Consider the following 50812-nt stretch of genomic DNA (forward strand, 5'->3'; position numbering starts at 1 on the left):
TGCAGGACAATGACCCGCTGCTTCAGCGCAATGGCCAAGGCGGCGAGTTCGAGGTGGGCGCGGAACGTGCCACCGTTTTCGTCGATGCCCGGGAAAGACTTGGTCAGCGTGCCGATGTCGACGGCCTTCCCGTCAGGCAGCTTGTCCAGCGCGCTCTGCCATCGGGTGAGGCGGCGGTCCGCGGCGGCCAGCGCCTTGTTGATGGCGTGCACCGCCGAGTCCAGCCCGAGCGATACACCGAGCTTGCCCTGGTCGAGCAGGATCGCGGCGGCTTTGTCGAGGGTGTCGCGGCAGCCGTCGAGTTCGTTGCGCTCATCGTCGAGCTTCTGTTCCTGCAGCTGTTCCAGCAGCTCGGTGATGCGTTCGATGGCCTGCTGGCGCTTGTGGTCCGCGTTGGCGCTCATCCCCACGGCTACGGCCATGAGCACGAGCGGCGCGGCCACCGTGAGCGCCGCGCTACCGGCGACAGCGACGCCGGCTGTCGCAGCGGATCCACCGACTGCGCCTGTCGCCGCCGCCTTCCCGACCGGCACGAAACTTGCGTGAGCGGCGATGCCCGATGAGTTCACCAGTACACTGCGGATACCGCCAGCGGCGCCCTTGGCCGCCATCGGGCGAACAAGGCCCTGTCCGAACTGGGCGGCGACCTTGGCTGGAATCACCATGCGATACAGGCCCTCACCGGCGGCGCTCGTCGCGCCCGCCACCGAGGAACTCCTCGCCGATTGCGAGATGAGCTGCGACAGGTGATGCGCCAGGGGACTTGCGGCGTCGAGCGGAATGCCGCGGCTGCGGTCGAGCGTCCCGGGCAGGGGATGTACCTCGAGCGTGGCGATCGGCTTGTCTGCCAGAACCGCCAGCACACCGCGCAGTTCAGCCAATCGCTCAGCCGTCATCGGCTCGTCCCCGACCAGTGCGGGCACCCGGATGTCCCCGGTAGCGAGCGTCCACACCGGAACGACCGCCTTGTGGTCGTCAGTCATCGTCCACCCCCAGCTTCCCGGCGACAGACTAGTCCGCCAGCCCCACTCCGGGCTGGCCCTACGAATTCCGCGTGCTGAGCGCGTAGGGCATAGCTTGGGCAGCGGAGCACCGAGGCCGTGGCCCGCACGAGTCCGCTGTTCGGAGCGCCGCCCTGACCTCATCCGTCAGCGGCGCGTGAGGCCAGGGAGGCGCCGTGTCCGCTGAGGCCACCGGCAGCCCGGACACGATCCTCGTCTGCATCAGGGGCAACTCCGGTTCGGGCAAGAGCAGCATCGCCCGCGAGCTCCGACGCCGGCACGGCCGGGGCTGCGCCCTCGTCGAGCAGGACTACCTGCGCCGCGTCGTCCTGCGCGAACGGGACAAGCCCGGCGGTGTGGCGCCCGCTCTGATCGAGCAGACCGTCCGGTTCGCGCTCGACCACGGCTACCACGTGGTCCTGGAAGGCATCCTGTACACCGGTCGCTACCGCGACGTGCTGACCTCGCTGCGGGACGGCCACCGGGGCCGGTCGCTGTTCTGCTATCTCGACGTGTCGCTGGCCGAGACGCTGCGCCGGCATCTGACCCGCCCGCAGGCCGGTGAGTTCACCGCCGAGCAGATGAGCGGTTGGTACGCCGCGCACGACGTCCTGGGCTGGCCGGGCGAACTCGTCCTCCCGGAGACCACCGGACTGGAACAGGCGGTCGAGGCGATCGCGGCTGCCGCCGGGCTGCCCCAGACCGGACGCGACCACAGGCGTTAGGCGGCGCTTGCCCTTGCGGTTACTGCAGGAGGCAGGCTGGGATCATGTTGTCGATCAGCGAGTTCAGCCAGATGTGTCACCTGTCGCCGCAGGCGCTGCGCTTCTACCACGCCGAAGGGCTGCTGGTGCCCGCCGAGGTCGACGACCGGACCGGCCACCGCTCGTACGCCTTCGAGCAGGTGGAACGGGCCATGCTGATCACCCTGCTGAGGGACACCGGAATGAGCGTGAAGCTCGTCCGGCGTGCCCTCGACGAACCGGACCAGGCGCTCGCTCTGCTCGATCGGCACAGCGACGAGGTCAGCCGGGAACGCCAAGCTCAGGCGGACGCGATCGCTGCCGCCCGCGCCGTCTTCGAGGCGCAGCCCGAGCCGCGGTTGCGGCACGTGCCGGCCGTGACGGTGGTGGCGCGGCTCGTGCCGGGTACGCCACTGGGCCGTGACGCGCAGGAGTGGGACCGGGCCGAGGAGATCCTCACGGCGGCGGCGGCCGAACTGGTCACCACCGTGCGGCAGGCCGGCGTCACCTGCCTGGGTGAGCCGTGGCGGACGCTGGCGCTGGAGACGCCGGAGCAGGACCGGCGCGTACTCGACGGCGCCGGGCCGTTCTGGACGGTCAAGGTCGCGGTGACGGGCACCCCGGAGACGCTGCCGTCCCTGCCCGCCGACCTGATGGTGCAGATGCCCGACGCCCACGACGAGCTGTCCATCTTCATGCCGGGTCGCAACACCATGGCCAAGTACTGCACAGTGGTCCTGCGCCTGCTCGACGCCGCCCCCGTCGACGGCGACCGGTTCGTCAACCTGGCGCGGCTGCGTCAGGAGGTCCGCCCCGACGGCGTGCTCAGCAGCGCGCCGGTCGAGCGACGACCGGTGTGACCGGTCAGGCGCTCTGCTCGGCGAGCCGCTTGAGGTTCAGCAACTGCCGGCGCGCCATCACCAGGTCACCGAGGCATCCGCCGAGGGCGATCACCGGGTTCGTCCGCATCACGACCTTGAGCAGCAGGCGGGTGCCGTCCCCGGCCTCCGGCACCAGGACGTACGACAGGACCGCGCCCATGATCCGGCCGGTGAGGTGGAGCCCCGGCTCGACCGCGAGGATCCGGCCCCGTCGCCGCCCGCCCGCAGTGGTGAACGGCTCGCCGACCACCGGCTCGGCAAGGCCCACCAGCAGTTGCGGTGAGCGGCGGCCGAGGTTGTCGATCCAGTCGTACGAGTAGGGCGCGAGCCGGATCTGGCCGACCCACTGCCACACGGCCGCCGGTGGCGCGTCCACGCTCACCCCGCGCCACGCCCGCAACGTGGGCGCGGGCACGAAGTCGTCGCACGGGTAGCGGCGCAGCGTCTCCTCGTCGGACACGCCCCACCGGTCACCGAGCATCGGCCCGGCCCAGTACGAGCGTGGTCCGCAGGTCGAGCACGGCGGTGCCGCCGAAGTCGTCCACATTCACCACCAGCAGGATACGGCTCCGACCGGTCTCCGACAGACCGCGACGGAACCGGCCCGCCCGCCCCTACAGTCCGCACCATGAGGTGGATCCTGCGGCTGGTCGCGGCGCTCGGCGTACTCGTGACCGCCCTGGCGGCCGGGGCGGGGAGCGCCGTCGCGGCGCCCGCCGACGGCGGCCTCGGCCTGGCGCTGCGGCCCGGCCAGGCCGACTACCGCGCCGGGGACCAGGTCCGCCTCGACCTCACCGTCACGAACACCACCGGCGCGGCCTGCGCGCTCGCCACCCGCGCCGTCGGCACCGTGCAGATCACCGGGGTACGCCGGGACGGGCTCGACCTCACGCCGACGCTCGCCCGCAGCTTCCACGACGACGGGATCGGCGCCGCCGCCACCGCAGCGCTCACCACAGTGGAACCGGGCGCGACCGCCACCGTGGCGTCGACCGGGGTACGGCTGCGCGACGGCGAGGTGGTGCTCCGCTCGGTGGCCGCCACCGGGGACGGCGGCGGGCTGGACACGCCCTGGCCGGTCGGCGCACCCGGCCGGTACGAGGTGACCGCGGGCTACGTGACGCTGCCGGTGACCGGCGCGGCGGACCTGTGCGCGGGCGCGACGGCGCTGCGGACCACCACGTTCACCGTGTCCGACGACGGTGGGACCGGCCTCCGCAGGCTCTGGGTGGTGGCCGGGGGAGCGCTGGCGCTGCTCGTCGTCGCTCTGCTCGTGCTGCTGCTGGTGCGCCGCCGCCGGCCGACCGCCGCCGCCGTGGCGCTGCTGCTGGTAGCGGTCGGCGCGCTCGTCGGCGGTGGCGCCCGGCCGGCGCGGGCCGACTACGGCGTCGACCCGACCGCCGGTGTGCCGGTCAGCGGCGTCGACTTCCAGGCGGCTGTCGACGGCTGCCTGGCCGGATTCGCGCTACCCGGCGGCGATCCGTCCGGCCTGCTGCCGAGGCTGCGCGACAAGAAGAGTCCCCGGGTGCGGATCATCCCGACCACCGGCGGCTCCGGCGCGTTCGAGACGCCGCAGAGCGCCGACGGCAAGGGCTCCTCCACCGTCACGTGGAACCCGACCTCCACCGACCCGTACGGCGACGGGGTGGCCCGCGACCCCTGCGCCGCGCTCTACCACGAGCTGAACCACGCCGACGACATCTCCCGCGACGCCGTGCCGCAGGGCGAGTGCGGCGGCACCGGCATCCGTACCGCCGAGGTGAAGGCGACGCTCGCGGAGAACCGCTACCGGGCGGCGAAGGGGTTGCCGCCGCGCACCGAGTACGACGGGAAGACGCTGCCGAAGAACCTCGACGAGTGCAAGAAGCCGGCCAAGAAGACGCCGCCGCCGAAGGGCCCGGTCAAGCTCTGCGAGGACGGCGCCGACTGCGGCGGCAGCAACGGCGACCCGCACCTGGTCACGTTCGACCGGGTCGCCTACGACTTCCAGGCCGTCGGCGAGTTCACGCTGGTCGCCGCCACCGGCGGCGACCCGCTGGAGGTGCAGGTCCGGCAGGCCCCGATGGCCGGCACGCGGACCGCCTCGGTCAACTCGGCTGTCGCGTTCCGGGTCGGCGCGCACCGCATCGCGCTCACCCTCACCGACGGCGGCACCCGGGTGCACGTCGACGGCGCGCCGCTCGCCGTACCCCCGGACCGCACCGACCTGGCCGGCGGCGGCACGCTCACCCGCCGTCCGTCGGACACCGGCCCCGCCGACGGGTACGACGTGACGTGGCCCGACGGCTCGGCGGCGGCGGTCGACCAGATCGGCCGGTACGGCTACCGGATCCTGGTGCGGCTGGCCGACTCCCGGGCCGGGACGGTACGCGGACTGCTCGGCGACTTCGACGGCGACCCGGCCGACGACATCGCGCCCGCCTCCGGAGCGGCACTGGCCCAGCCGGTGCCGTTCGGCAAGCTCTATCCCGCGTACGCGGACAGTTGGCGGATCGCCGCGGACCGCTCCCTGCTGCACTACGACGACGGGCAGGACACCGGCACCTTCACCGACCGCGCGTTCCCGGAACGGGAGGTCACAGTCGCCGACCTCGACCCGGCCCGGCGCGCGGCAGCCGAGCAGATCTGCCGCTGGGCCGGCGTGACCGCGCCCGCCCAACTCGCCGAGTGCGTCTTCGACGTCGCGGTCAGCGGCCGCCCGGAGTTCGCCGTGGCCGGCGCGAGCACCGAACGGGTCGCCCCGCCGGCCGCCACCCCGATCACCGCCGTACCCGTCGCCACCGCCACGCTCACCCCCGGCGGCGCGCCGCTGACGTTCGCCGCGCGCGCCGGGGACGCCGTCTTCGTCGACGCCACCGCGCCCGGGATCGGCGATCGCTGCTCGCCGTACGTGCTTACCGAACCGGGCGGCCGGGAGATCGCCAGTGGATGCAACATCAAGGGCAACGGGTACGTCGACCGCGTCGACCTCACCGCCACCGGCACGTACGCGCTGCGGGTCACCGCCGCGCCCGGTGACACCGGCCGGGTCGCGGTGCGGGTGTACTCGGCCCGGGACAGCGACGGCACGATGCAACCGAACGGCCCGGCGGTCACCGCGACAGTCGAGCAACCCGGCGCGCGGGCGCGTTACCGGTTCGCCGGGCGCGCGGGCGACCGCGTCTACGTGGAGGTGCCGACGAGCAGCCTCACCGACCAGTGCTCCCCGCTGGAACTGCGGGACGCCGACGGACGGCTGCTGCGCAGCGGCTGCGTGATCAACGGGGCCGGCGAGATCGACGGCACGGTGCTGCCCGCCGACGGGACGTACACAGTGGTGGTCGACCCGACCGAACGCAGCACCGGCACGACCACGCTGCGGCTGGTCACCGGCCGGGACCGGGCGGCGGCGATCACGCTCGGCGGGCCACCGGTCGTCGCCGTCGTGGATCGGCCCGGCGCGGTCATCGGCTACCGGTTCACCGCCGCGGCCGGCACGTCCGTGACGGTGAGCGCTTCCGCCTCGGACCTGCCGGACCAGTGCGGCGTGCTGGCGCTGCGCGCGCCCGACGGCAGCACCGTCGGCAGCGGCTGTGTGATCAACGGGGCCGGTGAACTCGGGCCGACCGTGTTGCCGGCCTCCGGGGCGTACACCCTGGTGGTGGACCCCTCGGGGGCCGCGACCGGGCAGGTCACGCTGGCGGTGCGGTGACGCCGACCCTGCTTTTCGGGGGCGGTGGGCGGGCGTGCTAACGTCTCGTCCCGTTGTCAGCGAGCGCCGCTAGCTCAACTGGCAGAGCAGCGGACTCTTAATCCGCGGGTTCGGGGTTCGAGTCCCTGGCGGCGCACCAACGATCAAGGCCCTGGCCTGGTGTTACGCACCGGGTCGGGGCCTTTTTCGCTTACGCGGGTCTCGTGTGCGTGTGGCGCGCACCGCTGGTTCTTCCCCGGGGTTGAAGGGCCAGACGTGTCCGGGCGTTAGGCGAGAGCTTCCGGAGCGCGCCGCCGCCACCACGCGGTGAAGAGGGTTACTACCTGCGTCTTGATCTCGTCCGTGATGATCCCGTGCGCGTCGCCCATCAGCGGCCTGACGGCGTGCTTGTAGACCTCTGGGTGGTGTTCGACCCAGGGGCAGGCGAACATGGCCAGCATCCGGAGGGCACGCAGGGTGTCTGTACCCAGAAGGGGAAAGTGAGCTTCCAGTAGCCTCGCCAGGGCTGACCACACCTTGTCCACGACAAGGCGGATTACGGCGTCGGTCACCAGCCGGGGCAGTCCCGAATTGAACCGCTGCGACAACACGCCGGTGATGAACTGCTTGGCGGTATCCGAGAGCAGGTCGACGGCCTTGTTGATCCTCTCGATCAACTGGATCAGGGCCGCCAGAAGGCTGCACCACGTGTGATCGGCCAAGCGTCTCTTGACCTCCCTGGCGTCAGCCTTGTTCCGGACGAGGCTGTCTATGCCGGCTGAGATCTCGTACCACGGGTTCTCCATGACCTGGTGGGCAAGGGTGTCCATCCGGCCAAGGTCTGATGACATCGATGTTGGCTCAACATCGCGTGGCAGTCGGCCGTTGATTCTGGTTCGGCCGTCGGCGGCCCACAGGTAGTCGGCGATGTCCAGGCGTGCGAGGTCAAAGTAGATTTCCCGGTTGTGGGCGTTGAACTTCTGGCGTCCGGATCGTCTGTCTTCCTCCACCTTCTCCTCGAGTTCACGCCGCCGGTCGTCGCGCTTCTCTGGCCGGTCGGCGGCCAGAGATGTCCATCCTTGCCAGCCGTGTTGTGAGCCCCCGCAGCCGGAGCATTTGCAGCCCGGCCCTTGGGCGTTTGCGCAGTTAGCCCTGTGGGTGTTGGTCATCATCCGCAAGTCGCCGCCCGGTCGTTTGCGCTCAATGTGACTAGCCAGTGACTCTATGTCAGGCAATGATGGATGCCAATGGATGTGTGACTGGGTCGGGGCGGCTCGACTCGGGGCCTCCACCTTCTGCGGGCGTTCTGCCTGGTGGGAGCCTATAGATCTGCTTCATCTGCTGGGCTGCGACGGATTATTTGATAGACGGCTCTTCCCTCATCTGCATCACTCGCTTCCGTCCCAGACCCGCGACCAAGGCTCGGGCTGGACAGGTTGTGGTGCTCCGGAGCCTGCGCTCATCCCACGAGGGGACACCCTGAGAGCTCATCGTGGGTCTTTCGGATGCCACCCCAAGCGCCGACTCTGGATGGGCTGTCGACTCGGCCGCCATTGACTTGATGTGACGGCGCGGATGCGCTGTGCTGGCGGGTGGTCGTCGTCCCATCGGAGGTGATCGTGGCCGTGCAGGTGGATCCCGAGTGGTGGAGTTCGGGGCTGTGGAACGGCCGACCGATCCTCGAGTTCCTGCGACAACGTGACATCACTACGGTCTTCCGCTTCCTTCACGCCCGGGGCCTGTCCTACGGCAGGATCGCCGCTCTCGTTGGCCTCTCGCCCCACCGCGCTACTGAGATCGCTAAGGGCGTCCGGCAGGTCACGGCGTACGAGGTGCTGGAAAGGATCGCCGTGGGTCTGCACATTCCGCGTCCGGTCATGGGGCTCGGCCGCGACGAGGACAGCACTATGCCGCGCGATGTCAGCATCGAGACCATGGCCGGTGGAGCGGATCGATCGCCTGCCCGTATGGGGAGCAGTGAGGCCGGAGGTCTGGTCAGACTCCGTCTGGGACTGGACGAGGCTCTAGCGGCGTCGAGTGTCGCCCCTCGGCAGCTTGAGCTGATCGAGCAAAGCGCCGGCGAGCACCTGCGGGTCTATCCCTCGGCTTCGCCGCAAACGATGCTGGCGCTGATGGCCGCCGACTGCCGAGAGGTGCAGGCGCTGTCGCTTCGGCGCCAGCCGGCGGCGGTCCAGGCCCGGTTGTCGGCGGTGGCGGCTCTGTTGGCGACGATGTGCGCTGACGCGTTGATGAGGCTCGGGGATGTCGCCGAGGCTCGACGGTGGTACGGCACAGCGATCCACGCGGCGGACGACAGCGGGGAGGCTCGGTTCCGGGTGCTCGTGCGAGCCCAGGCGGCGATGCTGCCGTACTACTTCGGGGACCCCGCCCAGACCGTCGCTCTGGCTGATGCGGCGCTTGCGGCCACGTCGGTCGCGTCGTCGTCGGGTGCCCTGGCGGCTGCGGGCCGGGCGCGTGCCCTGGCCAGAATCGGTGCCACCGAGCAGGCGCGGTCGGCCGTCGATCAGGCACGCCGGCTGTTCGACCAGGCTGGTGACGAGGACACCGACGTGGCCTTCAGGTTTCCGGCGAAGCGGCTATTGCTCTACCTCTCCGGCGCGTACACCTGGCTCGGTGACACGGTGGAGGCCTACCGGGTCCAGGACGAGGCGGTGCGGCTCTACGGCACGGCTCCGGCCGTACCGATCGACGTGACGCTCATCGCCCTGGACCGGTCGATGTGCCTCGCGCGGGACCGGCGGACGACCGAGGCGGCGGCGACCGCGCGCGACGCCGTCGCCAACCTGCCCGAGACGCAGCGGACGGAGATCATCCTGACCCGCGCGACCGACGTGGCCACGGCGATCCCCGAAGAGAGCCATCGTGGTGAGGTCGCCACCTTGACGGACTACGTACGGACCTGCCGCGAGCGCGCCCGTAGTCTTGGGACCACAGCTGCACTCGGTCCCTAGGAGCCCCATGTTCGTCGAGGCGCGCACCCGGCCGGTGCTCGCCGAGGTATGTCGTCTTCTCGGCTACCCCGACTCGAACGCGGCTCTGCTGCGGCACCACACCAACGCCGTCTACGCCGTCGGGGACATCGTCATCAAGATCGCCCCTGGCGACCAGGACCTGAACCGGGTGCGCGCGATGGTGACCGTGGTCGACTGGCTGGTGGACCAAGATTTCCCCACGGTCGGCCTTCACCCGGGCCTGTCCCAGCCGCTAGAGGTGGGCGGGCACGCCGTTACGGTCTGGCAGCGTCTGGACCCGGCACACGACGACCCGATCACCGTCTCCGAGCTCGGAAGCCTTCTCCGGGATCTGCATGCCCTTCCTGCTCCACCCGTGCCATTGCCCGTGCTGCGGCCGATCCGTGGCATCGAGCGATCCGTGATCCGTTCGGAGATCCTGAACGGTAAGGAACAGGATCTGTTGCTGGGCCGGCTCGAGACGCTGGCCGCAGGCTGGGAGACGATGCGGTTTCCCCGTGGCACAAGCCTGATCCAGTCAGATCCGCAGATCCGCAACGCGCTCCGGCGTTTCGACGGCACGCCCGTACTCGCCGACTGGGACGGCGCCGCCCTCGGGCCTCGCGAGTGGGACATTGCCACGGTCGCTGTCCACTGCCGCCGGTTCGATCCGCCCGGTCCTGAGGCGTTCGCCGGCTTCACCGCCGCCTACGGCTGGGATGCCACATGCTGGCCGAGGTTCGAGGAGCTGTGCCAGCTCCGCGAACTACAGATGATCGCCACCAACGCCCGCAAGTCCCGTCCCGGGACCGACGCCGCCGACGAGGTGCACCACCGGATTGCAGGACTTGTCCACGGCGGGCCGGAGCTCCGCCGCTGGCACATCCTCTGAGTCTCGTAGGGACGGGGTAGTACCGCCTGTCCTCCTCATATCGACCGAGTCGACCACAGGAGGCCCACCGTGGCCCACCACGCTGGGTCTGTCTCGGGCCCGTGCCGCCCGCGATCGTGGACGTCAGGAACACGTCGGCGGAACGGTCCAGGACCATCCTGATCCCATGGCGCCGGCGGGTCAGCGGCAATCGCCAGGGAGAACCAGATGGACGTGTCGATCGGCGACAGGTCGGAATGCGACCCGACGCACCGGCAAGTGCTCGCGCCGGACACTCCGTCGACCGTACGGGTGAATCCCCGCCTGCGTACCGCCATGAGGGCTGCGCGGGTGGGTGATCGGCGGTCTGCTCCCAGCCGCCGTGGTGCGGCGGGCTCGCCCTTCCCCCGGCGGGCCCGCCGCTCATCGCTGCTGGTGGGGGTGGCGGCATGACGGTCTACGTCTCGCGTAACGCCATGGCTGGCCAGTCCCGGCGCCCCGAGCCTAGGGGGACGGCCTCGGCGGGGCAGGTGTGGCCCGTTGATCCGCCGCTGCTCACCTTCGTGTGGCGTCGGCTGTTCGAGCAGCAGGCCCGCGAGGGCGGTCGCCGGTGACCGGGCAGCAGCGCCGTCCCGCGATGAACCGGCTCGTGCCCGCCGAGGTGGAACATCTGCCGACGCGCCCGCTGTGGCTGTGCCGCCGATGCGGACAGCCGTGGCCCTGCGGCGCAGCGAAGCTCGCGCTCCTAGCCGAGTACCGAGAAGTGCCGGTGAGCCTGTTCCTCTACCTGGCCGGCTGCCTGCACGACGCGATCGACGACCTGCACCGGCTCAACCCGAGCGTCACAGGCAGCACCGCCGACATGTTCGACCGGTTCATCGGCTGGCCCGCCCGCCACACCCACGCCTACCGCGTCAGTACCACCACGGCCGTCAGCATCGAAGAGGCCAACTCGTGAACGGCATCGGCCTCATCAACGCCACCGGCCAGCCGGCGATCGCCGGCAGCTTCCACACCCACGACGCCGGCGACCGGCTCTATGCCCTCTACCACCTCATCACCTTCACCGGCCTGCGCCGAGGCGAAGCATGCGGCCTGCACTGGGACGACCTCGACCTCGATGCCCACACTGTCACCGTCCGCTGGTAACTCGTCCAACACGGCTGGGCCACCGTCATCGACACCCCGAAAACCAGCGACAGCGAGGCCGCAGTCGCCCTCGACATCGAAACCGTCAACGTCCTGCGCGCCCACCGCACCCGGCAACACCGCGAACGCCTCGCCGCCGGTGCCGGCTGGACCACCACCGGGCTCGTCTTCACCACCCCGACTGGCGGGCGGCTACACCCCGCCGACGTCACCGACCACTTCCATCACCTGGCCGCCCAAGCCGGACTACCACCCATCCGCCTGCACGACCTCCGCCACGGCGCCGCGACCATGGGCCTCGCCGCCGGCGTCCAGATGAAAATCATCTCCAACCGGCTCCGCCACTCCAGCCCACACTTCACCGCCAAGTTCTACGGCGATGTCCTGCCGGAGCTGTCCCACGCCGCCGCCGAAGCAACCGCCGCCGTCGTCCCACGACGCGGTGGCACCGCAAGGCCGGCATAGTCCGCAGGCCTACCACCTGATACTGACAAGGGCCAGCGCACGAGGTTCCCGGCTGGCCCCACGTAGCATCAGGTCTTGACCTCGATGAAGAGGAATCCGCAGATCACTCGAGCCGTCACCGTGGCGGCGCGGACCCTGTGGCCAGGAGGTCGGCCGCCCTGCCTATGTAAAGGCGGATACTGCCTCACGTTGGCATTCGAAACCGGCTCAGGCTGCGCGACTGGTCAAGCCACTCTGCGGCCAGCTGACGCGCTTCTGCGCGTGGCATCCGCTTCCGGCTGCGTATCACCTTGGCCAGGCGCTGCATCACGACACCTTCCCATCGGTCCCGGAAATCGTCGTCGGGCGTCTCGATGAGGATCTTCGGTCGGTAAATATCATGCTTCAGGCGGTCGCCGGGTCGACCCGGCTGAAGGTATATTGCCCGGCTGCTGAGAGCGGCGTCAACAATGATGCCCTCGTGCTCGATGCTGAACAACAGGGTCGCGCGAACCTCGATCGGCCGGATGAACTGTAGCGAGAGGGCTACCTGATCCTCGTCGCGGTCTACCTGGCCCCACCTGTATGTGACATCACCAGGCGACAGGTGATCGTGTAGCCGGACTAGTTCATCGATGTCAGGACGGCCGGCGGTATCGATGATGACCAACGGCACCATCCGGCCGTCAGCGAACGGGCCAGCAATCGATCCGTCCGCGACGACGGGCACGATGTCGAAAGGATCAACGCTCCGTCTCGTCGGCCGTTTTCTGGTCGTCCGCCCTCTGATCATGACCCACCTCTCGTAGAACAGACGCGCTGATCGTCGCGGCGATACCCCGACTGTCCTGCAGAACAGCGTCATAACGATGGATCCCTGCACCCGCGGGGAACAAGTCGGCAGGTAGCCGGAACGTCAGCCAACCGGCGACCGCGCCGTTGGCCTGCAGCCGCGCAGGCAGGTCCAGAGCATCCACCTCACCCGGGAACGCATCGCCGGTGGTCTCGTGGCGAACCTTGACCGTCATGGCAAGGCCGGACTGCAGGGTGTAGGCAATGTGCAGATCAGCGCTGACAACGGCGGCATCACGGTCGGTGGGGTTGACCGCGAGGATCTTCATGCCGACCCACCGTGGCGCGTCCCGACGACGCCATGATGCGGAGTCATCAAGGGTGACGGTCAACCGGGCCGCCCGTCGTTCCTCCTGCTGCAAGGAAAGGGCCAACGCGCGCCGTGAAGTGTTCCGGTTTGACAGCGCAACCAGCAGCGCGAACACTGCGACGACGGCTGACGCCACGGGCATCCACCGGAACCAGCCAGAGTCCGAGGAACCCGATAGCGGGGCCACAACCACGAGCATGAGCACAGAATGCCCGAACGCCGGGGCTCACGCGATACCGGAACCCTCACGGCCCGCGCGTCGTAGCCCTCCAGGCACCCACCCATCAGGCTCAGGCAGTGTCGCCGTGGCGCTGAGCCTGGCCGAACGGCGGCACGCCTTCGTTGACGCTGGCTCGGTGGACGTTTGGGCCTCCAGGAGGACGGACTGGGCGGCTCGGTCCGCCCTGCTGATGCTGGACAATCGCATCAGCTGTGGTGGCTGTCATAGATGCAGCGTACCCTCAGTCACCCTGACGCCTTGTCGTCGTGTCTTTTTCACGCGTGGTGGAAGCTGATGGCCGCGAGCATCGACATCTTCTGGGGAGACGAGCCTCTCGAACGGTCTGAGCTGCAATTTCTCGCAGCGCTGCGGGCAGATCTTGACCGGGGAGGTGTCTCTGCGCTCGTGCTGGCGAACTTCTATACCGGGCGTGGGGCGCGGCAGGTGGATTTTCTCATTGTGACGGATGCTCGTGTCTGCCACGTTGAGTTGAAGGGCTATCGGGGGATACTCGTTGGCGGCACGAACGGGCCATGGAGTATTCAAGACGAGGATGGCTCGCTGCGCCTGATTGAGCGGCAGAATCCATATATGCAGGCCGCTGCCTGCACGTACGCCATCAGTGACGATATGCACGACCTCGTGGCGACAGGTTTACCCGGACCGGTACGAGACAAGTTTTACAAGCACATCTACACTGTCGTGGTTGTCTTCCCGACGCTCGACCCGAAATCGCGGGTGCCATCTGACTACAGGGTCAGCACGCTGGGCTACCAAGCCTTCGTGCAGCTGCTGCTGTCAGATGGCGACCCAGCGCCATGGACGCGGAGACACTGGGACGAGTTCATAAGGGCGCGATCGTTGACGAACGCCAAATCCTCGATCGGCGACGCCGGCCCCTCATCCGAGGATCGAGCGCTGGAGGTCGAGGACTATCTCCGCCGATACCGCGACTTCTATAGCGCCGGCCTGCCGCCGCTAGTTCCGCTGTCGCTCGTCGCTGACGGCAACGACATCCTGCACGACGAGGTTGTGAGGCTCGCCGGCGACGCCGGCATGGTGCTGCTCGCCGGGCAGTCTGGCAGCGGCAAGAGCCATCTCGCCCGGCATTCCACGCTTGCTATGCCCGATGAACTGGTACCTGTTTGGGTGGCCGTCCGAAGCTACGACGGCCGACTGTCGACCTTGCTGAACAGCAGTGTGGCCCGTTTCAGCACGAAAACGTTCACGCAGCTAGAGGAGGCCATCAGGCGTACTGGGCGCCGACTTCTGATCGTCTTGGATGGACTGAACGAATGCCCAGAAGCAATGCGTGAACAGTTCGTTGGAGACGTGAGGGCGCTAGACCTTCGCCTCGATCCCCTCGTGTTGGTAACCAGCCAGTCCGTGCCGTCACCTCCGCTTAAAACTGGGGCGACCACGGTGCAAACGACAGCCTTGTCATCAGACCAGCGTGTCGCCCTGCTCACCGCGTACGGCGCGCCGACCATCGAAGATAAATGCGAGCCATTTTCAAGTGCGTACGAACTGGCTATCGCCGCGGAATGCGCCCTCGAAATCGACGGCTCGCCGACCCGGGCGAAACTATTCGCCGCATTCCTGCGGCGCCGCCTGCGCGATCGTTCCGCACCTGCCATTTGCCGCCAGGCACTTCGGCACATCGCCAGCACGATGGGTCATCGCCTTGTGGTTTCACTGCCCGTCAACGATGCCGTACGAGTTATCGAGCGCTACTTGAACGACATTGGGGCACCGATCGGCGTCCTAGACGATGTGATGCGGTGTTCCGTTCTGGAACTCAGTGGCGGCCGCATCGCATTCAGCCATGAACTACTCGGCCGGTACCTCGTGGCCGAGGATTTGTCACTCGCCTCTGCGGCAGCAACCGAGCTTGCCGCGCAGCTCAGCTTGCCACGGAACCACGACCTCACGGCGCTCGTGATCGAACTGGAAGACGATCTACCCCGACTGACCCACCTACTGGACGCGATGCATGACCGGCGCCTCTACGCAACTGCGCTCACGGGCGCCGCAGGCGAGCTGGCATCAAGGGTTAGCGCGTCAGCGGCGCGACGCGTTACTCGGACGGTCGTCAACGACCTAGACCGAACTGAATACAGATTCTTGGGCGAGGGACTCCAGCTGGAGGTAGTCAACGGCACAGAGCTGTCGCCAGCTGACATTGCCGTGCTCGGAGCGCTCGGCACACTCGCGCCGCGCGGCCTTTGGCTGGGCCTCGTCGTTGAAGTCATCGACGCGACCGACCGCGCATGTCGGCGGTCCGTAGCCGTCCAGCAGCAGCGTGAAGGAACTCGACCGCCGCCGAGCATAGTCGTGAGTTGTACCCTGCGGGGATTCGGAAATCACACCAAAGTGCCAGCGGCAGTGGTACTCGACGCCGTCAACCACGCTGGCATGGATAACTGGTACCGGCATAACAGCGGCAAGGATCAAGTTGCGGTCGAAAGTCTAGCGGAGATCCTCGCTGAGACTACGGATCAGACCTACGGACGCCTACTCCTGTTGTGCCATCTCCTGCGGTCAACGAACGATCCAGCAGCCAGTGCCCTCCTACCAGAGCTCCTCCGACTTTGCTTGGCGAGTGAGGCCTATCACATTCAACTTGACGGCCTAGATACCGTACGACGGTATTCGCAGACGGTCAAGGGCGGTCCGATACGCGATGACATCATCGGTCAGCTTTCGGAATTTGAGCCGAAGCGCATCTTCATCTCGAGTCAGCTAGTGGATACGATGTACTCCTTTGGGCTTATCGAGGAGCAAAATGATCACGGCTTCGTAAGTGAAGCCATCCAAGCCATCATTCAATCGCCGAGAACGAAAGTAAGCAGCAATGCGGCTTACGGGATTTATAGCAGCCAGTTCGAGGACCCAATCGCCGCCCCGTATTGTGCGGCGATCGAGGAACTGGAAAGCGCCACCAAAGCGCAACTGCTAACGATTGCTGCATTCGCCGACGAGACTTCGACATTCTTCATGGACACACTACTGAGAGACCTGATCCAACTTGAAGACCCCTCGACGTTGCCAGCGTTCGAGCGTTGGGCGACACGCTTGATAGTAGGGCCAGGGGTGCAAGAGACCGCCGCAAACTATCGAGTTAGCATTAAAGGCTGGGCTCAGCACGTAGCGGAGCCGCCGCAACTTGCTGAACCCAAGAATGACGCCTCTCGCGCATGGGAGACTCTCGGCGAAATCCTGTTCTGGACCTACCGCGCTGAGACCCATCGAGTCGACCCGACTAAAAACTACGCGGCGAGCTGGGCGAAGCTCCGTTCGGAAGCTCTACCTGCAGCGGCAGATGCGCTTTTCTGGATCACTGGGTCGGACCACTATCGCGAGCCAGAAGAGCTGCCACTCATCAAGAGGATGATCGAGACGGGTCGCACTGACGTTCGGCTCATCTGCGAGTGGAGTCTCCAACATGAAGACCAGCTCATCTCGCTGTTCCCCCACCCCCACGCTTTCTTTGACCGGACAGACTTCATCATTCAAGTCTTGGGCGAGGTCGGCACGGCGGCATCTGCTGACCTGCTTCATCCGCTTGTCGATGACCGCCAGCACGGTCGCGCAGCCATCGCCGCTATCAGGCGGCTTGCGGAATGAGCCCCACCGAACCGCCCACTGACTTTCCTGGCTTCCGGAACGCCCTCGAAAAGCTGGTATATTCCGAGATCAACGAGGTCCAAGTGACATAGCCAGCTATACACGATGGTGGTGCTGTGGCAGCGTAGGAGTAGTGGCAGGCTCCCGCCGAGTTGGCCCTTCGGTACTAGATGGTGGTGATATCGCGTGGCCCTCCGGATTGTTCTGGGACTTCCGACCCATACGCCAAAGGTGCATGCACCCTTTACTCTTGAGCAAGTTGCGCTACTTCGTCGCTGGCAGACGGTTTCGGCCGTCGCACACATGCGGTGCCCATGGCGCGGTGATGTGCAACGCGAGAGTTCGGAGTTAGTTCCCAGTGCTAATGGTTGGCGCTGCCACTTTCGAACGCCAGATTATCCCGACCTTACTTGTTCGTACAGCGTTGACTGGGTATATGCCGGGATGGTGGACGAGAACAGCATCCGAACCCTTGAGGAGATGTCGGTTGAGGTCGTGGAGGTGTCGTTCGACGACGAATCGGACGAACCTTTGAACGTCTTCTCCGACTACGACCTTCTCCTGACATTCCACGATGCGGCCGATCTTGATTGGGAAGAGGTTGCTGAGCGCAGCGCACTTGATGAACGGCGAGGTCTCGTTATAACTCAGAGCACTGTCTTAGAAGATCTTCTCGGAGACGTTATCCTACAGCTAGAGAGGCCAGGCGATCCCGAAGGGCGTCAACGTGAGATAGACCAGTGGATGATCGGCAAACGACTAACTCGGGTCGAGTCGCTTCTGTCAAGTGGCGGCTACTTGGAAGCAAGCAGCAGCTTTCCGCGCGAGACGCTGTGGGCTGCTGTGAGGCGTCGAAACGAGTTAGCACACGGAAGTACCATACGTGTCATTGGTGATGCTTATCCGCGCCCTGGCGCACCAGGCAAGACCCGACGAGTCGAGTGGCAATTAGTGGACCGTCGAACCCGTGAGTCCCGGCTAATCACCATGGCCGGATTGCGTGAGGATCTGTACGCCGCCATCGCGGCCTACACAGATCTCCTACGTTGGAACAGTAATTATCTGGTGTAACGGCTCGAAAGCGCCACCGTCTTTTACCGAGCCTTGCGCCTAACTGGCTCCCGACTGTGATGGGGCAGGGTTGATTGTTCCTACCAACCTGCAAGATCGGTTGGCCGTCTCGCCCGGTGCTCGGTGGGTGCTCGGGCGCCGTGGACGGGTCCCTGGTTGGGTGGACTGACTGGACGCCGACTCGATCGAATTGGGCCATGACAGCGAACAGATGGACTCAAACGGCGCGGTTAGACCGGGTGACCAACCAAGATCAAGCTCTTAATCCGCGGGTTCGGGGTTCGAGTCCCTGGCGGCGCACAGACGATCAAAGCCCCGACCTGGTGGTTAACACCGGTCGGGGCTTTGTGTCAGCGCTCCCGCTGCCGGGCCCCTACGCCGGCCGCATTGACGGAATTCGGACTTGGTAGTTCGACAGTCGACCCGGCTGGGACAACTGGAACAAGAAGAAGTAGCCCCCGCCACGGGGCGCGCGGGGTGGCGTGCCCACCCCGCGCCCGCACAGGTTGAGGACACATGCGCACCAGCACGATCGGCGACGTGAAGGTCCTGTTGCCGGACCTTGATCCGGACGACCTCGACACCACGACGGACTTGGCCGACAGCCTCACCGAGGTCCTGGTTGAGGGCGCAGTGTGGCGCGGCGTGCACCTTGAAGACGCCCGCATCCGCAGCAGCCTGATCACCGGTGTGGACCTGAGCGAGAGCACGTGGGAGGCCGGCAGCCTCTACGGCTGCGAGATCACCCGCATCGACTTCTCCGGAGCGACCCTGACCGGCATCACCATCGAACGCTGCGCGATCACCGGCTCCCGGTTCACCGGCACCAGACTCACCGACGTACGCCTCAAGGACGTCCTGTTCGACGGCTGCCGCTTCGACTACGCCACCCTCCAACGCGTCGCCGCCGCCGGCTCGGTCGCGTTCACCGACTGCACTCTCACCAACGGCGCGTGGTCTTCCTGCCGACTACCTCGCCTTGCACTGCGGTCCTGTGACCTCGCCGGCCTGGAATTGGACTCCTGTCACCTCGACGGTGCCGACCTGCGGGGCAGCCGGCTCCACGGTCTCAAGACGCCGCTGGACAACCTGCGCGGCGTCACCCTCGGCGAGGACCAGCTTCCTGACCTCACCCGGCTGACCGTCGCCGCCCTCAACCTCGCCGTCCGCAAAGACTGATGACGAAGGCCATGGTGCGGCTACTCCGTACCAGGGTCTTTTCGTCGTGCCCGCTCGGACGCGGCAGCCTGGCCGACCCCGAACCCATCGACGGCCGGACGGGACGGATCATATTCTGACCCGTCGAAGGAGGCCGTCGTGTCCGCCACCCGGAGCGTGCTCACCCCGGCCACGTCGGCCGGTCCAGCCGGCCTGCGCCCCCGCACCTGGACCGCGCTGATCGTGCTCGGGCTCGTCGGGCAGATGGCCTGGACCATCGAGAACATCTACCTGAACCTGTTCGTGTACGACACGATCACCGACGATCCCAACGCGATCGCCACGATGGTCGCCGCCAGCGCCGTGACCGCCACCGTCGCCACCCTGCTGCTCGGGGCCCTCTCCGACCGGACCGGGCGGCGCCGGTCGTTCATCGCGGGCGGCTACCTGCTGTGGGGCGTCTCCACCGCCGCCTTCGGCTTTTTGACAGTGGGTTTCGTGGAGGACATCGCGCCCGTCGCGAACGTCGTGCTGGTCACGGCGATCGCGGTCATCACCCTCGACTGCCTGATGTCCTTCCTCGGCTCCGGGGCCAACGACGCGGCGTTCCAGGCGTGGGTCACCGACGTGACCGAGCCGGCCAACCGTGGCCGGGTCGAGTCGGTGCTCGCCATCATGCCGCTGGTCTCGATGCTGGTGATCTTCGGCGGGTTCGACGGGCTGGCCCGCGCCGGGAACTGGCGACTGTTCTTCGTGGTCATCGGCGCGATCATGGCCGTCGCCGGTCTGCTGGCCTGGTTCCTGGTCGAGGACAGCCCGTCACTCGTCCGGCACGAGGGCGGCTACCTGCGCGCCGTCGTCCACGGTTTGCGCCCGGCCGCCGTCCGGGCCAACCCGGGGCTCTACCTCGCCCTGGCGGCCTGGTCGATCTGGGGGATCTCCACGCAGGTGTTCCTGCCGTATCTGATCATCTACCTGCAGCGGTACCTGCGGATCGAGGGGTACGCGATCGTCCTGGCCGTCGTCCTCGTCACGGCGTCGGCAGTCAGCGTGGTCGGCGGGCGGCTCATCGACCGCGTCGGCAAGGTGCGCTTCCTCCTGCCGGCGGTAGTGGTGTACGGCGCCGGCCTGGCGCTGATGTTCTTCGCCCGCGGCATGGTCCCCGTGATCGCCGCCGGGGTCGTGATGATGTCGGGCTTCATGCTCGTCCTCGCCCCGATCGGCGCCATCGTGCGCGACTACTCACCACCCGACCGGGCCGGCCATGTCCAAGGGCTGCGGATGGTCTTCGCCATCCTCGTGCCGATGCTCATCGGTCCGTACCTCGGCGCTGCCGTGATCACCGGCGCCGGCGAGGTCTACGAGGATCTCGGCGTGGTGAAGCAGGTTCCGACGCCGGGCATCTTCCTCATGGCGCTCGCAGTGCTGGTCCTCATCGCGGTGCCGGCCGTGGCGCTGCGGCGGCGGGAGCAGGAGGCCCGGCCATGACGCTGCTGACCCCGTGGGGTGCCACTCTCGACGCGGAGCGTGTCCTGCCCGAGTATCCCCGCCCGCAGTTCGCCCGGGACAGCTATCTCAACCTCAACGGCCGGTGGGAGTACGCGATCACCGGTTCCCCCGCCGAGCCGGAACGCTACGACGGCGAGATCATCGTGCCGTTCTCCCCGGAGTCCGTGCTCTCCGGCGTCGGGCGACAGCTCCAGCCGGGCGAGACACTCTGGTACCGCCGTCCGCTGACCCTCCCGGTGGGCTTCCACGCTGCCGGCTCGCGGTTGCTGCTGCACTTCGGCGCGGTCGACCAGACCTGCCAGGTCTACCTGAACGGGGTTGCGGTCGGCGGCCATACCGGCGGGTATCTGCCGTTCACCTGCGACATCACCGACGCGCTCGGCGAGGACGCCAACGTCCTGGTCGTGGCGGTCCAGGACGACAGCGACACCGGCCACCACTCCCGGGGCAAGCAGCGGCTGCGCCGCGGCGGCATCTGGTACACCGCCCAGTCCGGGATCTGGCAGACGGTGTGGGTCGAGAGCGTGCCCGCCGTACACCTGCGGAGCCTCACCCTGACGCCGCTCCTCGACGAGCGGTGCGTCGAGGTGACAGCGCACGCGACGGCGGATGCCGGCGACGCCGGCATCCGGATCCTGGCCGACGGGATCGCGGTGGCCGAGGCCACCGCGCCGGTTGGCGTGGCAGTGCGCATCCCGATCCCCGAGGTACGGCAGTGGAGCCCCGAGGATCCGTTCCTCTACGACGTGACCGCCGAGTTGGGCGCGGACCGGGTACGCAGCTATTTCGGCATGCGCTCGTTCGGTGTCGGGCTGGACGGGGACGGCGTGCCCCGGCTGCTGCTCAACGGCCGGCCGTACTTCCACGCCGGGATCCTCGATCAGGGCTACTGGTCGGACGGCATGTACACGGCACCCTCCGACGAGGCGATGATCGCCGACATCGCCACCATGAAGCGGCTCGGGTTCACCATGCTGCGCAAGCACATCAAAATCGAGCCGCTGCGCTGGTATCACCACTGCGACCGGCTGGGGATGCTGGTCTGGCAGGACATGGTCAACGGCGGCAGCGGTTACCACCCGCTGGTCGTCACCGCGCCGGCGGTGACGCCGTTGCGGCTGCCCGACCGGGGCCGGTGGCGGCGCTGGTTCGGCCGCGCCGACGCCGGCGGACGGGACCGGTTCCGGGCCGAACTGCGCGACACCGTCGAGCACCTGCGCAACGTGGTGAGCCTCGCCGTGTGGGTGCCCTTCAACGAGGGCTGGGGGCAGTTCGACGCGGCCCGGATCGCCCGCGATGTCGCCGAACTCGACAGCACCCGTACGGTCGACCACGCCAGCGGCTGGCACGACCAGGGCGGCGGCGACCTGCGCAGCCTGCACGTCTACTTCCGCCGCTTCCGGGTGCCGCGGCGACGCGGCGACCGCCGGGTGCTGGTGCTGTCCGAGTACGGCGGCTACAACCTGCGCGTCGACGGGCACGCCTTCAGCCGCAAGGATTTTGGCTACCGGCGGTACCGGAGTGCCGAGGACCTGGCGGAGGCGTTCACGCGGCTGCACACCGAGCAGATCGTGCCCGCGATCCGGGCCGGTCTGAGCGCGACCGTCTACACCCAGCTGTCCGACGTGGAGGACGAGCTGAACGGTCTGCTCACCTACGACCGGCGCGTGGTCAAGCTTCCCGAGGAAGTGGTCCGGCAGGTCAACGAGCGGCTGCGTCACCAGCGGTTCTGAGCTTCCTCCGCCCAGCCGACCAGGCCGTCCAGAGCCACCCGCTCGCCGTCGTCCGCCTGGGCCCAGCCGGAGAAGTGCCCGAAGCACTGGTGGGTCTCGCTGGCCACGACGCCGAGGTTGGTGCGGGATACCTTCTCGTGGAACGGGTGGAACTCCACATCGACCCGCTCACCGCTGATCCGCCACGGCCGCAGCCAGTCGTGGCGGTCGTAGCTCCAGCGCAGTTCGGCGCCGAGCTTGTGCAGCCGGCCGCCGACGAACAGCGCGTTCTCGGTTGAGCCGGTGCCGTCGGTCCACTTGCCGCCGAGCTGGATCGACACGTCCGGTCCGCTGCCCGCCGCCCAGTTCCACGTGATCGCGTACGGCCACTTGCCCCGGCCGTGGTCGAGCACGGCGAACGAGTCCCGCTCGTCCACGACGTGCGTCGTGCCGTCGACCCGTAGCGAGCCGCGCACCGGGCGCCCGACGTCCTTGACCGTGTACTGGAACCGGCGCGTGCTCCACGGGACCACGACGCCGAGCGACTCGTGGCCGGGCGGGAGCGGCACCACGAGGTCGATCTCGATGCCTGGTGCGGTGGCGCGGATCGTGCTGCCCTCGGCGGTCTGGTCGATGTCGATCGACAGGCCGCCTCCGCGTGCGCACACGGCGCCCGCGCCGCTGACCGGCGGCATGACGACGCCACGGGCGAACGGGACCACGACATCCTTGCTGGTCTCGATTTTCGTGGCGCGGTCGAGCACGTAGACGCCGTGCACCCCGGCGTAGTCCAGCGACGACGCGACGAGGCCGGCGATGTGGGTCGGCGTCACGATCCCCCAGTACTCCCAGCGCTTGGTCCTACCCCAGCCGCGCAGGTTCGCCCGGTGCAGCGGCCGGCGGGTCCAGCCGACCGCTGCGGGGTTGAGCCGCCCGTCCGGCATGCACAGGTCGACCGGCTCGACGATCTCCTTCTCGTGCGTCACCGGGGGAGCGTAGCGACCGCCTCAGTAGTCGATGTTGATGGCGGCGACCTGGCGGCTGCCGTTGAACACGATCGCCGGGCCGGCGAAGCTGGAACTGGCGTACGTCAGCGCCGTCTTGTGGCCCGGACTGTTGAACCAGGCCTCGATCATCTGCTCCGGCGAGGAGTTGCCCGACGAGGCGAACAGCACCTCGTGCCCGCAGTGCTGCAGGCCGCTCGCGTTCAGGTTCTTACGTACGCAGGACTCCGCCTCCCGGTGCTGCGCCGTACCGAGCTTGACCTCGGTCAGCCCTAGCGCGCGACGCCGCTCGTTGAGCAGCACCAGCAGCCGCCGTTCCGCGGCGGACAGGTCGGTCGACGTGGCGGCGGACCTGGAGGGCGACGGGGTCGGCTTCGGTGACTTGGACGGCTTCACCGACTTGGCGGGGCTCGGGCGCGCGGTGGTCGGCGACGGCTCCACCGCAGTCGGGTACGGCTCCACCGAGGTCGGCGAGGGCGTGAGCGCCGGTGTGGCGGTCGCGGCCGAGGGCTGCGCGGCTGCCGCGCTCGCCGGCCGCGGTTTCGGCTCGCTCGGGTAGTTGGCGAGGACGAGCGCGCCGCCTCCGGCCACCGCGACGGCGGCGACGACGCCGACAAGCGTCTTGGAAAACGAGAGTCCCGACCGCGCTCCGGCGGCGACGGTGTGTGCGCCGGGCGGAGCGGCCTGAGACCCGGCGACGGTGCGCAGGTTGTGCGTGACGTCCGAGGCGAGTGCGGCCGGGGGCGGCGTGAGCGCCAGGCCGGCGAGCAGCCGCTCGGCGGGGACCAGGTCGGATGCCGCGTCCGGGCAGTGCGCGCAGTCCCGGAGGTGCCGCGCGAACCGCTTGCGCCACAGCGGCGCCGGCTGACCGTTCCAGCCCGACGCGGTGTCGCGCAGGCCGGCGCAACCGGGCCGGGCGGTGAGGGCCCGTACCACCAGCCGGGCGGTGTCCAGTTGCGCCTTCATCCGGGACACCCGCACGGTCACGTGGTGTGGCTCCAGGCGCAGGGCGTCGACCAGGTCGGCGCGGGTGAGGTGACCGGCCTCGACCAGCCACCACAGGGACAGCAGGTGGCGGTGGTCGTCGTCCAGCCAGCGCGTGGCCAGCACGACCTCGCGGCGCTGGTCGGAGAGGCGGAGCTGGGTCAGGGTCAGGTCCTCGAAGTCCGAACCCGGGTCGATCACGTTGTCGATGTCCTCCGGTGGCGCCGGCGTGGTGGGCCGGCGCTGCGTGTGGGAGCGGATCTCGTTCATGGTGACGGCGACCAGCCACGACCGGAACGACCGCGGATCGCGGAGGCCCGGCAGCCCTCGCACGACGTTCACCATCGCGTTCTGCACCACGTCGTCGACGTCGGCCGACCGGTTCAGGGCCCGGCCCACGATGTTGTAGACCAGCGGCAGACAGTGCGAGACCAGCTCGTCCATCGCCGCCCGGTCGCCGCGGCGAGCCGCGTCCACCACCGCCGACATGTCGGCCCTGCTCGGGTACGCGTGAGAGGACACGCTCACAACCTCGCCTTCACGGAATGATCTCGTACACCCGTGGAGACTGTCCGGTACGTGGCCGGGTCACACAAAGTGCGTGCGGTGTCGGACGGCTGGACTACGTTCTCCGCCATGCCATTGATCACAGTCACCGACGAGGTCGTCGGAGCGCCGAGCGGACCCGCGTGGACCATGGAGGTCTTCGAGGAGACGGTACGTCTCGACGAGCTGATCCGCCGTCGGGTGTTCCTCGAGGTCGCCGAGTCCGGCGCGGACGCCGACCCCGAGGAGCGGACGCGGATGGCCCTCGACGCGTTCGGCCGCAACGGTTTCGTGGTGCTCGTCGACGACCGTCAGGTGACCGAGCTGGACGAGAAGGTCCGCCTGCACGCGGGTGCCCGGGTCAACTTTCTCAAGCTCGTCCCGCTGGTGGGTGGCTGATGGACACGTACGACCCGGAGCCGGCACTGCGCGACATCGTCACCACCGTCAGGGGCTGGTGCGAGCGCAACGACCAGACCTTCAACGAGCACTCTCGACAGAGTTTCGTCGACCGGGTGGTGACGGTGTGCGGCTGGGCGCCGGCCGGCAGGGTTCCGGCGCTGCTCGCCGCGCTCAACGACGCGCACGGCCCTTACGATCCCGCTCCGCCGCAGGTCGAGCTGCTGTCGGAGGCCACGCGGCAGGCCGAGTCGGTCGCCGCGGCCGTGGCCGACCTGGCCGGTGACGACGCGGATCACGACCGCCGTGCCGCCGCCGCGCTGACAGCGGTCGGCCATCTGCCGCGGCGACCGCACCGGCACGAGAGCCCGTGGGACCGGGCCCGGGGCGAGGCGTGGCGCCGGGCGGAGGAACTCCTTGCCGCACAACCGGCGCCGGTACGCCAGGTGGTGTTCGACGCAATGACGGTGCCGGGGGAGGACCACAACGGGCAGGGCACGCTGATCCGTGCCGTGCGCTCCGGCGGCGGACTCGACGGCGCGGCCTGGCTGGACCGGCTGGGCGGCCAGGCCTGGTTGGGCTTCGGTGGCTGGAGTACGCATCTCATTCGGTTCACCTGGGAGTCCATCCAGGCGGAGGCGGCGGCGGGGCGGGTGAACCCGGCGGCGCTGGCGACCTGGCGCCGGACCCGGATCGAACGTCCGCTGAGCGACATCAGCGACGAGGCCCACCGGATGTGGCCGATCCCCAACGTCGGTGAGCAGTGGGCCGACCGCGCCGTCGCGGACATCGAGGCGATGCCGGAGGGCCGCCGGTCCGCGTGGCAGGCGCTGCTGGCCCACTGTCCGGTCGAGGCGGACAAGGCGAAGCCGACGGCGGGCTGGCGCAAGCAGGCCCGGTCGCTGCTCGACGCGGTGGGCGTCGACGAGTTCACCGCCCGGCTCGACGACTGGCTCCCACTCGTGGGGCAGGCGCGCACCCTGCCGCTGCGCATGACCACGTGCTGTCCCGGCCACATCGCTGATGTTCCGCCGCGGACGATCGACCGCTACAACGTCGGGCTGCTGTGGGGGCTGATCTGGATGCGGGCGATGTGCCAGCCGTCCGAGGAGACGCTGCGCAGCCTCGGCCAGATCGCGGAACGGGCCGCCCGCAAGATCCCCGGGCACGGTCCGGCGAGCCCGAAGCTGGCGAACGTCGCGGTCGCGGCGCTCGTCGGCACCGATCACCCCGCCGCCCTCGCCCAACTGGCCCGGCTGTCGTCGCGGCTGACCTACAAGAGCACGCTGCGACTCGTCGAGAAAGGGCTGACGCGGCACGGCGAGGCGCTCGGTGTCAGCCGGGAGGACGTCGAGGAGATGGCCCTGCCCGGCTTCGGGCTGCCGCTGGTGGACAAGCTGGGCGACTGCTCGTACGAGCTGGAGGTGCGCGGTGTCGACGCGGTAGTGGTGTGGCGCAACGCGGACGGCAAGGTGGTCAAGACACCTCCGGCACAGGTGCGCAGGGATCACGGCGACGAGGTGAAGGAGCTGAAGGCGACTGTCGCCGACGTATCCGCGACGCTCGTCGCCACCCGCGACCGGCTGGAAGGGCTCCTGCGGCGTGACCGTTCGTGGACCGTCGAGCAGTGGCGCGAACGGTTCCTGGACCATCCGCTGGCCCGTACGCTGGCCCGCCGTCTCGTCTGGACCGTCGACGGAGTCGCCTGCTGCTGGGCCGGTGAGGCGCTGCGGACGGTGGACGACACCGTGTTCGAGCCGGCCGACGACGCGACGGTCCGGTTGTGGCATCCGGTGCTCGACCCCGACGCGGTGGCGCCGTGGCGGGACTTCCTCACCCGGCACGCGATCACCCAGCCGTTCAAGCAGGCGCACCGGGAGCAGTACCTGCTCACCGACGCGGAGCGGGCCACTGGCGTGTACTCCAACCGGTTCGCCGCGCACGTCGTCCTCCAGCACCGCCTCAACGCGCTGCTGTCCCGGCGCGGCTGGTCGTACGTCCAGCACCGCAACGACGGGGCGTCCTACAACCTGCCCTGGCTGGCCCTCCCGGACTGGGGGCTGCGCGCCGAACTGGGTGTCGCCGGGATCGAGGACCGGGGCGACGACCTCGTGTTCGACACGATGGGGACCGACCAGCTGTTCTTCATCCGGGGAGAGCGCCTGCCGGTTCCGCTGGCGGAGGTTCCGCCGGTCGTGCTGAGCGAGGTGATGCGCGACGTCGACCTGTTCGTGGCCGCGGCCGGGGTGGGCGCCGACCCGAACTGGTACGACGGTGGGCCGGAGGGCCGGTATCGCGACTACTGGGCGCAGAACAGCTTCGGCAAGCTGACCCCGACCGGCCGGACGCGCCGGGACGTGCTGGCGGAGCTGATCCCCCGACTGGCGATCGCCGGTCGCTGCACGCTCACCGACAGGTTCCTGGAGGTACGCGGCGACCTGCACACGTACCGCATCCACTGCGGCTCGGGCAACATCCTGATCGCCCCGGACGAGCGGTACCTGTGCATCATCCCGGACTCGGCGAAGGCGAAGGAGCCGGAGATGTTCCTGCCCTTCGAGGGCGACAGCCGGCTCGGCGAGATCATCAGCAAGGCGTTGCTGCTGGCCGCCGACAAGAAGATCAAGGATCCGGTGATCCTGCGCCAGCTGTGAGGGGGCCGGCGGGCGCCGGGGCCCAGGGTCAGCTCGGCGCCCGCTTCGGCAGCAGCAGCTCCTCGTGGTCGAGTTCGCGTTCCAGCACGCGCAGTCCCTCGTCCGGCAGCCGGCCGGAGTCGCGCCACCGCAGCAACTCCTCGCGCTGTGCCTCCAGCGCGGTCCGGTGGACCCGCAGCGCCGTCTCGTACTCGGGTGAGGTGGGCAGCTCCGACGATCCGCTCTGCTGGAGCAGGTCGAGCCGCCCTCGGTAGCGGGCCAGCCGGGTCAGCAACTGGGCACGGGTGGTGGTGACTGCCGCCCGCGTGTCCGGCTCCTCGGCGGCGACGGTGTCGAGGCGGGCCAGGGCGGCCTCGACGGCGGCGGAGCGGGCCTCGTTGCGTACCCGGGCCTGGTCGGCCTCGTCGGCGCGCAGGCCGAGCATCCGCACGAGCGGCGCGAACGTCAGGCCCTGCCCGACCAGCGTCACCAGCACGACCACGAAGGTGCAGAACAGCAGCAGGTCGCGGTCGGGGAACGGGTCTCCGCTGTTTGTGGTGAGCGGCAGCGTGAAGATGGCGGCCAGACTGATCACGCCCCGGGTGCCGGACCAGCTCAGCGCCACCACCTCGCGTGCGGTCAGCCCGCGGGCGTTGCGCTCGGCTTGCCCGGCTCGCCGCGACCCGCCGGGCGGGTCGGTGTCGTCCTGTTCGGCGACGCCGCCCAGCCGGGTGTGCAGCGACCGGGGGAGCCACTGGGTCAGGATCAGCCAGGCCGGGCGCAGGAGCAGGACCACGCCGACGGACACGGCGACGGCGATGACGATGGTCGACGTGTCGTACTGGCGCAGACCCCGCATGACGGCGGGGAGCTGCTGGCCGATGAGCAGGAAGACGAAGCCTTCGAGGAGGAAGTCGACGAGCCGCCACACGGCGTTGGTCTGCAGGCGGGCGGCCCCGGACCCGAACTGGGGCGTCTGGTGGCCGACGATCAGGCCGGCGACGACCACGGCCAGCACGCCGGAGACGTGCAGCGCCTCGCCGAGCAGGTACGCCACGAACGGTGTCGCGAGCGAGATCGCGTTGGACAGCAGCGGGTCCGCGGTGAGCGGCCGGACCAGCCGTTTGGCCCGGGCGACGACCACGCCCACCGCGATGCCACCGGCTGCGGCGAGCACGAACTGTCCGACCGCGGCGTGGAACGAGAACTCGCCGCCCACGGCGGCGGCCACCGCGACGCTGAGCATGGTCAGCGCGGTGGCGTCGTTCAGCAGCCCTTCGCCTTGGATGATCGTGACCATCTTCGGTGGCAGGTTGACCCGGCGGCCCACGGCCAGGGCGGCGACCGGGTCGGGCGGGGCGACGGCGGCGCCGACCGCGATGCCTGCGGCCAGGGTCGCGCCGGCGACGAACAGGTGGAACCCGACGCCGACGAGCAGTCCGGTGAGGAGCACCAGCACCACGGAGAGGCTGACCACGATCCGCAGGTTGCGGCGGATGTCCAGCAGCGACGAGTCGAGCGCGGCACTGTAGAGCAACGGTGGCAGCACGACCATGAGCACGAGGTCGGGATCGAGGCCGATGTTGGGGCCGGGGAGCAGCGCGTACGCGATGCCGATGAGGGGCAGGAGCGCGGCAGCAGGCAGGCCGGTGCGGGAGGCCACCCACCGTACGGCGATGACGACCGCGACGGCGGCGAGCACGAACAGCAGCGTCGAATGGGTGCTCACCCCGACCGACCCTACCGGGGCCGAGATCATCGCGCGATGTGGGCCGTGCCGTCAACCGAGGGTTGACGGCGTCGCATTCGTCAACCTATGGTTGACGCATGGAGGAGACTCAGCCGCACAAGATGACCCATCCGGTACGCCTCGACGACCTCATCGAAGGCATCAAGAAGGCGCACACCGGCGCGCTCGACCAGTTGGCCGACGCGGTCCTCGTGGCCGACCATCTGGGCGACGTCGCCGACCACCTCATCGGGCACTTCGTCGACCAGGCGCGACGCTCCGGCGCCTCGTGGACGGAGATCGGCCGCAGCATGGGCGTGAGCAAGCAGGCCGCCCAGAAGCGTTCCGCCGCCAAGTCGGAGACCGCCGCCGCGCTCGACCCGAACGCCGGGTTCAACCGGTTCACCCCGCGCGCCCGCAACGTCGTGCTGGCCTCGCAGGAGGAGGCGCGGGCCGCCGGCAACGCCGAGATCACCCCGGGGCACGTCGCGCTCGGGCTGCTCGCCGAGCCGGAAGGGCTGGCCGCCGCCGCGATCGTGGCTCGGGGCGTACCCCTGGAGCGGCTGCGGGAGGTCGTCACCGCGACGCTGCCGGCGAAGGCCGACCCGGTTCCGGACCTGATCCCCTACGACGCGCGCGCCAAGAAAGTCCTGGAGCTGACGTTCCGGGAGGCGCTGCGGATGGGACACAACTACATCGGTACGGAGCACATCCTGCTCGCCCTGCTGGAGGAGGAGGGCGGTGACGGTGTGCTGAGCGGCCTCGGGCTGCGGAAGGACGCGCTGGAGTCGACGTTCGAGGCGGCGCTGGCCGAGATCACCCGGAAAGGGGCCTGACACCGGTCCGGGCACGCGCCACGGGGGCGCGTGCCCGGCATGCGGGTCTCAGCCGGCGGTGGGGAAGCCGTAGCGGGCGGCGTGCTCCGGGTCGGCGGGGTCGACCTGGCGGATGCCGGCGTCGGCGAGCCGCTTGTTCACCTCGTCCAGGCGTTCCCGGACCAGTCGGGCCTCCTCCTCGGTGACACGGCCGCGGTGTGGTCGCCCGGCGTGCTCGATGGTGCCGTAGTCGATCTTCTCGGCGGCGCGGCGTGCCTTGGGCGGCTTGACCCGCTCGGCGGTCCGCAGCAGCTGCGCCATCGGCACGTCGGTGGCCATCGCGTCGAACTCGCTCGCGGTCAGCACCACCCGGCGCGGCTCGCCGCCGCCGTGCCGGTCGTGAATCTCGACCACTGCGACGTCCAGCGCCGCGTCGTCGATGCTCTCCACGTCGACCGGGGTGGCGTCCAGTTGCACGGGCCCGGCGACCAGGTCCGGGTGCTCCAGTACGACGACCTTGACCACCTCGTCGTCGGCGCTCAGCACCTGGCCGGTGAAGTCGGAGACGTGGATCGTCTTCTTGCCCATGCGCGGAGCTTCTCCTGTCGTAGGCCGGAAATCGGACCACAAGACGCTACCGCACAGGTGTGCGAAGGCCGGGACGCCGCCGGCCGGTGTGTCGCCGCCCGCGTTCCTAGAGGCTGCCTTTCGGGGCGACCCACTCGGTGGGCTGGTGGGTGAGCGCAGCGATCCGGTCGTAGTCGGCGTCGTAGTGCAGCACCGTGGCGCCGTGCAGTTCGGCGGTCGCCGCGATGATGAGATCAGGCAGCCGAAAATTGCGGTGCTGGCTCTCGGCGGCCAGTAGGCGGTGCACCGCCATGGCACGGTCCATCGCCTCGGCGGTGACATCCAGCCAGCGGTGACCCCGGAGCGCCTGCCACAGGATCTCGTATCCCTTGGGTGTGGGGGCGTTGTTCAGATATTCCAGCGAGGTCATCTGGCACGCGGCGAGGCGTCCTTCTGTCAGCAGCGTCTCGAAGCGCTTCCGGACGGCTTGGTGTCGAGCCTGAAGCACATAAACCGACGTGTCCGCCAGGTAGACCTGGCCGGCCATCAGGCCGCAGCCTCGCCGTCGCGGGCGTCATCGGTGAGCCGGCTCAGATCGCGTCCACCGCCGTAACGCCACCCCTCGCTCGACTCGGAGAAGTCCATCTCGACCTGATCGAAGGCGGCGACGATCTCCTTCGCCTGCCGCCTGACGGCGAAGGCGTGCAGCGCGGCGTTGATGGTGGCGACCTTGGTGTCGGTGCCCAGCACCTCGCGGGCGGACTCCAGCCATTCATCGTTCACGTCCACCGTGATGCGAGTCATGCCTTTGACCGTACACCAAGATGTGCTGTATCCACGCACCAAAGAGTGCGTGATATTGGTGCATCAGCCGGTCGCCGAGCCACGCCAGGCTGCGGTGCCCGCTGGTTGCGCGTTCAGCTCGGCCCAGGAGAGCCCTCGCTCGCGGGCTTCGCGGTACGCCCGCTGCGCTGGGAAGCGTCCGGCGTCGCCGGCGGCCCGCCAGCTCCGCTCCGGGTCCTGCTGGAATCGGTCATTCGGTTCGTGAGGCATGACCACTACCGTCCCAGAGAAACTTGTCCATGTATGGAAATGAATATGACGCAAGATCGATGCCTTGGGTTCCCGTGAAGCGTCAGATTCCTGCGGCCTCCGGCGGGACACACATCGTCATCCGTCGCTGGCGTGCCGCCCCACTACCCGTCGGCCGAGCGTCTCAATCCCCGTGGGATCAGCTGATTACGCGAGCATGGGCGGTCCGACCCGGCGTACCATGATCACGTGCTCGACCGGCGGGTCTTCCTCCATCTGGCGACCTGGCTGGGACAGTGGCCGGCGGGCCCGGGACTGCACGTGGTGCGGTCCCACCGCCGCGCCCGTCCGGCCTGGGACGGCCGCCTGCGCCCGGCCCTCGCGGTGACCGCCCATGGCAGCACCGTCCTCTCGGTCGCCGTCGATCGGGTGGAGGCGGTCCGGGCGCTGGTCCGGGGAGGGCCGCCCGGCGAGTGGCTGCCCGCCCTCCCGGCGGCTGTCGGCACGCCCGACTTCATCTCGCACACATCCGTTTTCCGCTGGTGCGCCGCCCCGGCGCCGCTGCCCGAGGTGGGGGAGTGGGTGCCGCCCACGCTGCCCGGGCTGCCGCCGTGGCTGCGGCTGTTCGACCGGGAGGTGCTCGTGGTCCGGGGCGCCGATGGCGCGTACCGGGCCGGGGTGGGGATCAAGCGGCACGACGCGTACGGGCACGAGCTGGCGGTGGGCACGGTGCCGACCGCGCGCGGGCGCGGTCTGGCCCGGCGGCTGGTCGCGCAGGCGGCCCGCCGGGTGCTGGACGAGGGAGCGATCCCCACCTACCTGCACGACCCCGGAAACGTCGCCTCGGCCCGGGTGGCCGAGGCGGCCGGGTTCCCGGACCGTGGCTTCACCGGGTTCGGCGTCTTCCCCCGCTGATTCGGCCTGGGTCCGCCGCCGACCGGCCTGGCGCGGACCGTGGATCCCGGGCCGGATCCACGGTCCGCAGCTCTCCCCCAGGCCCCGACACCGGTAACGCTATGTGTAGCGCCGACAGTGAACAAGGGGTGTGTTGCTGTCCGGTTGCGGACTCTAACCTGCGAAATCGCTGGCAGGTGCGCGGTCGAGGTCAGTGACGCAGCGTGTGGATGAGGGCGAGTGCCTGCCGGGTGACCGGCCGCAGCACGCGCAGCCGGGACAGCCCCACCAGCCGGTCCACGAGCGGCACCACGCCGTCGATGAGCTGGCGGGTCTTGACCTGCCCCTCCGAGCGGTCGTGCACCCAGTAGAGCACCACGCCCATGTAGCCGAGCCAGAGCAGCTCGGGCAGTTCTGCGCGCAGCTCGTCGTCGAGCTTGGCGGTGGACCCGGCCAGGGCCTCGCGGAACAGCGCGATCGACATGTCCCGGGGCTCCGACGACTCGGCGGAGAACGGGCTGAGCGGCGAGGTCGGCTCGGCCGCCGTCTTGAAGAAGGCGCCCGCGAACGCGTGGTACGGGCTCAGCACGTCCACGCCCGCGTGCAGCACCCCGGCCAGTCGCGCGGCGAACTCCCGCTCCCGGGCGAGCACCGGCGCGGCGGCCGCCCGGTGCTCCCGCTGGGTGCCCGCGTAGAACTCCTGGACCAGGTGCTCCTTGGAGCCGAAGTAGTAGTAGGCGTTGCCCACCGCCACGCCGGCCTCCTGGGCGACCGCGCGCATCGTCGTGCGCGCGTACCCGCGCTCGCGGAACAGCCGCATCGCGGTGTCCAGGATCAGCTGGCGGGTCTGCTCACCCCGGGCCGTCGACCCCTGCCCACCCGCAGCTGTCGTCGGCGCACTCTGCTCGGTCATCGTCGTCACCGTATCCCGGTTCCCGGATCCGCTCGCGGACCGCGGAGGCCGCCGCCACCACCCGCCGGGCCAGCGGCAGCAGGTGCGGGCGGGCCAGCCGCTCGGCCGTCCCCCGATGCTCGGCGAGCGCCCAGAGGCAGGCGAACCAGGCGCCGTCGCCGGTGTAGACCGCGCCCGTGTCGGCCACCACTGTCAGGTCCCGCAGCGTGGCGTCGTGGTCCAGGCCGGGGAAGCGCCGCCGGGCCTCGGCGGACCCGGCCGGCACGAACTCCAGGGGTACGAGCTGGGGCCGCGAGGCGAGCCACCGCCGGGCGCCCTGGCACAGCGGGCAGCCCGCGTCGAACAGGACGGTGAACCCGCGGATCCCACCGGCCCCGTGCCCGGTGGGATCCGACGGGCGCCCGCCCGGGGCGGACGTCACCGGGCCGGCGGGTTCGGGCCGGTCGCCGGTACCGGCCCGCCCTGCGGCGGGAGCATTCCGACCGGCGGCAGCGGCGGGTGGGTGGCCTGCTGCCGGAGCCGGCCCCGCCGGTAGCGGCCGAGCGCGAAGACGTTGAAGAAGTGCAGCGCGCCCAGCACCAGCAGGACCAGGCCCACCTTCATGGAGAGCTGCTCCAGCGCCTGGCTGGTGTCGCCGACCGGATCGGACTCCTTCATCGCCACCGTGACGTAGCCGAGGTTGAGCAGGTAGAAGCCGACCACCAGCAGACTGTTCACCGCACCGGCCAGCCGGCTGTCGGCGAACACGTCCTCCAGGAACACCAGCCCGTTGCGGGACAGTGCCCGCGCCACCCACATGGTCAGACCGATGCTGACCGCGAGATAGGCCAGGTACATCCAGACCTTCACGTCCATCCCCGTCGCCTCTCTTGAACGTGTTCAAATCAAGGGCGCCCTGAGCGTACGGCAGATTTTGAACGTGTTCAATAGTGGTGCGGTCAGGCGGTCAGGCCGAGCGTCTGCGCGGCAGCGCGACCGTTGGCGTGGCTGGCGCCGTAGGTGGCGACGAAGGCGCGCGCGGCGATCGGCCGCCACGCGCCCGGCCACCCCATCTCGACCACTGTCACCCGATGCGTCGCGGCCAGCGCCTCGATCAGCTCGCGCGCGCCGGGCAGCCGGTGCAGGTGCCGCCCGACCAGCACGACCGGCCGGTCCCCGGCGAGCCGCCGCAACTGCTCCGGGTCTGTCTCGCCCGCCACCGCGCGGGCCTGCTCGATCCCGGCGGCCAGGTGCGGGCCGAGCCCCCACGGCACCCGCCCCTCCGCGACGGTGGAGGTGGCGTGCACCTGCACCACCAGCGGCGCGGCGGAGCGGGTGAGGTCGCCCTCGACCCGGACCGCCCGCAGCGCGGCGGCGTAGCCGAGGCCGTCGGCGGCGGGCGGCGGGGCGCCGGTGGGGCCGGAGGCTGCGGCGAGCGCGGCGGTCCGGCCGGCCGCCTCCTCTACCCGCTCACGCGCCAGCCGGCCGTCGCCGATCGCCGCGACGATCTCGGCGGCGACCGACTCGACCAGCTCGGCGTCGACCCGCGCGCCGATGCAGAGCAGGTCCGCGCCGGCGGCCAGGGCCCGGACCGCGCCCGTGCCGACCCCGCCGGCGGCGAGCACCGCGCCCTTCATCTCCAGCGCGTCGGTGATGACCGCGCCGGTGAAGCCGTACTCGACGCGCAGCAGGTCGTGCAGGACCGCGCGGCTGAACGTGGCCGGGCCGTCGCCGGTCAGCGCCGGCACCCGGATGTGCGCGGTCATCACCGCGCGGACACCCGCGTCGACCACCGCGGCGAACGGCGGCAGGTCCCGCTCGCGCAGGACGGCCGGCGGCACGTCGACGGTGGGCAGCTCGTGGTGGGAGTCGGCGACAGTGGCGCCGTGCCCGGGGAAGTGCTTCGCGCAGGCGGCCACGCCTGTCGCCTGGAGGCCGGTGACGGCGGCGGCCGAGTGGACCGCCACCCGCTTCGGGTCGGCGCCGAACGAGCGGGTGCCGATGACCGGGTTCTCGTCGGCGGTGTTCACGTCGACGGTGGGCGCCAGGTCGAGCGTGACGCCCAGCGCGGCCAGCTCCGCGCCGATCGCCGCGTACACCCGGCGGGTGAGCTCGGGGTCGTCGACAGTGCCGAGCGCGGCGTTGCCCGGGTACGGGCTGCCGGTGGCGTGGGCCAGCCGGGTGACGTCGCCCCCCTCCTCGTCGATCGCGACTATCACGTCGGGGCGGCCGGCGCGCAGCGCCGCCGTCGCGGCCGCCACCTGGGCCGGGTCGTGGATGTTGGTGCCGAACAGGGTGTGCCCGGCGAGCCCGTCGGCGAGCAGGTCGACCGCCCAGTCCGGCGGGACCGGCCCCGGGTACGCGGCCAGCAACGTGCCCAGCGCGAGCCGCCGGAGTCCAGGATCCTGACCCACGAGTATCCCCTTTCCCTGCCGGGTCGTCCGAGCTTCGCGGATCGGGGCGGCCGATACGCTAACGGGCACCCCTCGGCAGGCGTTTTGTGGTTAGAAAACTTTACTGAAAATTGAGGACGTTGGCATGAGTGCGACCCGGCTGCCCGGCACCCCCCGACTCCTGCGGGCGCTCAACGACCGTGCGGCGCTGGAGCTGCTGCTCGAACGCGGCCCGCTGACCCGGGCCCGGATCGGTGAGCTGACCGGGCTGTCCAAGGTCACCGCGTCCCAGCTCGTCGAGCGGCTGGAGGAGCGGGGCCTGGTCGCCCGGGTCGGCGAGCAGGCCGGCGGGCGGGGCCCGAACGCCCAGCTCTACGCGGTCCGGCCGAGCAGCGCGTACGTGGTGGGCGTGGAGGTGGGCGCGGAGCGGGTGGTGGCGGCCTGCGCCGACATCACCGGGACGGTCGCCGGCCGGGTCGAGCAGTCCACGAAGGACACCGACGACCCGGTCGGCGTGGTGCACAACGCGGTGGTCCAGGCGGCCGCCAGCGCCGGGGCGGAGCTGTCCGCCGTCCGGCGCGTCGTGCTCGGCACCCCCGGCCTGGTGGACCCGCAGACCGGTGACATCACCTTCGCCTTCAACCTGCCGCGCTGGCACAGCGGCCTGCTCGCCGCGCTGCGCGAGGACCTGGACACCCCCGTCGTCTTCGAGAACGACGTGAACCTGGCGGCGGTGGCCGAGGCGCAGTCCGGCGCCGCCCGGGGCACCGCCGACTTCGTGCTGGTCTGGGTGGACGCGGGCGTCGGCCTGGCGATCATGCTGGGCGGCCGGCTGCACCACGGCAGCAGCGGCGCGGCCGGCGAGATCGGCTACCTGCCGGTGCCCGGGGCGCCCATCCCGCGCGACGTGTCCAAGCGGGCCAAGCCGGCGTTCCAGCAGCTCGTCGGCGCCGACGCGGTACGCGCGGTGGCCGCCGAACACGGTTTCGCCACCCCGAAGGCGGCGGAGCAGGGCGTCGCGGCGAGCCGGGCGGCCGAGGTGGTACGCGCGGCGATCGCGGCCGGCACCGCGGGCGGGCCGATGCTCGACGAGCTGGCCCGCCGGCTGGCCCTGGGCGTGGCGAGCACCTGCGTGGTGCTGGACCCGCCGCTGGTGGTGCTCGCCGGCGCTGTCGGGCAGGCGGGCGGGGCGGCGCTGGCGGAGCGGGTGCAGCACGAGGTCGCCGCGATCACGCTGGTCCGGCCCCGGGTGGTGACCACCGGGCTGACCGAGGAGCCGATCCTGCGCGGCGCGCTGCGTACCGCGCTGGACGCGGTGCGCGACGAGGTGTTCGGCTCGACGGTCGGCTGACCGCGTCGTACGCCCTGACGCCATGTGAAGGAATCCTTCATCATGGCGTCAGGCTTCGCAAGGAGTTGCCGGGGCGCGGCTCCCGTCACATCAGGTCGCGGCGGCGGAACACCGTGAACGCCGCGGCCACCAGCGCGCCGGTGAGCCCGAGCAGCACCACCAGACCCGACGGCCAGGTCACCGTGTACGAGCCGTCGCAGTAGCCGGAGATCCCGGGGCCGCAGGCGTTGCCGTCCCATAGCCGCACCTCACCGGAGAGCCAGGCCGCCAGATAGCTGGACAGCATGTACCGGTCCGGCCGGCCCACCTGAAGGATCTGGAACACCAGCCGCGCCCCCAGCTCCCAGACCACCAGGTAGGCGGCCACCGTGCCGAGCGCCGCCGACGTGTGCCGGCCCAGCGTGGCCACGGCGAAGCCGAGCGCCGCGGCGAGCAGCACCAGCACCAGGCCACGCCCCCAGATCGCGGCGAGCGACGGCCAGAAGTCGCCACCGGTCCGCCCGACCAGGCCGGACGCCTGGCCGATCAACCAGAACGCCCCGAGGTACGCCACCGACGCCAGCACCGACACGCCGAGCAGCCCGCCCAGCAGCGTGCCCAGCTTCGCGGCGAGCACTGTCGGCCGCCGTGGCCGCCACAGCAGCAGGTTGACCACCCCGCCCGAGTTCAGGTCGGCCCCGATGTAGGAGGCGCCGACCAGGAACCCGAACAGCGTCAGGAACGCGATCAGGAAGTAGAGCAGCGGCTCGGCCTCCTTGGCGAAGACGAAGACGCCGCTGAGGTAGTCGGCCGCGGTCGGCAGCTCCTCGATCTGGGCCGGGTCGATCTGGGCGCAGTCGCGCGGCAGGTAGTCGTTCTCGCCCGGCGAGAGCGAGCCCTCCCGGATCCGCAGGCAGCGGTCGTACGCCATCTCCATCTGGCGCACGTTCTCCGCCGCCTGGTTCTGCGCCCGGCTCAGCTCCGCCGGGCTGGGCCGGTGCGAACCGGCGAGCGTGGTCACCACTGTCACCGCGAAGGCGAGCCCCAGCAGCACCACCATGAGCTGCACGAAGCGCCGGGCGGCCAGCCGCTCCAGCTCGGCACGGACCAGGTTCACGCGTCCACCTCCCGGCTCTCCCGGACGTCGAGGTCGATCACTCCGTCGCTCGGCGGCGCGCCGTCGACCTGCCGCGGCACCGCCACGTGCTCGTGGTCGCCGGTCAGCTCCAGGAAGACGCTCTCCAGGTCCGGCCGCAGCGGGACCAGCTCGCGGACCCACACGCCCTGCTCGCCGAGCGTCCGGCTGATCGTCTCCGGATCCTCCACACCGGTCACCACCAGGTGGTCCGGCCCGACGGTCACCGACAGACCGGCCCGGCCCAGCAGGTCACCGGCCTGATCCAGGTCGGCCACCCGCACCTGCCACTGGTGCTGGTCGAAGCCGGCCAGCACCTCCTGCACCGGCCCGTACGCGACCCGCCGCCCCCGGCTGACGATCGTCACGTGGTCGCAGATCAACTGGATCTCGGCCAGGATGTGGCTGGAGAGCAGCACCGTCACCCCGGCCTCGGCGAGCGACCGGGTGAGGTCGCGCATCTCCCGGATGCCGGCCGGGTCCAGCCCGTTCGCCGGTTCGTCCAGGATCAGCAGATCCGGGTTCTTCAGCAGCGCCGAGGCGACCGCCAGCCGCTGCTTCATGCCCAGCGAGTAGCCCTTGACCCGCTCGTGGCCCCGGTCGCGCAGCCCGACCTGCTCCAGCACCTCGTCCACCCGGCCGGTCGGCACGCCACCGGCCACGGCCAGCAGCCGCAGCGTCCGGTGCGCGGTGAAGTTGCCGAAGAACTGCGGGCTCTCCACGATCGCGCCGACCCGCCCGGCCACGTCCGCCAGATGCTCGGGTGACTCGGCCCCCAGCACGCGCATCCGCCCGGCGTCCGGCCGGACCAGCCCCAGCAGCGCACGCAGCGTGGTGGTCTTGCCGGACCCGTTCGGTCCCAGGAAGCCGTGCACCTGGCCCGCCTCGACCAGCATGTCGAAACCGTCGACGGCGACCCGGCGCCCCTGGCGCAGCGTGTGGAACGTCTTGCGGAGGCCGGCGATCTCGATGACCGCGCTCATCCGCGCGCCTTGCGGCAGCGGTCGGGCATGGCTGTCCTTCCGGATGCGGTGACCAACGACACGGCGCCCCACCCTATGGTGGCGACGCCTCCCGTGGGGGGCACCGTGCCGCATGCGTGATTGGATGGTGCGGTGACTGGTGACCTGATCCCCGGCGCCCCGGGCGCCCCCGCCCCCTCGACCGTGGACGCGGATCTGGTGGTCAGCCTCGACGGGGTCGGCGTCAAGCGTTCCGGCACGGCGCTGGTGCACGACGTCGACTGGCGGGTCGAGCTGGACGAACGGTGGGTGGTGCTCGGGCCGAACGGCGCGGGCAAGACGACACTGCTCAACCTGGCCTCCGGCCGGCTGTACCCGACCAACGGCGTCGCGCACGTGCTCGGTGAGCGCATCGGCCGCACCGACGTCAACGAGCTGCGTACCCGCATCGGCCTGTCCACCGCGACGCTCGCCGAGCGGATCCCCGCCGACGAGCGCGTCACCGACGTGGTGGTGACCGCCGCCTGGTCGGTGGTGGGCCGCTGGCGGGAGAGCTACGACCGCACCGACGAGGCGCGCGCCGCCGCGCTGCTGCGCCAGCTCGGCGTCGGGCACCTCGCCGACCGCGCGTACGGCACGCTGTCCGAGGGCGAGCGCAAGCGGGTGCAGATCGCCCGCGCCCTGATGACCGACCCGGAGCTGCTGCTGCTCGACGAGCCCGCCGCCGGGCTCGACCTGGGCGCGCGGGAGGACCTGGTGGCCCGGCTGGCCGAGCTGGCGTACGACCCGGACGCCCCGGCCATGGTGCTGGTCACCCACCACGTCGAGGAGATCCCGCCGGGCTTCACCCACGCGCTGCTGCTGCGCGAGGGCGGCGTGGTGGCGCAGGGCCTGCTCGCCGACGTGCTCACCGCCGACAACCTGTCGAAGGCGTTCGGCCTCCCGCTCGTGGTCACGCGGTCCGGCGACCGCTGGGCCGCCCGCGCCGCCTGAGCGACGGGACGACACCGTGCCGCAGACCCGCATCGCCGTCGTCGGCAGCGCCAACATGGACCTGGTCGGCATCGGCGCCGCGCTGCCGCGGCCCGGCGAGACGGTGCTGGGCGACGACTTCGTCATGCTGCCCGGCGGCAAGGGCGCCAACCAGGCGGTCGCCGCGGTACGCGCCGGCGCGTCCTGCGTCTTCCTCGGCGCGATCGGCTCGGACTCGTTCGGCGTGACGCTGCGGGCCCGGATGACGGCGGCCGGCGTGGACACCGGGAACCTGCGGGTGGTCTACGGCCCGTCCGGCGTCGCCCTGGTCATGGTCGGTGGCGCGGGGGAGAACGCCATCCTGGTCACGCCGGGCGCGAATGCCGCGTTCACGTCGCTGACCGCCGACGAGCTTTCCGCCGTACGCGATGCGGACGTGCTGGTCGCGCAGCTGGAGGTGCCGGTCGAGACGGTGACCGAGGCGGCGCTGGCGGCCCGGTCGGCGGGCACCCGTGTGGTCCTCAACGCCGCGCCGGCCCGGTCGGTGCCGGCCGAGCTGCTGGCGGCCACCGACCTGCTGGTGGTGAACGAGCCGGAGGCGCAGGCGCTGACCGGCCGTGGCCGGGACGAGCCGGCGGCGCTGCTGGATCTGGTGCCCCGGGCGGTGCTCACGCTCGGCGGCGACGGCGCCTGGTACGTCGACCGGGACCGGCCGGCGACGCACGTGCCGGCGGTGCCGGTGGACGTGGTCGACTCGACCGCCGCCGGGGACGCGTTCACCGCAGCCCTCGCGGTGGCGTGGGGCGAGGGGCGGGACCTGGCCGACGCGGTGCGCTGGGCGGCGGCTGCCGGTGCGGCGTGCGTGCGCAAGCTCGGCGCCTCGGTGGCGCTGCCCCATCGCGCGGAGATCGACGAGCTGTTCGAGTGTTAGGAAGGGCCCCTTTTACTACCGGAGGCGTTAACAAGGGGCCCTTCCTTACACCTCGTCGGTGAGGCGTTCGCCGCGGCGGCGCAGCATGCCGAGCCCGGGGATGCCGGCGACCGCGAGCTTGAGATCCCGGGTGACGTCCAGCAGGTCGTGCAGGTCCGGGCCGACCCGGTCCAGCGTGGCCAGGATCGGCAGCACGTCCGAGGTGAGATGGGCCTTGAGCTTCGGCAGCTCGTCGACGAGCCGGATCGCGGCGGTCACCTCCTCCGGGCTGAGCTGCTCCACGAAACGCGCCGCCATCGGCGCGGCCCGGCGCAGCGTCGCCTCGTACGCGGCCAGCAGCTCGTTTGCGACGCCGGTCGCCTTCTCGGCGGTGGCGAGGGTGCCCGCCGCCCGCGCCGTCACCGTCTCCGCCTCGGTCACCACACCGGCCGCGCTCCGGGCCACCCGGTCGGCCTCGCCGACCACGGTCGCCGCCGCCGCGGAGACCCGCTGCGCCTCGCCGACGACAACCGTCGCGGCGGCGGCCACCTCGGTCGCCGTGTCGATCGCCGCGGTCGCGGCGGCGCTGATCACCGCCACCTCGCGGACCGCCGTCTCGGCGTCGGTGAGCACCCGGTCGGTGCGGTCGAGCGTGCCCTCGATCCGGTCCACCACCCCGTCGATCCGCCGGACCAGCGCCTCCACCTGGTCGAGGACGGCGAAGGCGCGAGCGGGTACCGAGGCCATCGTGACCGCCGAGCCGAGCGCCTGGTCCACTGCGGTACGGGTGAGGCCGAGCAGGGCGCCGGGCCGGGGGAGAGGGATTGCCATGGCATCCAGTGTGCGGCGTCGGGGCCAGTGCCGCCCGACGGCAGCCGGGCGGCGAAGGTCACGCCGGGCCGCCGACGCGGCGTAGGGTGCCCGCATGCCCACCCCCGGCCCGGCGTCGCGGCGAACGCTCGCGTGCGGCGTGGTCGCGCTGCTCGCCGTCGTCCTCGGCACCCTGCTCCTGGTCCGCGCCGACGCCGGGCTGAGCACCCGGCAGGCGACGGTGGCCGGGGTGCCGCTGACCGAGGTACGGGCGGACAGCGCGGCCGGTGACCGGCGGCCCGGTGTGGTGATCGCGCACGGCTTCGCCGGGTCGGCCCGGCTGATGCGGCCGCTGGCCGACTCGGTGGCCCGCCAGGGCGGCGTAGCGGTGCTGCTCGACTTCGCCGGGCACGGCGCCAGCGGGTCCCGGCTGCCGGGCGCCGGGCGGGACGGGGAGGACACCCGGGCGCGGCTGCGGCACGATCTGGACGTGGCCGTGGCGTGGCTGCGTGAGCGTCCCGGCGTCGACAGGGACCGGATCGTCCTGGTCGGGCACTCGATGGGCGCCGGCGCGGTCACCCGGTACGCGGTCGCGCATCCGGAGATCGACCGGACGGTGGCGATCTCGCTGCCCGACGGCGGTGACGTGCCGGCCGGCTGGCCGGGGAAGCTGACGCTGGTGGTCGGCGGGCTGGAGTTCGCCGGTTTCCGCCAGGCGGTCGACGAGGCGACCCGGGACGCACCGCCTGGCGCCCGGACGCGGGTGGTGGCGCCCGGCGTCGAGCACGTGTCGGTGCTGTTCGCGCCGCGTACCCACGCGGCGGTGCTCGACGCGCTGCCGGACCGTACCGGCGGGCCGTCGCCGTCCCCGCTGACCCGGCCGAGCGGGGCCGCCCTGCTGCTGGCAGGGTTCGCGCTGGGCCTGGTGCCGCTGGCGGCGCTGCTGCCGCGCCGGGCGCGGCCGGGCACCGGCGGTCCGCGTACCACCCGGTGGCTCGCCGCGACGGTGCCGGCGGCCGGGCTGGGCGCCGCGCTCGCCGCGTTGCTGCCGACCGCTCGGCTGCCGCTCGCCGTGGGCGGATACGTCGCGGTGTTCCTGCTGCTCACCGGCGTGCTGCTGGCCGCCGCGGCACGCTTCGCGCGCCCCGGCCGGACACCGGCGGGCGGGAGTAGCGTCCGGTCCGCCGTGGTCGCTGTCGTGCTCCTCGGGTACGCCGTGCTCGCGGTCGCGCTACCGCTGCATCTCGGGCTCACCTCGACCGTGCCGGTCGGGGCCCGGTGGTGGCTGCTGCCCCTGGTGACGCTCTGCTGCCTGGTCTTCCTGCTCGGCGCCGAGCGGCTCACCGACGGCCACGGCCTCGGCTACGCGGCCACCGGCGGCATCGCCGTGCTGGTGCTGGCCGGCGCGGCGCTGATCGGCCTGGCGCCCGGGTTCGTGCTGCTGGTGGTGCCGCTGTTCGCGGCGCTGGTCGCCTGGCAGGCGGCCTGGGCCGAGGTGTTGCGCCGCCGGGGTGCGCCGTGGTGGCTGGCGCCGCTGCTCGGGGCGGTGCTGCTGGCCTGGCCGGTGGCGACCACGCTGCCGCTGGCCTGACCGGCGCCGGGCGGCTCATCGGCTGTCGGTCTGCTGTTCCACCGCGCGTTGCACGGCCCGGTAGATCTGCCCGAACCGCAGCGCGTCGGGCGTGCGGACCAGCATCGTCTCCCGGCCGTGGTGCTGCACCCACAGTTCGTGCACCCGGTTGCCGCGCTCGTAGGAACGGTCCAGCCAGCCGAGCGGCACCTCCAGGAACGGGGTGAGCGCCAGCCCGATCACCACGAACGCGGCCAGGATGATCAGGGCCAGCTTCCACTCGCCCCGGTCCTGCGCCGACCAGGCGAGGGAGAGCACGCAGACCACCGCGACCAGCGGCGGCAGCGACAGCAGCAGGACCAGCACCCCGCGTCCCAGCACCCGCCCCCGGACCGCGAGGGTGGTGGTGCCGCGCTCGTGCCAGACGTACGTGACGTCGGCGAGCGCGACGACCCGACCACCCGCGTGGATCGCGTCCGAGGTGACCTGTACCGCGTCGTCCCGGTAATAGAGGGCCATGAATCAGCCTAACCGCGTGTGTCGACACCGGACGGTGGAGCGTCGGTAGGGTGACGGTATGACGGGAGGCGACGAGCAGGCGCGCAACATCGAGGTGGTCAAGCGCTACCTGCGCACCTTCGTCACGAAGGACCTGGCCGAGCTGGCCGAGGTGGTCGACGAGGACGTGGAGATCTACGGCTCCGGCGTGGCGGTACGCGGTCGGCGCTACCCCGAGGCCGCCGTCTCCTCGCCCGGCCTGACCGTGCTCGACCAGGAGATCCTGGAGATCTTCGCGGCCGGGGACCGGGTGGTGGTGTCGGTAGCGCAGACGTACCGGCGCGACGCCACCGGGGCGACAGCTGTGCAGAGCGCCTGCAAGATGTACCGCCTGGCCGGTGGCCGGATCGTGCAGTTCTGGGGCGAACAGGACACCTACGGCCTGCTGCGCGGGCTGGGCCTGCTGCCGGACGAGCCGATCACGTTCTGACCGGGCGCGGCAGGTCCCGGCGCGGTCCGGCGGGGCGCGGCGGGCAGGCTCTCCATGGCCCGCTGCACCGCCCGGTAGATCTGCCCGAATTTCATCGCGTCCCGGGTGTGCAGCAGCCGCACCGGACGCCCCCGCCAGTCGGCCCACATCTCCATCTCCCGGCTGCCCCGGGCGTAGGAGCGGTCCAGGTACTCGAAGAGGAAGTCAGCCACCGGCCCGACGGCCAGGCCGATCAGCACCGAGACCCCGACGATGGCGATGGTGACCACCGCCGAGCGTTGCAGCCACACGGCCAGCCCGATGCCCAGCACGGCGGTCACCAGCGGCCCGGCGAGCGCGGCCCCGATCGCGCCGCGCCCGGCGAGCACCCGCCACGAGCGTTCGCCCCGCCGGTGCCACACGGTGGTCAGTTCGGCGAGCGGGTAGCTGCGCCCGTCCACCCGTACCGTGGTGGAGGTGACCTGGACGGAACGGTCGTCGTAGTAGGTGATCATGGCCTCACTCCCGGTGGCGGGGCGGCGGCGACCTGGGGAGTCGCCGACACCACACTGTCTACCCCAACGAGGCGAGCCGTAAGGTTGGCACGCGACTTCGACGAGGAAGTGAGGGCAGCGTGGGCGAGTTCGTCAAGCTGGAAGTGAAGGACGGCATCGGCACCATCCGGCTGGAGCGGCCGCCGATGAACGCGCTCAACACCCAGGTGCAGGAGGAGTTGCGCGCCGCCGCCGCGGCGGCCACCGCCGACGCCGAGGTCCGCGCCGTCATCGTGTACGGCGGCGAGAAGGTCTTCGCGGCCGGCGCGGACATCAAGGAGATGGCCGACATGTCCTACGTGGACATGGCGGAGCGGGCCGCCGACCTGTCCAGCGCGCTCGGCGCGATCTCCCGCATCCCCAAGCCGGTCGTGGCCGCGATCACCGGCTACGCGCTCGGTGGCGGCTGCGAGCTGGCGCTGGCCTGTGACTGGCGGATCGTCGCCGAGGACGCCAAGCTCGGCCAGCCGGAGATCAAGCTCGGCATCATCCCGGGCGCCGGCGGCACCCAGCGGCTGGCCCGGCTGGTCGGCCCGGCCCGCGCCAAGGACCTGATCATGACGGGTCGGATGGTCGACGCCGCCGAGGCGCTGCGGATCGGCCTGGCCGACCAGGTGGTGCCCGCCGCGGAGGTCTACGACGCCGCGGTGGCGTACGTGAAGCCGTTCCTGACCGGGCCGGCGCAGGCGCTGCGGGCGGCGAAGGCCGCAGTCGACGCGGGTCTGGACATGGACCTCACCTCGGGCCTGGCCTGGGAGAGCCAGCTCTTCGCGGCGCTGTTCGCCACCGACGACCGGCGCGAGGGCATGACCGCGTTCGTGGAGAAGCGCAAGCCGGGCTTCACCGGCCGCTGACGCGAGAGCTGTTCACATCCGCGCTACCGGCCAGTAGCGTGACCCCGGTCGGTCGATGAAGGGGAATGGCATGACGGAACGGGTCGAGGGCCATGGCGGCGATCTGGCGCTCGCGGCACTACGCGCGCACGGCGTACGGGAGATGTTCACGCTCTCCGGCGGGCACGTCTTCCCGCTCTACGACGCCGCTCACAAGGCGGGCTTCCCCCTCTACGACGTGCGGCACGAGCAGTCCGCCGTGTTCGCCGCCGAGGCGGTGGCCAAGCTCCAGCGCCGCCCCGGCCTGGCCGTGCTCACCGCCGGCCCCGGTGTCACCAACGGCGTCTCCGGCCTGACCAGCGCGTTCTTCAACGCCTCGCCGGTGCTGGTGCTCGGCGGCCGGGCCCCCCAGTTCCGCTGGGGCTCGGGCAGCCTCCAGGAGATGGACCACCTGCCGCTGGTCGCGCCGGTGACCAAGCACGCCGAGACGGTGTTCAGCGCCGACGACATCCCGCGGGCGATCTCGGCGGCGCTGACCACCGCGTTGACCCCGCACCGCGGCCCGGTGTTCCTGGACTTCCCGCTGGAGGCGGTCTTCTCGGTCGGTGACGCCGACCTGCCGGCGGTCACGCCGCCCGCGCCGATCGAGCCGGACCCGGACGAGGTCGCCAAGGCGGCCCGCCTGATCGCCGGCGCGTCCCGGCCGGTGATCATCGCCGGCTCCGACGTGTACGCGGGCGACGCCGTCGAGGCGCTGCGTGCCGCCGCCGAGTCGCTGCGGGTGCCGGTGTTCACAAACGGCATGGGCCGGGGCGCGCTGCCGCCGGAGCACCCGCTCGCGTTCGCCAAGGCCCGCCGGGTCGCGCTCAAGGGCGCCGACGTGGTCGTGGTGATCGGCACCCCGCTGGACTTCCGGCTCTCCTTCGGCGACTTCGGCGACGCACAGGTGGTGCACGTCGTGGACGCGCCCAGCCAGCGGGCCGGGCACGTGCAGCCGGCTGCCGCGCCCGCCGGCGACCTGCGGCTGATCCTCGGCGCGTTCGCCGACCACGCCGGTGACCGGGCCGACCACGCCGACTGGATCGCCGAGCTGCGTACCGCCGAGGACGCGGCGAAGGCCCGCGACGCCGAGGAGATGGCCGCCGAGAGCGACCCGATCCGCCCGGCCCGCGTCTACGGCGAGCTGCGCAAGGTGCTCGCCCCGGACGCCATCACCATCGGCGACGGCGGCGACTTCGTGTCGTACGCCGGGAAGTACCTGGAGCCGGCCCAGCCCGGCACCTGGCTCGACCCCGGCCCGTACGGGTGTCTCGGCACCGGCATGGGCTACGCCATGGGCGCCCGGGTCAGCCACCCCGACCGGCAGATCTGCGTGCTGATGGGCGACGGCGCGGCCGGCTTCTCGCTGATGGACGTGGAGTCGCTGGTCCGGCAGAAGCTGCCGGTGGTGATCGTGGTCGGCAACAACGGCATCTGGGGGCTGGAGAAGCACCCGATGCGGGCGATGTACGGCTACGACGTGGCCGCCGACCTCCAGCCCGGGCTGCGCTACGACAAGGTGGTCGAGGCGCTGGGCGGCGCGGGCGAGACGGTGGAGAAGGCCGCCGACCTCGGGCCCGCGCTGGGGCGCGCGTTCGACTCGGGCGTGCCGTACCTCGTCAACGTGCTGACCGACCCGGCCGACGCGTACCCCCGCTCGTCGAACCTGGCCTGAACACGGCGCCCGCGGGCCGTCCGCCGGGTGACCGGCGGGCGGCCCGCGTCGCGTGTCAGACCTCGGGGCGGTCCCGGTCGTCCGGGCGGCCGCGCAGCTCCTCCTCGCGGCGGCGCAGGTCCTCCTCCCACAGCCGCAGCCGTTCCTGGTCTTCGCGGCGGGACCGCTCGTCCAGCGAGGCGAGGAACTCCGGGTCGTCGTCCGGTGCGAGCGGGCGACCGGCCGGGGCGGCGGGCCGGGGCGTGCCGGTGACGCCGACGGTTCCGGCCGGGCGCTCGCGGCCCACCAGGAACCAGGCGATCGAGCCGACCAGCGGGAAGAAGAGAATGATCAGCACCCAGATCATCCGGGGCAGCGCCTTGACCTTCTCCTCGTCGGCGGAGAGGCAACTGATCAGCGCGACGACCGCGAGGACGACCTGAACCAGGAACAGCAGCACGTAGAGGCGGGCCATGCCCCATGATGGCTCACCCGCGCACGTCAGCGCACCCCGCCCAGCACGTGCGCCACGCCGAGCACCGCAAGTCCGGCCGCGCCGAGCGCGGTCAGCGGCACCGACCAGGGATCGAACCGCCGCGGTCCCGCGCCGGTGGCCCGGTGCCACGTCACCACCAGCACGGCGAGCCAGACCAGGAGCGCTGCCCCGGTCAGCAGCGCGTCGAGGACGCGGCCGGTGAACGCCTGCCGGAGCTGCAGCAGCAGCACCGCCGTCAACGTGAGCAGCGTCCGCCGCCAGGCCAGCCGGGTGCGTTCGGGTTGCAGGCCGGGGTCGCGGGTCATCCCGCGCCGCCCAGCAGCACGGCCGCCACCAGCAGCAGCGCGCCGATCGCGACTATCAGCGCCAGCGCGGCCGGGAAGCGGGACGCGGGCAGCTCCTCGTCCAGTCGCATGGCCCGTTCGGTCCGGGCCCAGTGGTCGACCGCCCGGATCGAGACGGCCGCGCCGAGCAGCAGCAGCGCGATCGCGAGCGCCTCGCGCAGGTGGGCCAGGCGTAGTGGCGGGAGGAACTGCGCGGCGGCCAGCCCGCCCGCCACCAGCGCCAGGCCGGTACGCAGCCAGGCCAGGAACGTCCGTTCGTTCGCCAGCGAGAAGCGGTAGTCCGGCGGGGTGCCGACCGAACGCAGCTCACGCGGGTCGAACCAGCTCTTGATCGACTCCCACACGCTGCCGATTATCCGCTTTGCCCCGCGCCTAGCCTGGGGGGATGACCGATCTTGACGCGCGTGAGCTGCGCGACGCCTACGACAGCCAGCTTCGTCCGGAGTTGCCCGATCCGGCGCCCGCCGGTGTGACGGTGGAGCGGGACGGTCCGCTGTTCCGCGTGCTCGGCCTCGACCACCGGGGCTTCCTCACCTACCGGACGCTCGACGGCCTGGCCGGCGCCGAGCTGGACGCGCTCATCGCCCGGCAGGTCGAGGTCTTCCGGGCCCGGGGCGAGTCGGTCGAGTGGAAGCTCGCCGGTCACGACGAGCCGGCCGACCTGGGCGACCGGCTGCGCGCCGCCGGCTTCGTACCGGAGGACCAGGAGACCGTCGTGGTCGGCCCGGTCGCGCCGCTCGCCGCCGCCGTCCCGGTGCTCCCCGAGGGGGTACGCCTGCGCGAGGTCACCAGCCGGGCCGACCTGGAGCGGATCGCCGCCATGGAGGAGGAGGTCTGGCGCGAGGACCGCAGCCACCTGGTGTACGGGCTGGCCCGGGAGATCGAGGCCGATCCGCAGTCGATCACGATCGTGGTGGCCGAGGCGGGCGAGACCGTGGTCAGCGCGGGCTGGATCCGCTACCAGCGCGGCACCGGCTTCGCCAGCCTCTGGGGCGGCTCGACGCTGCCGCAGTGGCGGAAGAAGGGCATCTACCGGGCGCTCGTGGCGTACCGGGCGCGGCGGGCGCAGCAGCGCGGCAAGACGCTGCTCCAGGTGGACTGCTCGCCGGACAGCCGGCCCATCCTGGAGCGGCTCGGACTCGTTGCGGTCACCACCTCCACGCCGTACGTCTACACTCCGTGATCATGGAACGGTTGACGGCGGACGAGCGGCTCACCCTGAAGACCGGCGCGTTCGGCGCGGTCTTCCTGGTCTCCAACGCCGTACCCGGGGTGCTGGCGATGGTGCGGGAGAGCTTCGCCGCCTCCGGAGCACTCGCCGAGGTGGGGGGCGTGGTCAAGGAGGCGCTCACCACCGGCCCGCTGCCGCAGCTGCCCCGGGACTCGGCCCTGGAGGTCGAGTCCGTGGTGCTGCCCGCGCTGGGCCGGTCGATGGAGATCCTCCGGGACAAGTCGCCCGCCGACGCCGAGACGTACCGGTCGGTGGTGCTCGCAGCGGCGGAGCGGGTGGCGCAGGCGCACCGGGGGATCGAGCCGGCCGAGGCGGCGGCGATCGAGAAGATCACCCAGGCGCTGGCCGAATCGGCCTGATGCCGGTGACCTGCGTCACTGCGGGCGGTCGGGGTGCCCATGCTACTTGCGGGTAACATTGCGCTCGTGGGGAAGTGCACAGCTGCCCGCGGTTGACCCACGTTCCGTCACGCGGGAGGCTGCGCCCGTGACCGGGCGAGTGATCGCAACACCAAACAGGAGGGTCGTCGAAGCGCGATGAATATCGTCGTACTCGTCAAGCAGGTGCCTGATTCGGGCGCGGACCGCAGCCTGCGTGCTGACGACAACACCGTCGACCGCGGTTCGGCGAACAACGTCATCAATGAGATGGACGAGTACGCCATCGAAGAGGCGTTGAAGATCAAGGAAGCACACGGCGGTGAGGTCACGATCCTGACGATGGGTCCGGACCGGGCGACCGAGTCGATCCGTAAGGCGCTCTCCATGGGCCCGGACAAGGCCGTGCACGTCGTCGACGACGCCCTGCACGGTTCCTGCGCGGTGGCCACCTCCAAGGTCCTCGCCGCCGCTCTCGGCCAGTTGAACGCCGACCTGGTCCTGTGCGGCGCGGAGTCGACCGACGGCCGGGTCCAGGTGATGCCGCACA

At 70.8% G+C, this 50812-nt stretch carries 50 protein-coding genes, 1 tRNA gene and 1 pseudogene (1 of these 52 running past the window's edge); 28 read left to right on the forward strand and 24 right to left on the reverse strand.

Going from position 1 to position 50812, the window contains the following annotated elements:
• Window positions 1-983, reverse strand: partial view of a hypothetical protein gene (locus AMK25_RS25110; RefSeq protein WP_073830843.1) — the 5' portion only. 325 nt of this gene lie to the left of the window's left edge; 983 of the gene's 1308 nt are visible here — the first part of the coding sequence; it begins with the start codon at window positions 981-983; its stop codon lies off the left edge, out of view.
• Between the two features lie 194 nt (window positions 984-1177).
• On the opposite strand from AMK25_RS25110, the gene AMK25_RS25115 reads away from it, so the two are divergent.
• On the forward strand, window positions 1178-1726 hold the full coding sequence (locus tag AMK25_RS25115) for a kinase (protein WP_073830844.1): 549 nt from the start codon (window positions 1178-1180) through the stop codon (window positions 1724-1726).
• Window positions 1727-1770: 44 nt separating this feature from the next.
• Window positions 1771-2604, forward strand: a complete 834-nt coding sequence (locus AMK25_RS25120) for a MerR family transcriptional regulator (RefSeq protein ID WP_073830845.1) — start codon at window positions 1771-1773, stop codon at window positions 2602-2604.
• 4 nt (window positions 2605-2608) lie between these two features.
• Here the strand turns inward: AMK25_RS25120 and AMK25_RS25125 are convergent, their stop codons facing one another.
• Window positions 2609-3106: a polyketide cyclase gene (locus AMK25_RS25125; RefSeq protein ID WP_073830846.1), complete on the reverse strand. Its 498-nt coding sequence runs from the start codon at window positions 3104-3106 to the stop codon at window positions 2609-2611.
• A gap of 147 nt (window positions 3107-3253) precedes the next feature.
• Here AMK25_RS25125 and AMK25_RS25130 point away from each other — a divergent pair, with 147 nt between their 5' ends.
• Window positions 3254-6316, forward strand: a complete 3063-nt coding sequence (locus AMK25_RS25130) for a VWD domain-containing protein (RefSeq protein WP_073830847.1) — start codon at window positions 3254-3256, stop codon at window positions 6314-6316.
• A gap of 63 nt (window positions 6317-6379) precedes the next feature.
• Window positions 6380-6455, forward strand: a tRNA-Lys gene (locus AMK25_RS25135).
• Window positions 6456-6582: 127 nt separating this feature from the next.
• Here AMK25_RS25135 and AMK25_RS25140 read toward each other — a convergent pair.
• On the reverse strand, window positions 6583-7467 hold the full coding sequence (locus AMK25_RS25140; protein ID WP_073830848.1) for a hypothetical protein: 885 nt from the start codon (window positions 7465-7467) through the stop codon (window positions 6583-6585).
• Window positions 7468-7908: 441 nt separating this feature from the next.
• Here AMK25_RS25140 and AMK25_RS25145 point away from each other — a divergent pair, with 441 nt between their 5' ends.
• The 5 genes and pseudogenes from AMK25_RS25145 to AMK25_RS25160 form a co-directional block, all read left to right on the forward strand.
• Complete coding sequence (locus tag AMK25_RS25145) at window positions 7909-9267, forward strand: hypothetical protein (RefSeq protein WP_338013382.1); 1359 nt, start codon at window positions 7909-7911, stop codon at window positions 9265-9267.
• A gap of 7 nt (window positions 9268-9274) precedes the next feature.
• Window positions 9275-10159 (forward strand): phosphotransferase, encoded by an 885-nt coding sequence (locus tag AMK25_RS25150; RefSeq protein ID WP_073830850.1) that lies wholly within the window; start codon window positions 9275-9277, stop codon window positions 10157-10159.
• A gap of 428 nt (window positions 10160-10587) precedes the next feature.
• The gene (gene amcA, locus AMK25_RS32490; protein WP_198937675.1) at window positions 10588-10752 is read left to right on the forward strand and encodes a multiple cyclophane-containing RiPP AmcA; all 165 of its coding nucleotides are present in this window, start codon (window positions 10588-10590) and stop codon (window positions 10750-10752) included.
• On the forward strand, window positions 10749-11096 hold the full coding sequence (locus AMK25_RS25155; protein ID WP_073830851.1) for a hypothetical protein: 348 nt from the start codon (window positions 10749-10751) through the stop codon (window positions 11094-11096). Before amcA ends, AMK25_RS25155 begins: the two co-directional genes overlap by 4 nt.
• A gap of 50 nt (window positions 11097-11146) precedes the next feature.
• Window positions 11147-11752: pseudogene (locus AMK25_RS25160) on the forward strand (site-specific integrase); the annotation flags it as partial.
• Between the two features lie 184 nt (window positions 11753-11936).
• On the opposite strand, the gene AMK25_RS25165 reads toward AMK25_RS25160, so the two are convergent.
• Together AMK25_RS25165 and AMK25_RS25170 are read right to left on the reverse strand one after the other, a co-directional pair.
• Complete coding sequence (locus tag AMK25_RS25165) at window positions 11937-12461, reverse strand: hypothetical protein (protein WP_073830852.1); 525 nt, start codon at window positions 12459-12461, stop codon at window positions 11937-11939.
• A gap of 13 nt (window positions 12462-12474) precedes the next feature.
• Entirely contained in the window at window positions 12475-13029 is a 555-nt protein-coding gene (locus tag AMK25_RS25170; protein ID WP_143194790.1) for a hypothetical protein, read from the reverse strand.
• Between the two features lie 378 nt (window positions 13030-13407).
• Between AMK25_RS25170 and AMK25_RS25175 the strand changes: the two genes are divergently transcribed.
• The 5 genes from AMK25_RS25175 to AMK25_RS25190 all read left to right on the forward strand — a co-directional run bounded on the left by AMK25_RS25175 (window position 13408) and on the right by AMK25_RS25190 (window position 22211).
• On the forward strand, window positions 13408-16740 hold the full coding sequence (locus AMK25_RS25175; RefSeq protein WP_073830854.1) for an NERD domain-containing protein: 3333 nt from the start codon (window positions 13408-13410) through the stop codon (window positions 16738-16740).
• A 447-nt stretch (window positions 16741-17187) separates the two neighbouring features.
• Entirely contained in the window at window positions 17188-17811 is a 624-nt protein-coding gene (locus AMK25_RS32065) for a hypothetical protein (RefSeq protein ID WP_143194791.1), read from the forward strand.
• 516 nt (window positions 17812-18327) lie between these two features.
• Entirely contained in the window at window positions 18328-18990 is a 663-nt protein-coding gene (locus AMK25_RS25180; RefSeq protein WP_073830855.1) for a pentapeptide repeat-containing protein, read from the forward strand.
• Between the two features lie 138 nt (window positions 18991-19128).
• Entirely contained in the window at window positions 19129-20457 is a 1329-nt protein-coding gene (locus AMK25_RS25185; RefSeq protein WP_073830856.1) for an MFS transporter, read from the forward strand.
• Window positions 20454-22211: a glycoside hydrolase family 2 protein gene (locus AMK25_RS25190; protein WP_073830857.1), complete on the forward strand. Its 1758-nt coding sequence runs from the start codon at window positions 20454-20456 to the stop codon at window positions 22209-22211. Before AMK25_RS25185 ends, AMK25_RS25190 begins: the two co-directional genes overlap by 4 nt.
• Here the strand turns inward: AMK25_RS25190 and AMK25_RS25195 are convergent.
• On the reverse strand, window positions 22196-23176 hold the full coding sequence (locus AMK25_RS25195) for a DUF2804 domain-containing protein (RefSeq protein ID WP_073830858.1): 981 nt from the start codon (window positions 23174-23176) through the stop codon (window positions 22196-22198). The two genes, AMK25_RS25190 and AMK25_RS25195, sit on opposite strands and share 16 nt — an antisense overlap.
• Window positions 23177-23197: 21 nt before the next feature.
• The gene (locus AMK25_RS25200) at window positions 23198-24700 is read right to left on the reverse strand and encodes a sigma-70 family RNA polymerase sigma factor (RefSeq protein ID WP_241826482.1); all 1503 of its coding nucleotides are present in this window, start codon (window positions 24698-24700) and stop codon (window positions 23198-23200) included.
• Between the two features lie 114 nt (window positions 24701-24814).
• On the opposite strand from AMK25_RS25200, the gene AMK25_RS25205 reads away from it, so the two are divergent.
• Together AMK25_RS25205 and AMK25_RS25210 are read left to right on the forward strand one after the other, a co-directional pair.
• Complete coding sequence (locus tag AMK25_RS25205; RefSeq protein WP_241826483.1) at window positions 24815-25123, forward strand: hypothetical protein; 309 nt, start codon at window positions 24815-24817, stop codon at window positions 25121-25123.
• On the forward strand, window positions 25123-27777 hold the full coding sequence (locus AMK25_RS25210; protein ID WP_073830860.1) for a DUF4132 domain-containing protein: 2655 nt from the start codon (window positions 25123-25125) through the stop codon (window positions 27775-27777). The genes AMK25_RS25205 and AMK25_RS25210 overlap by 1 nt, the downstream gene beginning before the upstream one ends.
• Before the next feature lie 28 nt (window positions 27778-27805).
• On the opposite strand, the gene AMK25_RS25215 is transcribed toward AMK25_RS25210, so the two are convergent.
• Window positions 27806-29515 carry a Na+/H+ antiporter gene (locus AMK25_RS25215; protein ID WP_073830861.1) on the reverse strand — a complete coding sequence of 570 codons (1710 nt, stop codon included), beginning with the start codon at window positions 29513-29515 and terminating at the stop codon, window positions 27806-27808.
• Window positions 29516-29583: 68 nt separating this feature from the next.
• Here AMK25_RS25215 and AMK25_RS25220 point away from each other — a divergent pair, with 68 nt between their 5' ends.
• Window positions 29584-30321, forward strand: coding sequence for a Clp protease N-terminal domain-containing protein (locus AMK25_RS25220; protein WP_073830862.1), 738 nt, complete (start codon window positions 29584-29586; stop codon window positions 30319-30321).
• A gap of 48 nt (window positions 30322-30369) precedes the next feature.
• Here AMK25_RS25220 and AMK25_RS25225 read toward each other — a convergent pair whose 3' ends face one another.
• The 4 genes from AMK25_RS25225 to AMK25_RS25240 form a co-directional block, all read right to left on the reverse strand.
• A complete protein-coding gene (locus tag AMK25_RS25225; RefSeq protein WP_073830863.1) occupies window positions 30370-30888 on the reverse strand; it encodes a hypothetical protein in 519 nt (172 codons plus the stop codon).
• Window positions 30889-30994: 106 nt separating this feature from the next.
• The gene (locus AMK25_RS25230; RefSeq protein WP_073830864.1) at window positions 30995-31414 is read right to left on the reverse strand and encodes a PIN domain nuclease; all 420 of its coding nucleotides are present in this window, start codon (window positions 31412-31414) and stop codon (window positions 30995-30997) included.
• Window positions 31414-31671 (reverse strand): type II toxin-antitoxin system VapB family antitoxin, encoded by a 258-nt coding sequence (locus AMK25_RS25235; protein WP_073830865.1) that lies wholly within the window; start codon window positions 31669-31671, stop codon window positions 31414-31416. Before AMK25_RS25235 ends, AMK25_RS25230 begins: the two co-directional genes overlap by 1 nt.
• 63 nt (window positions 31672-31734) lie before the next feature.
• On the reverse strand, window positions 31735-31920 hold the full coding sequence (locus tag AMK25_RS25240; protein WP_073830903.1) for a DNA repair protein: 186 nt from the start codon (window positions 31918-31920) through the stop codon (window positions 31735-31737).
• A 228-nt stretch (window positions 31921-32148) separates the two neighbouring features.
• Here AMK25_RS25240 and AMK25_RS25245 point away from each other — a divergent pair, with 228 nt between their 5' ends.
• Window positions 32149-32814, forward strand: coding sequence for a GNAT family N-acetyltransferase (locus AMK25_RS25245; RefSeq protein WP_073830866.1), 666 nt, complete (start codon window positions 32149-32151; stop codon window positions 32812-32814).
• 190 nt (window positions 32815-33004) lie between these two features.
• Here AMK25_RS25245 and AMK25_RS25250 read toward each other — a convergent pair whose 3' ends face one another.
• From AMK25_RS25250 to AMK25_RS25265, 4 genes are all read right to left on the reverse strand, one after another.
• Window positions 33005-33706, reverse strand: a complete 702-nt coding sequence (locus AMK25_RS25250) for a TetR/AcrR family transcriptional regulator (protein ID WP_073830867.1) — start codon at window positions 33704-33706, stop codon at window positions 33005-33007.
• Window positions 33645-34127: a thiol-disulfide oxidoreductase DCC family protein gene (locus tag AMK25_RS25255; RefSeq protein ID WP_073830868.1), complete on the reverse strand. Its 483-nt coding sequence runs from the start codon at window positions 34125-34127 to the stop codon at window positions 33645-33647. Before AMK25_RS25255 ends, AMK25_RS25250 begins: the two co-directional genes overlap by 62 nt.
• Window positions 34124-34561, reverse strand: coding sequence for a hypothetical protein (locus tag AMK25_RS25260; RefSeq protein WP_073830869.1), 438 nt, complete (start codon window positions 34559-34561; stop codon window positions 34124-34126). The genes AMK25_RS25255 and AMK25_RS25260 overlap by 4 nt, the downstream gene beginning before the upstream one ends.
• A gap of 83 nt (window positions 34562-34644) precedes the next feature.
• A complete protein-coding gene (locus AMK25_RS25265; RefSeq protein WP_073830870.1) occupies window positions 34645-36099 on the reverse strand; it encodes a glycoside hydrolase family 3 protein in 1455 nt (484 codons plus the stop codon).
• A 124-nt stretch (window positions 36100-36223) separates the two neighbouring features.
• Between AMK25_RS25265 and AMK25_RS25270 the strand changes: the two genes are divergently transcribed.
• The gene (locus AMK25_RS25270) at window positions 36224-37429 is read left to right on the forward strand and encodes an ROK family transcriptional regulator (protein ID WP_073830871.1); all 1206 of its coding nucleotides are present in this window, start codon (window positions 36224-36226) and stop codon (window positions 37427-37429) included.
• 85 nt (window positions 37430-37514) lie between these two features.
• On the opposite strand, the gene AMK25_RS25275 is transcribed toward AMK25_RS25270, so the two are convergent.
• Window positions 37515-38525: an ABC transporter permease subunit gene (locus AMK25_RS25275; protein WP_073830872.1), complete on the reverse strand. Its 1011-nt coding sequence runs from the start codon at window positions 38523-38525 to the stop codon at window positions 37515-37517.
• A complete protein-coding gene (locus AMK25_RS25280; RefSeq protein WP_073830873.1) occupies window positions 38522-39526 on the reverse strand; it encodes an ATP-binding cassette domain-containing protein in 1005 nt (334 codons plus the stop codon). The genes AMK25_RS25275 and AMK25_RS25280 overlap by 4 nt, the downstream gene beginning before the upstream one ends.
• A gap of 132 nt (window positions 39527-39658) precedes the next feature.
• Between AMK25_RS25280 and AMK25_RS25285 the strand changes: the two genes are divergently transcribed.
• The gene (locus AMK25_RS25285; RefSeq protein ID WP_073830874.1) at window positions 39659-40498 is read left to right on the forward strand and encodes an ABC transporter ATP-binding protein; all 840 of its coding nucleotides are present in this window, start codon (window positions 39659-39661) and stop codon (window positions 40496-40498) included.
• A gap of 16 nt (window positions 40499-40514) precedes the next feature.
• Window positions 40515-41408 (forward strand): ribokinase, encoded by an 894-nt coding sequence (locus AMK25_RS25290; protein ID WP_073830875.1) that lies wholly within the window; start codon window positions 40515-40517, stop codon window positions 41406-41408.
• A gap of 45 nt (window positions 41409-41453) precedes the next feature.
• On the opposite strand, the gene AMK25_RS25295 is transcribed toward AMK25_RS25290, so the two are convergent.
• A complete protein-coding gene (locus AMK25_RS25295; RefSeq protein ID WP_073830876.1) occupies window positions 41454-42218 on the reverse strand; it encodes a hypothetical protein in 765 nt (254 codons plus the stop codon).
• A 94-nt stretch (window positions 42219-42312) separates the two neighbouring features.
• On the opposite strand from AMK25_RS25295, the gene AMK25_RS25300 reads away from it, so the two are divergent.
• A complete protein-coding gene (locus tag AMK25_RS25300; protein WP_073830877.1) occupies window positions 42313-43788 on the forward strand; it encodes an alpha/beta fold hydrolase in 1476 nt (491 codons plus the stop codon).
• A 15-nt stretch (window positions 43789-43803) separates the two neighbouring features.
• Here AMK25_RS25300 and AMK25_RS25305 read toward each other — a convergent pair whose 3' ends face one another.
• Window positions 43804-44286, reverse strand: coding sequence for a DUF6232 family protein (locus AMK25_RS25305; RefSeq protein ID WP_073830878.1), 483 nt, complete (start codon window positions 44284-44286; stop codon window positions 43804-43806).
• Between the two features lie 58 nt (window positions 44287-44344).
• On the opposite strand from AMK25_RS25305, the gene AMK25_RS25310 reads away from it, so the two are divergent.
• Window positions 44345-44755, forward strand: a complete 411-nt coding sequence (locus AMK25_RS25310; RefSeq protein WP_143194792.1) for a nuclear transport factor 2 family protein — start codon at window positions 44345-44347, stop codon at window positions 44753-44755.
• Here AMK25_RS25310 and AMK25_RS25315 read toward each other — a convergent pair.
• Window positions 44701-45249, reverse strand: coding sequence for a DUF6232 family protein (locus tag AMK25_RS25315; protein ID WP_073830879.1), 549 nt, complete (start codon window positions 45247-45249; stop codon window positions 44701-44703). The genes AMK25_RS25310 and AMK25_RS25315 overlap by 55 nt on opposite strands.
• Window positions 45250-45368: 119 nt before the next feature.
• Here AMK25_RS25315 and AMK25_RS25320 point away from each other — a divergent pair, with 119 nt between their 5' ends.
• Both AMK25_RS25320 and AMK25_RS25325 read left to right on the forward strand, forming a co-directional pair.
• Entirely contained in the window at window positions 45369-46142 is a 774-nt protein-coding gene (locus AMK25_RS25320) for an enoyl-CoA hydratase/isomerase family protein (RefSeq protein ID WP_073830880.1), read from the forward strand.
• A 70-nt stretch (window positions 46143-46212) separates the two neighbouring features.
• Window positions 46213-47835 (forward strand): acetolactate synthase, encoded by a 1623-nt coding sequence (locus AMK25_RS25325; RefSeq protein WP_073830881.1) that lies wholly within the window; start codon window positions 46213-46215, stop codon window positions 47833-47835.
• Between the two features lie 55 nt (window positions 47836-47890).
• Here the strand turns inward: AMK25_RS25325 and AMK25_RS25330 are convergent, their stop codons facing one another.
• The 3 genes from AMK25_RS25330 to AMK25_RS25340 are packed head-to-tail and all read right to left on the reverse strand — an operon-like array spanning window position 47891 to window position 48998.
• The gene (locus AMK25_RS25330) at window positions 47891-48289 is read right to left on the reverse strand and encodes a PLD nuclease N-terminal domain-containing protein (RefSeq protein WP_073830882.1); all 399 of its coding nucleotides are present in this window, start codon (window positions 48287-48289) and stop codon (window positions 47891-47893) included.
• A gap of 26 nt (window positions 48290-48315) precedes the next feature.
• A complete protein-coding gene (locus AMK25_RS25335) occupies window positions 48316-48615 on the reverse strand; it encodes a DUF202 domain-containing protein (RefSeq protein WP_073830883.1) in 300 nt (99 codons plus the stop codon).
• Window positions 48612-48998, reverse strand: a complete 387-nt coding sequence (locus AMK25_RS25340; protein WP_073830884.1) for a YidH family protein — start codon at window positions 48996-48998, stop codon at window positions 48612-48614. Before AMK25_RS25340 ends, AMK25_RS25335 begins: the two co-directional genes overlap by 4 nt.
• Window positions 48999-49039: 41 nt before the next feature.
• Here AMK25_RS25340 and AMK25_RS25345 point away from each other — a divergent pair, with 41 nt between their 5' ends.
• The 3 genes from AMK25_RS25345 to AMK25_RS25355 form a co-directional block, all read left to right on the forward strand.
• Window positions 49040-49837 (forward strand): GNAT family N-acetyltransferase, encoded by a 798-nt coding sequence (locus tag AMK25_RS25345; protein WP_073830885.1) that lies wholly within the window; start codon window positions 49040-49042, stop codon window positions 49835-49837.
• A gap of 2 nt (window positions 49838-49839) precedes the next feature.
• Entirely contained in the window at window positions 49840-50244 is a 405-nt protein-coding gene (locus AMK25_RS25350) for a hypothetical protein (protein WP_073830904.1), read from the forward strand.
• A gap of 177 nt (window positions 50245-50421) precedes the next feature.
• Window positions 50422-50812, forward strand: a 391-nt coding sequence (locus AMK25_RS25355) for an electron transfer flavoprotein subunit beta/FixA family protein (RefSeq protein ID WP_443189925.1), incomplete at its 3' end; no start/stop codon positions are given.

This window comes from Micromonospora sp. TSRI0369, assembly GCF_001905625.1.
In the GTDB taxonomy this organism is placed as follows: Bacteria; Actinomycetota; Actinomycetes; order Mycobacteriales; family Micromonosporaceae; genus Micromonospora; species Micromonospora echinospora_A.

What these genes read in the sequence shown, in the direction of transcription:
- AMK25_RS25120 (WP_073830845.1), top strand. Translation starts at nt 1,771, where the DNA reads ATGTTGTCGATCAGCGAGTTCAGCCAGATGTGTCACCTGTCGCCGCAG.
- AMK25_RS25125 (WP_073830846.1), bottom strand. Translation starts at nt 3,106, where the DNA reads ATGCTCGGTGACCGGTGGGGCGTGTCCGACGAGGAGACGCTGCGCCGC.
- AMK25_RS25130 (WP_073830847.1), top strand. Translation starts at nt 3,254, where the DNA reads ATGAGGTGGATCCTGCGGCTGGTCGCGGCGCTCGGCGTACTCGTGACC.
- AMK25_RS25140 (WP_073830848.1), bottom strand. Translation starts at nt 7,467, where the DNA reads ATGATGACCAACACCCACAGGGCTAACTGCGCAAACGCCCAAGGGCCG.
- AMK25_RS25150 (WP_073830850.1), top strand. Translation starts at nt 9,275, where the DNA reads ATGTTCGTCGAGGCGCGCACCCGGCCGGTGCTCGCCGAGGTATGTCGT.
- amcA (WP_198937675.1), top strand. Translation starts at nt 10,588, where the DNA reads ATGACGGTCTACGTCTCGCGTAACGCCATGGCTGGCCAGTCCCGGCGC.
- AMK25_RS25175 (WP_073830854.1), top strand. Translation starts at nt 13,408, where the DNA reads ATGGCCGCGAGCATCGACATCTTCTGGGGAGACGAGCCTCTCGAACGG.
- AMK25_RS25180 (WP_073830855.1), top strand. Translation starts at nt 18,328, where the DNA reads ATGCGCACCAGCACGATCGGCGACGTGAAGGTCCTGTTGCCGGACCTT.
- AMK25_RS25190 (WP_073830857.1), top strand. Translation starts at nt 20,454, where the DNA reads ATGACGCTGCTGACCCCGTGGGGTGCCACTCTCGACGCGGAGCGTGTC.
- AMK25_RS25205 (WP_241826483.1), top strand. Translation starts at nt 24,815, where the DNA reads ATGCCATTGATCACAGTCACCGACGAGGTCGTCGGAGCGCCGAGCGGA.
- AMK25_RS25210 (WP_073830860.1), top strand. Translation starts at nt 25,123, where the DNA reads ATGGACACGTACGACCCGGAGCCGGCACTGCGCGACATCGTCACCACC.
- AMK25_RS25215 (WP_073830861.1), bottom strand. Translation starts at nt 29,515, where the DNA reads ATGATCTCGGCCCCGGTAGGGTCGGTCGGGGTGAGCACCCATTCGACG.
- AMK25_RS25220 (WP_073830862.1), top strand. Translation starts at nt 29,584, where the DNA reads ATGGAGGAGACTCAGCCGCACAAGATGACCCATCCGGTACGCCTCGAC.
- AMK25_RS25225 (WP_073830863.1), bottom strand. Translation starts at nt 30,888, where the DNA reads ATGGGCAAGAAGACGATCCACGTCTCCGACTTCACCGGCCAGGTGCTG.
- AMK25_RS25230 (WP_073830864.1), bottom strand. Translation starts at nt 31,414, where the DNA reads ATGGCCGGCCAGGTCTACCTGGCGGACACGTCGGTTTATGTGCTTCAG.
- AMK25_RS25235 (WP_073830865.1), bottom strand. Translation starts at nt 31,671, where the DNA reads ATGACTCGCATCACGGTGGACGTGAACGATGAATGGCTGGAGTCCGCC.
- AMK25_RS25240 (WP_073830903.1), bottom strand. Translation starts at nt 31,920, where the DNA reads ATGCCTCACGAACCGAATGACCGATTCCAGCAGGACCCGGAGCGGAGC.
- AMK25_RS25250 (WP_073830867.1), bottom strand. Translation starts at nt 33,706, where the DNA reads ATGACCGAGCAGAGTGCGCCGACGACAGCTGCGGGTGGGCAGGGGTCG.
- AMK25_RS25260 (WP_073830869.1), bottom strand. Translation starts at nt 34,561, where the DNA reads ATGGACGTGAAGGTCTGGATGTACCTGGCCTATCTCGCGGTCAGCATC.
- AMK25_RS25270 (WP_073830871.1), top strand. Translation starts at nt 36,224, where the DNA reads ATGAGTGCGACCCGGCTGCCCGGCACCCCCCGACTCCTGCGGGCGCTC.
- AMK25_RS25280 (WP_073830873.1), bottom strand. Translation starts at nt 39,526, where the DNA reads ATGAGCGCGGTCATCGAGATCGCCGGCCTCCGCAAGACGTTCCACACG.
- AMK25_RS25295 (WP_073830876.1), bottom strand. Translation starts at nt 42,218, where the DNA reads ATGGCAATCCCTCTCCCCCGGCCCGGCGCCCTGCTCGGCCTCACCCGT.
- AMK25_RS25300 (WP_073830877.1), top strand. Translation starts at nt 42,313, where the DNA reads ATGCCCACCCCCGGCCCGGCGTCGCGGCGAACGCTCGCGTGCGGCGTG.
- AMK25_RS25305 (WP_073830878.1), bottom strand. Translation starts at nt 44,286, where the DNA reads ATGGCCCTCTATTACCGGGACGACGCGGTACAGGTCACCTCGGACGCG.
- AMK25_RS25310 (WP_143194792.1), top strand. Translation starts at nt 44,345, where the DNA reads ATGACGGGAGGCGACGAGCAGGCGCGCAACATCGAGGTGGTCAAGCGC.
- AMK25_RS25315 (WP_073830879.1), bottom strand. Translation starts at nt 45,249, where the DNA reads ATGATCACCTACTACGACGACCGTTCCGTCCAGGTCACCTCCACCACG.
- AMK25_RS25325 (WP_073830881.1), top strand. Translation starts at nt 46,213, where the DNA reads ATGACGGAACGGGTCGAGGGCCATGGCGGCGATCTGGCGCTCGCGGCA.
- AMK25_RS25330 (WP_073830882.1), bottom strand. Translation starts at nt 48,289, where the DNA reads ATGGCCCGCCTCTACGTGCTGCTGTTCCTGGTTCAGGTCGTCCTCGCG.
- AMK25_RS25335 (WP_073830883.1), bottom strand. Translation starts at nt 48,615, where the DNA reads ATGACCCGCGACCCCGGCCTGCAACCCGAACGCACCCGGCTGGCCTGG.
- AMK25_RS25345 (WP_073830885.1), top strand. Translation starts at nt 49,040, where the DNA reads ATGACCGATCTTGACGCGCGTGAGCTGCGCGACGCCTACGACAGCCAG.
- AMK25_RS25350 (WP_073830904.1), top strand. Translation starts at nt 49,840, where the DNA reads ATGGAACGGTTGACGGCGGACGAGCGGCTCACCCTGAAGACCGGCGCG.